Source organism: Pseudomonas frigoris, from assembly GCF_047758635.1.
Lineage (GTDB): Bacteria > Pseudomonadota > Gammaproteobacteria > Pseudomonadales > Pseudomonadaceae > Aquipseudomonas > Aquipseudomonas frigoris.
The window spans coordinates 3,027,747-3,083,920 of sequence record NZ_CP180479.1 but is presented as its reverse complement, the minus strand read 5'-3'; the positions used below and the strand labels follow the sequence as shown (position 1 = coordinate 3,083,920).

Below are 56,174 nucleotides of genomic sequence, written 5' to 3'. Positions count from 1 at the left end.
CAAAACCACCGATAGCGCCCGGCGAAGCACTGATCACCGCTCCGGCCTTGCCGCTCCAGGCACTCTTGCCATAGGGACGCGAACCCACATCGATCGCGTTCTTCATCGGCGCAGGCACCGAACGGTTGTATTCGGGGGTCACGAACAGCACCGCGTCGGATGAGCTCACTTGTTGCCGGAAAGTGCTGTAGGCTGCCGGCGGTGAAGCGCCATCGATGTCCTCGTTGTAGAGCGGCAGATCGCCGATTTCGACGATAACCAGTTTGAGATTGGCAGGCGCTAGCTCGGCCAGGGCCAGCGCCACCTTGCGATTGATCGATTCCTTTCTCAAGCTGCCGACCAGTACTGCGATCTTATAGACGTTGCTCATGGAAGATTCTCGACTGTCGATGGAAAGAGCCTGTAGTTATAGATGACGATTCAACCAGTGGGCGACTGAAAAACGCCGCCCCTGACTATTTTTTTCCTGTAGGAAAACTTACCTCGCCCAACCACGGTCTACAGAGCCGCAAATTGAGTGATTTATCCCCAGAGGTTCTAAGCAGATGGCAGCAGTACTCGTCGGTCAGTTCCATGCAAGAGACGCGGAAGGCCGCGTTTATTCCGTGCATGAGTTCCAGGAATCCACCCCGTCGGCAGACGGCCTCACTGGCTCGGTGCCTGTTACCACTTATAAGCTGGCCATTGGCGATCGCGTTAAAAAGCTCGATGACAACCAGTTTTTGCTGGTGCAATCGGACGTCACTATCGTGCGCGAGCCCGACACCTATGTCGGCAGCCGGCCGGAAACCAACGTCGCGTCATAACCCCCGTGTTATGAGCAGAAGTCATATGCGCGCACTTGAGATAGGATTCAGCCACTGACTCCCTCACCTGCTGAACATGGACTTCACGCATGCGTTTACGTCATATCGAAGTGATCCAGGCGCTCCTGCAGACCGGTCACCTGGGCACCGCCGCCGAATGGCTGCAGTTGCCTGTGGCCGAAGTCGAAGGGATTCTGCGCGACGCCGAGGATCAGTTGGGTTTCATGCTGTTTTCCAGCGTGCGTGGACGCTTGCAGGCTACGCGCGAGGCGCGGGAGTTGCAGGTCCAGATCGCCCACGTCTATGAAGCGCTCGAGCCGGTCCAGCGGCTGGCCAACAGCCTCAAGCAATATCAGGCTCCGCCCTTGCGAATCGTCTGCACGCCGCCCCTGGCACAGCAGCTATTGCCACAGAGCATTGCCGCCCTGCGCCGACGCCTTCCTGACGCGCCTTGCACCCTTCTGAGCCAACCGACTCGCGAAATCGTCAGAAACCTGCTGCTGCGCGAAAGCGATCTGGGCCTGAGCCTGCATGACCCCGATCACGCCGACATTAATTGCCAGATGATTGCCCAAGGCAAACTTCAGTTGCTCGCGCCCCACGGCTGGTTGCAACCCAAACAAAAGTACATCGCGCTGCAGGACCTGGCCGGCCAATCGATGGTTGGCCTGGAAGGTCATGATCCGCTGAGCCCGGCGCTGGAAAACAAGCTGCATGCTCTGCGCCCTGCCCCGGTCATTCAGACCCGGGTACAGACTCACCAGATGATGCGCAGCATGGTCGAGGCCGGTGAAGGCCTGGCCATCGTCGACCCTTTCACCGCCCTCGGGGCCAAATCGGCCGGGCTGGATGCTTGCCCGCTGGCGCCGGCCGTGCCGATCAGCCTGTATGCCTTGACCCTCAACAACGGCGAGCCATCGCCAGCGGTTCAGGCATTGCTGGGCATCATCACGGAACAAGCCGTGGCGATGTTGGCGAACTAAGCGGCGCTTCCAGCGGATTATCGAACAATCGATACCAGAACAGCGCCACTTCGGCGGTGTTCGGATCGATTCCGCGATAACGCAGATGATCGATTCCGCCCAAGACGTAACCGCGGCGCTCATAGAGCAGGCAGGCTCCCAGGTTGTTGTTCTGGGTTTCGAGCATGATGCCCGGCAGTTTCTTTTTGCGGCTCCAGAACTGCGCCACATCCAGCAACGCCTTGGCCACGCCATGACGACGCGCTGGCGCATGCACCGCCAACTCGTCGATATGGGCAAAGCCGTTCCAGTTGGTACTGACCACCAGGTGACCCACGGGCTCATCATCGAGATAAGCCATGAAAATCGCGCTGTCAGCGGCATCGCGGAAACTGCTGAACTCTTCGGGGTCAATGCCGTAGCACTTGCGATAGGGCGTGATCGGCGTCACCGGCCACTGCTCCACCGGTTTGCCGATTTCGGCTGCGCCGTAGGCCGCGACTTCAAAACTGAAATCACTGCCCCAGATGTAGGCTGCAAAACCATCGTCGGCAACGCGCACCGACAGCCCTGGGTATTTCGGATTCATGATCGGTTGCATACTGGGAAAGGTCCTCATTCCTTGATGCAATCAACGGTGTAATGCCGTCCATTGCCCTCGTCTTCGTGTTGCAATCCGTGCACATCAGCGACAAACCCCGGGAAGCTGCTATCGAACGTGCGCGCAAATGCCAGGTAATCGATGATCGAGCGCGTCGACTCGGTAAAGCGCTCGCCGGGCATGATCAACGGAATACCCGGCGGGTACGGCACCAGCATGACAGCGGCGATCCGCCCATCCAGAGCATCGATCGACACCGCTTCAACCTCGCCACGCACTAATTGATCATAGGCGTCAGACGGCTTCATGGCGATTTCCGGCAGCACCGTGTACATGCGCTTGAGGTGTTTGGCCGTGGCATTGCTGCGGTAGCAGGCGTGCAATTGATCGCACAGATCGCGCAAACCCATGCCCTGATAGCGCGCGACATTCTCTTGCGCCACGCACGGCAGGCAAGTAGCGAGGCTGACATTGGCATCGTAGCTGCGCTTGAACTCCAGCAACTCGGTCAGCAGCGTGCTCCATTTACCCTTGGTGATGCCCATGGAGAACAGCACCAGGAACGAATACAGCCCGGTCTTTTCAACGACCAACCCACGCTCCCAAAGGAATTTGCTGACCACCGCCGCCGGAATCCCGCGCTCGCTGAGGGCGCCGCCTGCCGTCAGACCCGGCATCACCAACGTGACCTTGATCGGATCAAGCAGCACGTAATCGTCGGTCACACCGCCAAAGCCGTGCCAGTCAGCATCGGGTTGCAGCAGCCAGTCGTCGGTGACCACACGGTTGATGCCCTCCACCGACGGCGGTTGCCAGATGGAAAACCACCAATCGTCAGCGGCGATGTGCTGGCGCAAATTGGCCAGCGCCCGGCGGAAACTCAGCGCTTCGTCGAACATTTCCTGCAACAGCGAACGCCCGGCCGGGCCTTCCATCATGGCCGACGCCACATCCAGCGACGCGATGATGCTGTACTGCGGCGAGGTGGAGATGTGCATCATGAATGCTTCATTGAAGCGATCCCGATCCAGCTGCCGCGCGCCGCCGTCCTGGACGTGAATCATCGATGCCTGGCTAAACGCCGCCAGCAGTTTGTGGGTGGAATGGGTGGTGAACACCAGCGGGCCGTCTTCACTGCGGGAAGTGCCCATGCCGTAACGCCCGGCGAAGAACTCGTGAAACGCCGCGTAGGCGTACCAGGCCTCATCGAAGTGCAGGACCTCGACGCTGTTGCCCAGTTGCTGCTTGATCAGCTCAGCGTTGTAGCAGAGGCCGTCGTACGTCGAATTGGTCACCACCGCCAACTTGACCTTGGGCGCCCGGCCCTTGGTCAGCGGACTGGCGTCGATCTTGGCCTGAATCGATTCGCGGCTGAATTCGCTCAAGGGAATCGGACCGATGATCCCCAGCTCATTGCGCTCCGGGCACAGGTACAGCGGAATGGCGCCGGTCATGATGATCGAGTGCAATATCGACTTGTGGCAGTTGCGATCCACCAACACCAAGTCATCGCGAGCGACCATCGAATGCCAGACGATTTTGTTGGCGGTCGAGGTGCCATTGATCACGAAGAAGGTGTGATCGGCGCCGAAATTGCGGGCAGCACGGGCCTCGGCTTCTGCCAGCGGACCGGTGTGATCGAGCAAGGAACCGAGTTCCGGAACCGACACCGACAAATCGGATCGCAGGGTATTTTCCCCGAAGAACTGGTGAAACGCCTGGCCCACCGGGCTCTTGTGGTACGCCACGCCGCCGCCATGGCCGGGAGTGTGCCAGGAATAATTGGAGTCGGCCGTGTGCTGCACCAGCGCTTTGAAAAACGGCGGCAGCAGACCATCCAGATATTTGCGTGCCGCTCGAGCGACCTGCCTGGCCAGAAAAGGCACGGTGTCTTCGAACAGATAAAGAATCCCGCGCAGTTGATTGAGTTCAGCCATGGCGTCGGCCGGAGCGTTCTCCAGGGTCACCTGCTCACCCAGCGCGAAGATCGGCAAGTCGGGCGCACGCACCCGCGCCAGGCCGATCAGCTCGGCCATGTTGTGCAATAGATGAGAGTGGGTACTGGCGTCTTCGGCCGCAATCAACATGCAGGAAAGACCGTGATGGGTCGAGGCAACCAGACGCCCTTCGGTGTAATCCACCGCCGAGACAATGCTGAAGCCTTCCTGCTCCAGCTCCCGGGCGATGCCACGCACGCGATCACCGGCGACGGTGTCGGCCTTGATGTCGCGATGGACGATCAGGACCGGGAATTTCAAATCTTTATACATGGGGCTCAGTATCCTGAGGCGGCAGACCGTGGTCCGCCAATCACCTCAGGGTAGAGGGTTCGAGCGCATGTGGCGAGTGCGGTGCCCCGAAGGAGGTCATCGGGCGCACCATTGTGTGGCGAGAAAATCAGGCTTGAGCCTTGGCCTCGGCCAGTTGTTGCCAGAGTGACGCCGCGCCGGCGGATTTGGCGATGGCTTCCAGGCGTGCCACGTGTCGGGCCAGGTCATCTTCGCTGGCACGGATAATCCGCGTCGGTTGACGATCGACCGGCAGGCGGCGGATCTCGGTGGCGGAGTTGTCCGCACCTTCCCCGGAACCGTTGCCGTCGGAAGCATTACCAGCCAGGGACAGGCTGGTCTGGCCGCCCGTCATGGTCAGGTAAACGTCGGCGAGGATCTCGGAGTCGAGCAAGGCGCCGTGCAGTTCACGACCGGAGTTGTCGACGCCATAGCGTTTGCACAAGGCGTCGAGGCTGTTGCGCTGCCCCGGGTGACGTTCCCGGGCCATCATCAGGGTGTCGAGGATCGAGCAGTGCTGCGTGATGTCCGCACGATCGTGCTGGCCCATCAGGGCGAATTCGTTGTTGATGAAGCCAACGTCGAACGCCGCGTTATGGATGATCAGCTGCGCACCCTTGATGAATTCAAAGAATTCATCGGCCACTTCAGTGAAGCGCGGCTTGCCGACCAAAAATTCGTTGGTGATGCCGTGGACGCCAATGGCGCCTTCATCACTCTCGCGGTCCGGTTGCAGGTAAACGTGGAAATGCCGGCCCGTCAGGCGCCGACCGATCAACTCGACACAACCGATTTCGATAATCCGGTGGCCGTCGGTCACCGGCATGCCGGTGGTTTCGGTATCGAGTACAACGGATCTGGTGGCCATCAGTGCTCAGCTCTCAACGGGTCATTCGTGCAAAAGCGGCGATGTTAACACGCCGTGCCGCCAGGTGACTGGCGTCTTGATGCCGTGAACACGGCCCCTGTAGGAGCTGTCGAGTGCAACGAGGCTGCGATCTTTTGATCTTGTCTTTAAAAAACAAAGTCAAAAGATCGCAGCCTCGTTGCACTCGACAGCTCCTACACAGCCCTACAGGGGATTCAGCAGTCAGGCTTGTTTGTAACCGCGCACTTCATCCACGCCACGGTTGGCCAATTGGTCGGCGCGTTCGTTGCCATGGTGACCGATGTGGCCACGCACCCATTTCCAGGTGACGTTGTGGCGATTGACCTGCTCATCCAGCAACTTCCACAGATCAGCGTTTTTTACCGGTTCTTTCGCGGCGGTTTTCCAGCCGCGTTTCTTCCAGTTGTCCATCCACTCGTTGATGCCTTTCATCACATACTGCGAGTCGGTGACCAGCAGCACGTCGCAGGAGCGCTTGAGTTCTTCAAGGCCACGGATCGCGCCCATCAACTCCATGCGGTTATTGGTGGTGTTGGCTTCGCCGCCCCACAGTTCTTTTTCAATGCCCTTGCACACCAGCAACGCGCCCCAGCCGCCAGGGCCAGGATTGCCTTTACAGGCGCCGTCAGTGAAGAGTTCTACGCTATCGCTCATGCCAATCTATCCAGAAAATGCGGTGGCTCGCCGATCGGTGATCGACGATGCCCGAGGCCGGGGCAAACCCGGCCGGGAAAATAAAAAGTGTATTACGGATCGATGCGGCGACGATTGACCTTGGCCATTGGCAATGGAATCAGCTTGCCCATCGGTTCGCGCCGCTCCTGACGGACGGGCCGCAGGCCCACCACGATCTTGCGCGCAACCAATAAATAGAAGCCGCCACCCGACAGTTGCCAGTCACCGGCCTTGCGCTCCCAACCGGCCAGACGAGCCTGCCAGGCGGGTGACGCAAGCGGCGGACGATAGCATCCGAAGCGGCGTTTCTCCAGCGCGAAGCCCAGCAGGTTCAACCAGTCACCGACTCGCGATGGGGAGATGCAGCGAGCCTTGCGCAAGGCGTCGTGAGCAAAAACGTGACGCAAGCCCCAGGTGCTCCAGGGGTTGATCCCGACGATCAGCAGATGCCCGCCGGGCCGCACGCTGCTCGCCGCTTCGCGCAGCAGGCCGTGGGGCGACAGGCAGAAATCCAGCCCATGCTGCAACACCACCACGTCGGCGGCATGCTCGCTTAAAGGCCACGCCTGCTCTTCGCAGACGATCTCGACACCCGGCAATGGCGCGCCGAGCCGCACATTGCGCTGGACTTGCGGCGCCGACGGCGGCGTTTGGGCCGACGGACCGTAATGCACCAGGTAGCCACCGAAGAACCGTCCCAACTCGTCTTCGAGCATGCGACGTTCTTCGTCCAGCAGAAATTGCCCGATGGGGCCGGACAGCCATTCTCGGGCCGCGCTGATCAATGTCAGCCATTCAGGATCAGCCTGAGCGAACGCTTTATCGGCCATTGCATTCTCCAACGCGCCAGGAAGTTCTAAGATGCGCCATTGTTTTCCGCTTGGCGAATCCGACGATGATACAGATCAGTGCCCTGCCCGCCTTCACCGACAACTACATCTGGTTGTTACAAGACCACCGCACCCAGCGCTGCGCAGTGGTCGATCCGGGCGATGCCGCGCCGGTGCAGGCCTGGCTCGCAGCGCATCCGGGTTGGGTGTTGAGTGATATTTTGATCACTCACCATCATCATGACCACGTCGGCGGCGTCGAGCAGCTGAAAAAAGCGACAGACGCGACAGTCTACGGTCCGGCCAGCGAAACCATCCCGCTCCGGGACGTGGCCCTCAAGGACAACGACCGCGTCAGCGTGCTGGGCTGGGACTTCGATGTCTTTGCCGTCCCCGGCCATACCTTGGGGCATATCGCCTATTACCATCATGGTTTGCTGTTCTGCGGTGACACCCTGTTTGCCGCCGGTTGCGGGCGCTTGTTCGAAGGCACGCCGGAGCAAATGCATACCTCTCTGACCCGCCTTGCCGCGCTGCCTGAGGATACGCTGGTCTACTGCACTCACGAATACACCCTGAGCAACCTGAAGTTTGCCGCAGCGGTCGAACCAGGCAATCCGGACACCACCGCACGTCTGGAAAAAGTCACCGAACAACGTGAAGCAGGAATCATGACGCTGCCCTCTACTCTGGCGCTTGAAAAGCTTACCAACCCGTTTTTACGTGTCGACGAAACATCCGTTAAAGAAAAAGTGGACGAACGGAATGGAACCCAAAACCGTGCTCCGAGTGCGGTTTTTGCTGCCTTGCGGGCTTGGAAAGATAAGTTCTAAGCTGGCTACCTGTTGGTACAAAAATTCTGAATGGTTGACCGCAGGGGGTGCGCTTTCTAGAATCGCCCGACATTTTTGCCCGGAACTTACTTCCAGCCAATGTCGTCATCTATTCGTAAAGCCATCAATTCAGACGCATTGACCCGATTGGCTCAAGCCATCGCGGTGGCTGTGTCCGCCACTCTGGCGGGCTGCTCAAGCCATGTGCCGCAGACCGAAGCGACACACACTCCGAATATCGCCGCCCGAGCCAAACAGAAGCCTATCTGGCTCAGCGAAAAACCGACGCCGCAAATTCCGCAAGATGTCTGGGAGCGCATGCGCCAGGGCTTCCAGTTGCAGGACAACCTGGGTGTCAACCCGCGCATCGAGCAACAGCGCCTGTGGTTCGCCAGCAACCCGTCCTTCCTCGAAAACGCTGGCGAACGCGGCAGCCTCTACATTCACTACATCGTCGAACGCCTTGAAGAACGCAACATGCCGCTGGAACTGGCGCTGCTGCCAGTGATTGAAAGCGCCTACAACCCGATGGCCTATTCCCGGGCCGACGCGGTTGGCTTGTGGCAATTCATCCCTTCCACCGGGCGTTACTTCAACCTGCGTCAAACCCGTTTCTATGATGGCCGTCGCGATATCACCGCCTCGACCACCGCGGCCATGGATTACCTGACCCGCCTGCACGACATGTTCAACGGTGACTGGCTGCTGGCCCTGGCGGCGTACAACGCCGGCGAAGGCACCGTCAGCCGGGCCATCGAGCGTAACGAAAGGCTCGGTTTGCCGACCGATTACTGGAACCTGCCGCTGCCGGCCGAAACCCAGGCCTACGTGCCGAAGCTGCTGGCCTTGTCGCAAGTGGTGCTGGCACCTGAAGCCTACGGCGTGAACCTGAACCCGATCGCCAACGAACCGTACTTCCAGGTCGTCGAAATCAACCAGCGCATGGACCTGTCCAAGGTCGCCGCGGTGGCTAACATCGACGAAGACGAACTGTTCCAGCTCAACCCGGCCTTCAAGCAGCGCACCACCATCGATGGCCCCCAGCATTTGCTGGTGCCAACGTCCAAGGCGCAACTTTTGACGGCCAGCCTGTCGACCATGCGTCCTGAAGAGTTGATCAGCAAGAAGCCGCTCAAGCCGGTATTCGAAGGCTCGGACGACTCCGAACTCGCCAGTCTCAAACGCGCTTACCGCGTTAAACGCGGGGACAACCTGGCGGCCATCGCCAAGGCCAACAAGGTCGACATCAAGGACTTACAGCGCTGGAACAAGATGACCGGCAAGAACCTCAAGGTTGGCCAGACCCTGGTGATGCAGGACACCACCAAGCGTAGCGGTAGTCGCGTCAACACGGTCGTGGCGGCGAACAGCAAAACCAACAGCAAAGCAGTCAAGGAAAAGCCGCAGACCCAATACAAGGTCCAGCAAGGCGATTCGCTGTATATGGTTGCCAAACGTTTCAATGTTGAAATGCAACACCTCAAGCGCTGGAACCCACGTGTTGGCCAGGCGCTGAAGCCTGGGCAGATGCTGACGGTGGCTTCGCCGCACTAAAATGAGCCCCTGATTTCAGGGGCTTTTTTTGGCCTGCTATTTGAGGTTTTTGTGGCGAGGATACTTACCCCAATACACCGAAATCCTAGTGGGAGCGAGCTTGCTCGCGATAGCAGTTTTACATTCAACACGCATGTTGCCTGTCAGTCCGCTATCGCGAGCAAGCTCGCTCCCACAGTTTCTGCGCCCTATCGGCCCATCGCGCCAGCAATTAACCCCGCATTAAGTCCCGTCTTTTTCCTGTCGATACAAGCTGTTACTGTACGGGCCACAAAGCCCAAGCCGCCTGGATCGGATCCCTGACTTGAAGCGTCCCCTCCTCCTGCTCCTGATCAGCCTGGCCTTGAGCTCCCCCGCAAGCGCGACGATCAGCGAAAGCCATGGTTATGCGCAATTCGGCACGCTCAAGTACCCGGCCAGATTTACCCACTTCGACTGGGTCAACCCGCAAGCGCCCAAGGGCGGTACGTTGCGGGTGATGGCGTTTGGCACCTTCGATACGCTCAACCCCTACACCTTCAAGGGTTCAAGCCCGGTTTCCACGCCGAATTTCCTGCAATACGGCATCAACGAGCTCAACGAACCGTTGATGGTCGGCACCGGCCAGTACGCGCCGTCCGGCGATGAACCGACCTCCAGCTATGGCCTGATCGCACAATCGGTGGAATACAGCGAAGACCGCAGCTGGGTAGTGTTCAATCTGCGCCCCGAAGCGCGTTTCCACGATGGCACGCCGATTACCGCCTATGACGTGGCGTTCTCCTACCGTTTGTTGCTCAAGGAAGGCCATCCGCAATACCGCACCAACCTCCAGGAAGTGTCGCGGGTCGACATCCTCAATCCGCAGCGCATTCGTTTCGTCTTCAAGCGCGCCGGCAATCCGTTGCTGATCCTGCGCCTGGGCGAATTGCCGGTGCTGCCCCAGCATTACTGGAAAGGTCGCGACTTCAAGGCCACCACCTTCGAACCGCCGCTGGGTAGTGGGCCATATCGAATCACGTCGGTAGAGCCAGGACGGCGGATCATTTTCGAGCGGGTCAAGGACTACTGGGGCAAGGACTTGCCGGTCAATCGCGGCAAATACAACTTCGACCGCATGGAAGTCGAGTTCTACCGTGACAGCGACGTCGCGTTCGAAGCCTTCAAGGCCGGCGAATTCGACATCTATATCGAGCACCAGGCGAAGAACTGGGAAAACGGCTACAGCTTCCCGGCGGTGCGACGCGGCGACGTCATCAAGGCGCAAATACCGCATCAGATCCCGACCCAGAGCCAGGGGCTGTTCATGAACACCCGGCGCCCGGCCTTCTCCGAGACCAAAGTCCGTGAAGCGCTGGGCCTGATGTTCGACTTCGAGTGGACCAATCGCACCCTGTTCAGCGGCGCCTACAAACGCGCCATGAGCTACTACCCCAACAGCGAATTCTCCGCGACTGGCCTTCCGGTCGGCCATGAATGGCTGATGCTCACGCCGTATCGCGAGCAGTTGCCCGCCAAGCTCTTCACCGAGCCGTTCAGCCTGCAGCAGACCCAAGGGCGCGGCATCCCCCGGGAAACCATGCGCAAGGCCTTGGGCCTGCTTGCCGAGGCCGGCTGGAAGCTCAGTGGCCAGCACGTTCAGAACGCCGCAGGCCAACCGTTGCGTTTGGAGATCCTGCTGGTCAACCCGAACCTGGAACGCATCCTTCAGCCTTACGTCGAGAACCTCGCCAGCATCGGCATCGATGCCCGGCTGCGTACGGTTGATCGCGCCCAGTACAAGCAACGCCTCGATCAGTTCGATTTCGACATGATCCTGATGACCCTCAACCAGACGCTCAGCCCGGGCCTGGAACAATGGCAGTACTTCCATTCCAGCCAGGTCGGGGTCAAGGGCAGCAAAAACTACGCCGGTATTGCCAATCCGGTGGTCGACCATTTACTCGAACAATTGCTCGCCGCCCAGACCCGCGATGAACAGGTCGCCGCCGGCAAGGCCCTGGACCGGGTGTTGCTGTGGCAGCACTACATCATTCCCAACTGGTATCTCAATTATCACCGCCTGGCCTACCGCAACCGGTTCGCCTTCGTCACCACGCCGCCCTACACGTTGGGCCTGAGCGCGTGGTGGCTGAAATCTTCGGAGAAAGATCGATGAAACCCATACGCGCCCTGCTCTTGCAGGCCAGCGGTCTGTTGTTCGCCGGGCTGGCCTGTGCCGCCCCGCAACATGCCCTGACCCTGTACAACGAGCCGCCGAAATACCCGGCCGACTTCAAACATTTCGATTACGTGAACCCCGAGGCGCCCAAGGGCGGGATCTTCCGTCAGGCCGGTTTCGGCGGCTTTGACAGCCTCAATCCCTTCATCAACAAGGGTGTCGCGGCCGACGACATCAGCATGATCTACGACACCCTGGCCAAACAGGGCCTGGATGAACCGTTCACCGAGTACGGCCTGGTCGCCAGCAAGATCGAAAAAGCCCCGGACAACAGCTGGGTGCGTTTCTACCTGCGCCCCGAAGCGCGCTTCCACGATGGGCATCCGATGCGCGCCGAGGACGTGGTGTTCAGCTTCCAGACCCTGATCAAGGACGGCGCGCCGCTGTACCGCGGTTACTACAGCGATGTCGAGGAAGTGGTCGCTGAAGATCCGCTGACGGTACTGTTCAAGTTCAAACACAACAACAACCGTGAACTGCCGCTGATCCTCGGCCAGTTGCCGGTGCTGCCCAAGCATTGGTGGGCGACGCGCGATTTCACCAAGGGCAACCTGGAAATGCCGTTGGGCAGCGGCCCGTACAAGGTCAGCGAAGTCAAGGCCGGGCGTTCGGTGCGCTATGAGCGGGTCAAGGATTACTGGGGAAAGGACCTGCCGGCCAACCGCGGGTTCTACAACTTCGACGTGATGACCACCGACTACTACCGCGACAACACCGTGGCCCTGGAAGCGCTCAAGGCCGGGCAGTTCGATTACTGGCTCGAAATGGCAGCAAAGAACTGGGCCAACGCCTACAACATTCCGGCCGTCACCGAGGGCCGGTTGATCAAGGAGCAGATCCCCAACGGCAACCCCACTGGCATGCAAGGCTTTGTATTCAACCTGCGCCGCCCGGTGTTCCAGGATGTGCGCGTGCGCCAGGCCCTGACCCTGTTGCTGGACTTCGAATGGACCAACAAACAACTGTTCAACGGCGCCTACGTGCGCACCCGCAGTTATTTCGAGAATTCGGAAATGGCTGCCAGCGGCCTGCCGGACGCCGATCAATTGGCGATCCTCGACCCGTTCCGCGGCAAGATCCCCGAGCAGGTGTTCAGCGAGGCGTTCCAGAACCCAATGACCGACGCCAGCGGCATGATCCGCGCCCAGCAGCGCAAAGCCTATCAACTGCTGCAAGAGGCGGGCTGGCGGATCGTCGATGACAAGATGGTCGACGCCAAGGGCAAACCGGTGACCATCGAGTTCCTGTTGGCCCAGACCGAATTCGAGCGGGTGCTGCTGCCGTTCAAGCGCAACATGAGCGACTTGGGGATTGACCTGGTGATCCGCCGGGTCGACGTCTCGCAGTACATCAACCGTGTGCGTTCACGGGACTTCGACATGATCGTCGGCAGCTTCCCGCAGTCCAACTCGCCGGGCAACGAGCAACGCGAGTTCTGGATGTCCGCCGCCGCCGACAAACCCGGCAGCCGCAACTCCATGGGCCTGAAAGACCCGGTGGTGGACCAGTTGGTCGAGCAACTGATCAACGCCGATTCGCGCAAAAGCCTGGTGGCCCATGCACGCGCGCTGGACCGCGTGCTGCAATGGGGCTATTACGTGATCCCCAACTGGCACATCAAGACTTGGCGCGTGGCGTACTGGAACCACATCGGCCACCCGAAAATCTCCCCCAAGTACGACATCGGCATCAACACCTGGTGGGTCAAGCCCGATGCCAAACCTGCGGTAGAAGTCGAAACCAAACTGCAAGCCGACCCTGCGGGCACGGAGTAATCAGATGCTGGCGTATATTTTTCGGCGACTGCTGCTGATCATCCCGACCTTGCTCGGCATTTTGCTGATCAACTTTGTGATCATCCAGGCCGCCCCCGGCGGGCCGGTGGAGCAGATGATCGCCAAGCTCGAAGGCTTCGAAGGGGCCACCAGCCGCATTGCCGGTGGCGGTGCCGAAGTCTCGGTGGCGGGCTCCGCCTATCGCGGTGCCCAGGGCCTGGACCCGATGCTGGTCAAGGAAATCGAGCACATGTACGGCTTCGATAAATCGGCGCCGGAACGCTTGTGGATCATGATCAAGAACTACGCCACCCTGGATTTCGGTGACAGCTTCTTCCGCGACGCCAAGGTCATCGACCTGATCAAGGAAAAGATGCCGGTGTCGATCTCCCTCGGGCTGTGGAGCACGCTGATCATGTACCTGGTGTCGATCCCGCTGGGGATCGCCAAGGCCACGCGACACGGCAGCCACTTCGACGTCTGGACCAGTTCGGCAATCATTGTCGGTTACGCAATCCCGGCGTTCCTGTTCGCCATCCTGCTGATCGTGGTGTTCGCCGGCGGCAGCTATTTTGACTGGTTCCCGCTCAGAGGGCTGACCTCCAACAACTTCGACGAATTGAGCATGGGCGGCAAGGTGCTCGATTACTTCTGGCACCTGGCATTGCCGGTGACGGCGCTGGTGATCGGCAACTTCGCGACCATGACCCTGCTGACCAAGAACAGCTTTCTCGACGAAATCAACAAACAATACGTGGTCACCGCCAAGGCCAAGGGCTTGACCAATCACCGCGTGCTCTACGGCCATGTGTTCCGCAACGCCATGCTGCTGGTGATCGCCGGGTTCCCGTCGGCGTTTATCGGCATCTTCTTCACTGGCTCGTTGCTGGTAGAGGTGATCTTCTCCCTCGACGGCCTCGGGCTGATGAGTTTCGAGTCGGCGATCAATCGCGATTACCCGGTGGTTTTTGGCACGCTTTTCATCTTCACTTTGTTGGGACTGGTGGTGAAATTGATCGGCGACCTCACCTACACCTTTGTCGATCCGCGCATCGACTTCGAAAGCCGGGAGCATTGAGATGAATTTGTCCCCTCTCAATCGCCGACGCTTCGAACTGTTCAAGGCCAACAAGCGTGGCTGGTGGTCGCTGTGGCTGTTTCTGCTGCTGTTTGGGCTGAGCCTCGGCGCCGAGTTGATCGCCAACGACAAACCGCTGGTGGTGCACTACGACAACGGCTGGTACTTCCCGGCGCTCAAGCGTTACCCGGAAACCACCTTCGGCGGCGAGTTTCCGCTGGAAGCCAACTACAAGAGCCCGTACATCCGCGAATTGCTCAAGGAAAAAGACGCCTGGGTCCTGTGGGCGCCGATTCCCTACAGCTATCAAAGCATCAACTACGACCTGAAAGTCCCGGCCCCAGCGCCGCCTTCCACCGACAACCTGCTGGGTACTGACGATCAGGGCCGCGACGTGTTGGCGCGGGTGATTTACGGCTTCCGGATTTCGGTGCTGTTTGCCCTGACGCTGACCATTCTCAGCTCGATCATCGGCGTGATTGCCGGGGCCTTGCAGGGTTTCTACGGCGGCTGGGTGGATTTGGCCGGGCAGCGCTTTCTGGAGATCTGGTCTGGGCTGCCGGTGCTGTACCTGCTGATCATTCTCGCCAGTTTCGTCCAGCCGAATTTCTGGTGGCTGCTGGGGATCATGCTGCTGTTCTCGTGGATGAGCCTGGTGGACGTGGTCCGCGCCGAATTCCTGCGAGGGCGTAATCTGGAATACGTGCGCGCCGCGCGGGCGTTGGGGATGCAAAACGGGGCGATCATGTTCCGTCACATCCTGCCCAACGCCATGGTCTCGACCATGACCTTCATGCCGTTCATCCTGACCGGCGCCATCGGCACCCTGACCGCGCTGGATTTCCTCGGCTTCGGTTTGCCGCCGGGCGCGCCGTCCCTCGGTGAACTGGTGGCCCAGGGCAAATCCAACCTGCAAGCGCCGTGGCTCGGCATGAGCGCGTTTGCCGTGCTGGCGTTGATGTTGAGTTTGCTGGTGTTCATCGGCGAGTCCGCTCGCGATGCCTTCGACCCGAGGAAGTGAAATGAATCAGGACAATCTGATCGAAGTGCGCGACCTGGCCGTCGAATTTGTCGTTGGCGAGCGCGTTCAACGAGTGGTCGAAGGCGTGAGCTTCGATATCAAGCGCGGGGAAACCCTGGCCCTGGTGGGCGAAAGTGGCTCCGGCAAATCGGTGACCGCCCACTCGATCCTGCAGCTGTTGCCTTACCCGCTCGCCCGGCATCCGTCCGGGACCATCGAGTACTCCGGGCAAAATCTGTTGAGCCTGAAAGAGAAAACCATCCGCCACATCCGCGGCAACCGGATCGCGATGATCTTCCAGGAGCCAATGACCTCGCTCAATCCGCTGCACTCGATCGAGAAGCAGATCAATGAAGTGTTGAGCACCCACAAAGGCCTGATCGGCAAAGTCGCGACCAAGCGCACGCTGGAGCTGCTGGAAATGGTCGGCATCCCGGAGCCCGAGAAGCGCCTCAAGGCCCTGCCCCATGAATTGTCTGGCGGCCAGCGTCAGCGGGTAATGATTGCCATGGCCCTGGCCAACGAGCCGGAACTGCTGATCGCCGACGAGCCAACCACCGCGCTGGACGTAACCGTTCAGCTGAAAATCCTCGTATTGCTCAAGGAATTACAGGCCCGATTGGGCATGGCGCTGCTACTGATCAGTCACGATTTGAACCTTGTGCGAAGAATTGCGCATCGCGTATGTGTCATGCAGCGCGGTTGCATCGTCGAACAGGCATCGTGCGAAGAGTTGTTCCGCGCACCGCAGCATCCGTACACTCGGGAACTGCTGGCAGCGGAGCCCAGCGGCAAGCCGGCAACTAACGTTATCGGCCCGCCATTGCTGCAAGTCGAGGACCTGAAAGTCTGGTTCCCGATCAAGAAAGGCTTTCTGAAAAAGACCGTCGACCACATCAAAGCGGTGGACGGAATCAATTTCAGCCTGTCTCAGGGCCAGACTCTGGGGATTGTGGGAGAAAGCGGTTCGGGCAAGTCGACACTGGGTTTGGCGATTTTGCGGCTGATCGGCAGCAAAGGCGCCATCCGTTTTGAAGGCAAGCAGCTAGACTGCCTGACGCAGCAACAGGTTCGACCGCTGCGGCGGGAGATGCAGGTGGTGTTTCAGGACCCGTTCGGCAGCCTGAGCCCACGGATGTGCGTGAGCCAGATCGTCGGCGAAGGCCTGCGGATTCACAAGATGGGCACCGAGGCGGAGCAGGAACTGGCGATTATTGCGGCACTCAAGGAGGTAGGTCTGGACCCGGAAACCCGGAACCGCTACCCCCACGAATTTTCCGGTGGGCAACGGCAGAGAATCGCCATTGCCCGGGCATTAGTGCTAAAACCGGCGTTGATTCTGCTGGACGAGCCGACTTCGGCTCTCGACCGGACAGTGCAGCGCCAAGTGGTGGAGCTTTTACGTGCACTGCAAACCAAGTACAACCTGACGTATCTGTTTATCAGCCATGACCTGGCTGTCGTCAAAGCACTGAGCCACCAGCTGATGGTGGTCAAGCAAGGCAAAGTGGTCGAACAGGGAGACGCGCAAAGTATTTTTGCGGCCCCCAAACATCCGTATACACAGCAGTTGCTGGAAGCCGCTTTCCTGGCCCCAGCCACTGCGCAATAACCTGAAAGAGAGGAGCAACACATGGGTTTTCTCGCCGGTAAGCGCGTACTGATCGTCGGTGTCGCCAGCAAGCTGTCCATCGCATCCGGCATCGCTGCCGCCATGCATCGCGAGGGCGCTGAGCTTGCCTTCACTTATCAGAACGACAAACTCAAGGGTCGTGTCGAAGAGTTCGCACAAAGCTGGGGTTCCAACCCTGACCTGTGCTTCCCGTGCGACGTGGCCAGCGATGAAGAAATCGCCAAGGTTTTCGTTGAACTGGGCAAGAAGTGGGACGGCCTGGACTGCATCGTTCACTCCGTCGGCTTCGCCCCGGGCGACCAACTGGATGGCGACTTCACCGAAGCCACCACCCGTGAAGGTTTCCGCATCGCTCACGACATCAGCGCCTACAGCTTCGTGGCCCTGGCCAAAGCCGGCCGCGAAATGATGAAAGGCCGCAACGGCAGCCTGCTGACCCTGTCGTACCTGGGCGCCGAGCGCACCATGCCGAACTACAACGTAATGGGCATGGCCAAGGCTTCCCTGGAAGCTGGCGTTCGTTACCTGGCCGGCTCCCTGGGCCCGGACGGCACCCGCGTCAACTGCGTATCGGCTGGCCCGATCCGCACCCTCGCCGCTTCCGGCATCAAGAACTTCCGCAAGATGCTGGCCGCCAACGAAGCGCAAACCCCGCTGCGTCGTAACGTCACCATCGACGAAGTCGGCAACGCCGGCGCCTTCCTGTGCTCGGACCTGGCGTCCGGCATCAGCGGCGAAATCATGTACGTGGACGGTGGCTTCAACACCACGGCCATGGGCAGCCTCGAAGAGTAATCTTCGGTCAGCCAACTAAAAAACCCGCCTCTTCAGGCGGGTTTTTTTATGCCTGCAATTTCAAGGCAGACTCGATCAAATGTGGGAGCGGGCTTGCTCGCGAATGCGGTGTGTCAGTCGATAGAAATGTTGAATGATCAACCGCATTCGCGAGCAAGCCCGCTCCCACAGGGGATTCGTGGTTAATCATCGATGTGGGTCAGGCAGCTGGAAAACAGCTGTTGGATCGGTTGTGTGCGCTGGCTATAACGCTGCAACAGCACAATCTCGCGGTAGAACGTCAACTCCCCCAACGGGATGATCCGAACCTTCGCCCCATGCTCAAGCCAGAGCCCCGCCTTGGGTAGCAGCGACACCCCCAATCCGCATTCAACCATCTTCACGATCGCCTCCAGCTCATCCAGCTCCAAAGCCACCTGCACATCAATCTGCTGCTCACGCAAAAACCGCGTCACCAATCTTCCGCCGAACGAGTTGCGGTCGTAGCGCACATGCGGATGGCTCGCGAGGATCTGCAACGGCGCATCGCCTTCAAGGTCCGCTGGCACGATCAATACAAACGGTTCCTTGCGGATGAGCTGCGCTGACAGTTCTTTGGGTAACTCGAACGGCGGCTTGATCAGGATCGCCAGATCCACCTCACCGGTGTCCACCTGACTTAACAGGTTCAGCGACACACCGGGCACCAGTTTCGGTTCCAGCAACGGCGCCTGTTGCCTCAGTCGAAGCAACGCCTGGGGCAGCAGTCCGGTCTGGGCCGTGGCCACCGCACCTATTTTCAACTCGCCGCGATACTCGCTGACATCATCGCTCACCGCCATGCGGCTGAAAGTCTCGAGCATTTCCCTGGCCATCGGCAATGCGCGCTGGCCCGCGGCATTGAGCAGCGCCTGACGCCCGGTGCGGTCGAACAAGCGAATACCCAGGGTCTGTTCCAGATTGCGAATCTGCGCGCTGACGGCCGACTGGGTCAGGCCGATGTGCATCCCGGCCGCGGCAAAAGTGCCGTAGCGCGTCACCGCAATGAAGGTTTTCAGTTCCCGCAGCATGGCGTTCTCGATTCATCGAAATAATTTGAGCTCGATGCAAAAATTATCGTCTTTTAATCAAAAAGCACAGGGCTAAACTCAATCTGAATCCAGACAGCCGAGGCACATCCGATGCAACTCTCCCCTTTTCACTTGGCCATCCCGGTCTACGACCTGACTGCCGCGCGGAATTTTTATGGCGAAGTGTTCGGCCTGGAAGAAGGTCGCTCAAGCGATCATTGGGTCGATTTCAATTTTTTCGGCCATCAACTGGTCATTCACCAGGCGCCGAAAAACGCCTCTCAAGAAGCCGCGCACACCAATGCTGTCGACGGTCATGACGTGCCGGTGCCGCATTTTGGTGTGGTGTTGGGGATGGCGGAATGGGAGGCGCTGGCCGAACGCCTGAAAGCCCTCGACACCCGATTCGTGATCGAACCGGGCGTTCGCTTTCAGGGATTGGTAGGTGAACAAGCGACGATGTTTCTCTTCGATCCGTGCGGCAACGCGCTTGAGTTCAAGGCATTCAAGGACGTAGGTCAATTGTTTGCCAAGTGAATACGTCGGCTTGTGCCAGCAGCTCCTCGATCGAGCCGGGGACCTGAGGGTTGCACTCGAGTTGTCCGATGCTGAAGCGGATGTCATAACCGCGATGCACCGTGGCATTGCGCTCTTCGAGTATTTCTTCGAGTCGCGCCCTGATCGCGGGAATCTCCACGACGCTTGAGCCGGTCAGCAACGCAACGAATTTGTCGCTGCCCAAACGGCCGATCACATCGCTCTCGCGAAAGGCAATGCGCAGCACATCAGCGAAGGTTTTCAGGGCGTTGTCGCCCTCGGCACGACCATAGAGATAGTTGATGTGTTTGAAGTCATCAATATTGAAAAGCAGCAGCGTCGCTGGCTTTTTCAGCTGTTGGCAGACATCCAGCCCTTGTTGGGCCAGCGCTGTAAAACCGTGTCGGTTGGAGAGCAGCGTCAACTCGTCCATGCTCGCCATCTGCACGCCCATCAACTCCTCCTCGGCCTTGCGGGCCAAGTCACGCAGCAGCTCGCGCTCCTGCAGTGGCGTGCGCAACGGGTCGGCGCACGCGCCTGGTTTTACCGGTTTGCCTGGGATCAGCATTACTCACTCCATTGGCGGGTATATTTCTTAGAGTCGTCCATACCCGGTTTGGCTCCCTGTTAACGGACCGCCGGTCAACTACCCACGACCGGACATGGCCCTCCCGCGTCAGCCCAAAGCTTGAACTGGGTGACGAAAATGTCGTGCGGCACCGGGACCGGCACCCTTCCCTGACCTGGATTCCAGCCCCAAAGCACCAGTTTGTCGTCGCTGACATGCTTGATCAGCGCGGCGAAATCGCGGTCGCCATTGCTGGAACGGTCCTTGATCATTGCGCACAACTGGTCGGCCGGCAGACCGATCCAGGCCATTTTGTGCGCGGCTGGCGGCAAGCTCCAGTGCGGCGCCCCTGGGGGTGCATGAGCGCCGTAACTGGCCGGCGGATTACTCTCGGCGTGGCAGGTAGCGCAGGGCAAACCCGCCGCGCCCTTGCCGTCCATGCCCCGCACGACGTTCATTGCGTGGGGAATCCCGGCGTCGAATTGCAACGGCGAATCGCCGGGGATATGGCAGTTCTGGCAGCGTGGGCTCTGAAAGACCTTTTGCACGGTATCGAACGCCTTGATGGCTTCCTTATCGTCAGCAAACAGGTCCTCGGCGTAGCCGATCAGGCCGATCAACACCACCGCGCCAAGAATCAGATGTCGTCTCATCTCACACCCCCGACAGTTGCAGCGGCAGTTCGCGCAAGCGTTGGCCGGTCAGGGAGAACACCGCGTTGGCCACTGCCGGCGCCGTGGGCGGCACACCGGCCTCGCCGATGCCGCCGGGTTTGTCGCTGCTGGGCACGATATGCACTTCCACCACAGGCATTTCGTTGAGCCGCAGCACTTGATAGTCGTGGTAATTGGACTGCACCACTTGCCCGTTCTTGAAGGTCAGTTTGCTGTGCAAGGTAAATCCGAGGCCGAAGGTGATGGCCGATTCCATTTGCGCCGCGATGCTCATCGGGTTGACCGCAATGCCGCAATCCACCGCACACACCACCCGGTGTACGCGGATCGCCAGGTTGTCCTGGGACACCTCGGCCACCTGGGCGACGTAGCTGCCGAAAGACTCATGCACCGCGACACCCAACGCATGGCCGTCCGGCAGTGGCGCCTTCCAGTTGGCTTTCTCGACGGCCAGGTTCAGCACGCCAAGATGCCGTGGATGGTCCTTGAGCAAGGTTCGTCGGTACTCGACCGGATCCTTGCCGGCCGCCTCTGCCAGTTCGTCGATCAGCGACTCCATCACGAACGCGGTGTGGGTGTGCCCCACCGAACGCAGCCAGAGCACGCGGATGCCGGTTTGCGGAGAATGCAAATCAACCTGGTGATTCGCCAGTCCCTCAAGATAAGGACTGTCGGCGACCCCTTCGACAGACGTCTTATCGATGCCATTTTTGACCATGGTCGCCTCGAATGACGTGCCCGCCATGATTGACTGCCCGACCATCACATGCTTCCAGGCGATCGGCAGGCCGCCGGCATCGAGGCCGATACGGGCCTGATGGAGGAACGCCGAGCGATAGTACCCACCGCGAATGTCGTCCTCCCGGGACCAGACGGTTTTTACCGGCGCGCCCGCTGCCTTGGCGACTTCCACGGCTTCTGCAACAAAGTCCGAGGTTGGATTGGCCCGGCGACCGAAACCGCCACCCAGAAACTCGGTGTGAATCTCCACCTGCTCGGGTTTGAGCCCGGTGATTTTCCCGGCGACCATTTGATCCAGCGTCTGGAACTGGGTGCCGGTCCAGATTTCGCATTTATCCTGGGTGATTTTCACCGTGCAATTGAGTGGTTCCATCGGTGCGTGGGCCAGGTACGGCACGCTGTACTCGACATCGATGGTCTTCGCCGCTTTACCCAGACCCGCCGCGACATCACCGGCCTGACTGGCCGACATGCCAGGAGTGGCGGCGAGTTTGCGGAAGCTTTCCAGCAGCTTCTGACTGTCGAGCCCGGTGTTCGGGCCCAGATCCCAATCAATCTTCAACGCATCGCGCCCCAGCTTCGCCGCCCAGTAATGGTCGGCAATCACCGCCACCCCGGTGGGCACCTGCACCACTTTGTGCACGCCCGGAATCGCCAGCGCTTCGGCGCCTTCGAAGGATTTGACGCTGCCACCGAACACCGGCGAGCGCGCGACCATGGCGGTCATCAGGCCGTCGAACTGCACGTCCATGCCGAACTTGGCGCGGCCGGTGATTTTCTCCGGGGTGTCCAGGCGCTTGGTCGGTTTGCCAATGATTTTCCAGTCCTTGGACTCCTTGAGCTTGATCGACGCCGGATCCGGTGCCGGCAGCTTGCCGGCGTCATCGGCCAGTTCGCCGTAGGTGGCGCTTTGATCGCCGGCAATCACCACACCCGATTCGGTGCGAATTTCGGAGGGCGCAACGTTGAAGCGTTTCGCCGCCGCATCGATCAACATCAAACGTGCCGCTGCACCGGCCTGACGGTAGCGGTCGAACTCCATCCAGGTCGAGGTGGACCCGCCAGTGATTTGCATCCCGCCAAACCCGGCCAGGCCATACTCGGCGGCCGAAGCCGGTGCATGTTCGACGCGGATCTTCGACCAGTCGGCGTCCAGTTCTTCGGCGATCAACATGGTCAGGCCGGTCCAGATGCCCTGGCCCATTTCCGAATGGCCGAGCAGCATAGTGACGCTGTTGTCATTGCCGATCCGTAAAAACGCATTGGGCGCGAAAACATTGCCTTGATTCTCGGCGCCGATCGCAAAGCGATGGCCACCGGGGATGACAAACGCCACCACCAGACCACCGCCCAGCACCGCGCTGCCCTTGAGGAAACCGCGGCGTGACAGAGGATTGAGGCTGTTCATTGTTCGGACTCCCGTCAACGTGGCATCAACCGATCTCGGCAGCGCGTTTGACCGCTGCGCGGATCCGTGGGTAGGTGCCGCAGCGGCAAATGTTGCCGGACAGCGCCTGATCGATGTCGCTGTCGGTCGGCTTGGGAATTTTCGCCAGCAACGCGGCGGCAGACATGATCTGCCCGGACTGGCAGTAACCGCACTGGACCACATCGAGTTCGGCCCAAGCCTGTTGCACCGGGTGCGAACCGTCGGTGGACAGGCCTTCGATGGTGAGAATTTTCTGCCCATGGGCCACGGCTGTGGCGGGGGTGATGCAGGAGCGCAGTGGTGCGCCGTCGACGTGCACGGTGCAGGCGCCACACTGGGCGATGCCGCAACCGAATTTGGTGCCGGTCAGGTGCGCGACATCGCGCAGGACCCACAGGAGCGGCATGTCTGCGGGGACATCCAGCGCCTGGTCCTTGCCATTGATGTTGAGGGTCAGCATTGCGATTTTCCTCAGACTCACGGTGTTCTGAAGGGGCGTCGCTGTGGCGGTGCAGAGCCTACGCGCGCCTCGGGTTATCCCTTCAGCTAAGCGCAAATTACCGGGTGAGACGGGTTCATCGACCACCGGTCACACAAAGAAGACTGAAGTAACTCACTCTGTGTAGCAGCTGCCGAGCCCGCGAGGCTGCGTTCGGCGACGTAGTCGTCGTGAAGTCAGGCTCTGCGGTGTGCCAGGAAAACTGCGTTCGCAGGGTTTACGACGACTCCGTCGCCGAACGCAGCCTCGCAGGCTCGGCAGCTGCTACGGACCGTGTTGGGGCTTAGACGTTGGTGGACACCGACAGCTCACGCCACGTCTGTAACTCCTCAGCGACGAAGGCGTTCTTGGCTTCGATCGCTGCGACACAGTCGCTGCCCAGCGGTAAGCGCAGCGGTGCTTTTTGCGCTTGCACCAGGGTGATCATGGCCTGGGCGAGCTTGTCCGGATCGCCAGGCTGATTCAGGGTCACGGCCTTGGCAATTTTACGCACCTCACCCGCCGTGCTGTCGTAGTCGGCAATCGAAGCCGGGGATTCGACCAGCGAATTGCCTTCGAGGAACTCGGTACGGAAGTAGCCCGGCTCGACAATGGTCACGTTGATGCCCAGCGGGGCCAACTCGGCGTGCAGCGCCTCGCTCAAGCCTTCGACGGCAAATTTGGTGGAGCAATAAACGCCGAAGCCCGGCCCTGATCTGTAACCGCCCACGGAGGAGAGATTGATCACATGTCCACGGCGAGCGGCGCGCATGTGCGGCAGGACGGCGCGCGTGACATTCAGCAAGCCGAAGACGTTGGTTTCGTACACACGTCGCACTTCATCGGCGCTGGCTTCTTCCACCGCACCGAGCACGCCGAAGCCGGCATTGTTGACCAGCACGTCGATGCGCCCGAAGTGGTCGATGGCCGACTTGGCAACCGCAACGCCTTGGGCTTCGTTGGTCACATCAAGGGTGGCGGCCAGCAAACCTGGCTGCTCGCCAAAACGCTGGGTGATGCTGCTGGCGTCACGGGCAGTGGCGACCACGGCGTCGCCATTGGCCAGCGCGGCGGCAGCGATCTTGGCGCCGATACCGCGAGAAGCACCGGTGATGAGCCAGACACGTTTGAAGTATTGGGAAGTGGTCATGATCGCGAATCCTTGTAGGCAGTTGGGGTAAGCACAAGGTACGCAGGAACATTGGTTGGAAAAATGCCCTCGTGTTACAAGCACTATGAAACGCTCTTTCATAATGGCGCCGATATGAATCACGACCCGTTTGATGGTTTGACCGAGTTTCTCGCCGTCGCCGAGCACAAAAGTTTCACCCTGGCCGCAACTCGGCTAGCCGTCACGCCCACCGCTGTCAGCCATGCGATCAAACTGCTGGAACGACGCACCGGCGTGCTGCTGTTTCAGCGCACCACGCGCCGAGTGGCGCTGACCGAAGCCGGCGCCAGCCTGTTTTCCCGCTTGCGTCCGGCGGCCAGTGAAATCGATGAAGCCCTGGCGGTGCTCAGCGGTTTCCGTGATCAGCCCATGGGCACGCTGCGACTCACGGCACCGCGATTGTCCGGGGCCTTGTTGATGGAGCCGCTAATTCCGCTGTTTCGCTCGGCCTATCCGCAAGTCACTCTCGATATTTCCCTGGACGACGCCACGGTTGACCTGATGGCCGGCGGCTTCGATGCCGGGATTCGAAAAAGGAGTCCTGGGCCGCCGCTGAACCGTCGCCTTCAGACCACGGCGCCGACCAAACCTTTGCCCAGCCGATGCTGCGCCAGAAGACGCATCAAGGTTGTTTCACGTAAGCCGCGCTGTACTTCTGATACTCACCAAAACCAGTCACTTCTGCGGCGCCGTTGAGCAACTGCAGGCGAAACAGCGGATCGCCCTCAGAATCCAGTGCAATGACAAGGTTGCCGGCGAGCAGCGGATACTGATGATGGACTTCAACAGGCGGATCCTTGAGCTGAAAAATGCTCAGGTTGATGTCCGCCATCTCGGGGCCGCTGTCGATTCCCGGTAATACTTTGAGGGTCAACTCGCCGACACGCTGGTCCTGGACATTGCTCACGAGGTAGCGCCCTTCTCGCTGACTGTCAGCAACCCGCTCAAGCTTTTGCGAGGCGACCTTGAACGCAGTCGGCCGCACATCGATGCTTAATTGACGGGAACCGTTGATCCACGTGCCGGTTTGGCGGCCCTGCTCGTTCGGCGTGCCTTCGACGAACCAGTTGCCGATCATCTGACCGTCGTCGTCCAGTTCACGCAGAACGATTCCACCCTCTTCGTAGGTATTGCCCACCAGCCGGATCGGTTTACCGCTGCCGGTCTTGCTGTAGCGAACTTCGCCAACATAGACATCACCCTGAAGTTGCCACCACAGCTCAACGGGGATCTTGTCATCCAGGGTGCCACGCAACATGACGGGCGCTTCACCGACGGGCCCCTCGAGACGACGACGCTCCGTCCACTGGCCGGACTTCAGTTCACGATCGGTAACGTCCACATAGCCAGAAGGCATGAACGGGTTGGCTTCCGACGGCTTTTGCACCACCTCTGTTTTCTCGGCCACCTTCACAGGCAAGTTGTCCTGTATTTGCCAAGTCGCGCTCTGGCGCCAGCAGCAACCGCTTTTGGACTGGGTATGCAGGCGCTTGGTGACCGGGTCGATCTCGAACATGCCCAGATTTGCGTCACGGGTCAGTGCGGAAAAGGACGTGCTCAACACGAGCGTCGGGCGCTCGGGATCGAACAGATAGATGTCGTAGGAAGGACCGCCATAGCCCGCGTCATTGCCATTGCGTACGGCAAGATCTTGCTGCCCGTCGAAATTGAAATCGCCGAACAACAGCAGACTTTGATCGGCATACGCCAGGTTGCGGTCGAACTCCGAAGCTTTGCGGCCAGGCTTGAACAGAGCGAACGCTTCGGCTGACTCGATGCGCTGCAGCACCTGCCCGCCGGCCCTTTCGCGCAACGTAATCAGCGCAGGAGCGCCGTCGAAAGTCTGGGCGGGCGGCTGTGCAAACAGCACGTCGATGACGTATTTCTTCGCGGGGTCAGTGAGGTGATACGTCAGCGGTTCGGCACTCACCGCAGCGGCGGTCAGCAGACAGGAAACAGCCAATAAACGAGGAATAACCATGATGCAGAGCGTCCTTGCGGCAAACCAGGTCCGCAGTCTAGCGGCTATCGTGTCATGCCGACATTGTTGATTCCGTCGACATAGGAAACTCTTTCAACTTGTCGATCTACGGTACGGCCAGACGACCCGAGGCTGACTACGCTGAAAGTCCAGCTTGAGAAATCCGTAGAGGAGCTACACCATGCACCGCGTACAAAAGCTCACGCCCTGCCTGTGGTTCGACAATCAGGCCGAGGAGGCCGCGAAGTTCTACTGTGCGATCTTCGATCATTCGAAAATCAGCGCCACCACCCACTACGGCAAGGCCGGTCAGGAGATTCACGACAGGCCCGAAGGTTCGGTGATGACGGTCAGTTTCGAACTGGACGGACAGAGTTTTACCGGCCTCAACGGCGGTCCCATCTTCACGTTCAATGAAGCGGTTTCATTTCAGGTCAATTGCCATACTCAGGAAGAAGTCGACCACTTCTGGGGACGTCTGTCCGCGGGCGGTCCCGTTGAGGCCCAGCAATGCGGCTGGCTCAAGGACAAATTCGGCGTGTCCTGGCAGATCGTACCGGTGGCCCTGATGGACATGATGAAAGACCCTGACACGGCGAAATCACAACGCGCCATGACGGCGATGTTGCAGATGAAAAAACTCGACATCGCTGCACTGCAACGAGCCTTTGACGGCGAGAGCTAATACACTTCGACGCTGACCTGCCGAGGACGCTGACCATGAAGCCCGCCGTTGCCAAAGACGCTGACAAAGCCCCGCGCTTCTGGCGCGACGACGCCCTGCCCTTCATTGAAGCCCGCTCCATCGCCGACGGCCGCGAGGTCTGCTACACCCGGCATTCCCACGAGCACTTTTCCATCGGCGCGATCACGGCCGGACGCAGTACCTACCACCACGAGCAATCGGAGTTTCAGGTCAGTGCCGGCACCGTGGTGCTGATGAATCCCGGTGATGTCCACGCCTGCAATCCCATCGATGACCAGCCGTGGTCGTACCTGATGCTGTACGTCGAAACCCCCTGGCTGACCGATTTGCAGCATCAGCTCGGTTTCAGCCAGGACCTGGCGTTTCGCCGGTTTTCCATCACCCACACTCACGACAGTGATCTGTATGCCGGTCTGAAAAGTTTGTACGACGTGCTGGTCGATGCGCAGCAAGACGTGTTGCGCAAACAAAGCGCGGCCGTGGAGTTTTTCACCGACGTGCAGCAGCGGCTCAACCCGATCGATCAACCGCTGCGAGAGCCCAATTTCAAACTGGAACGGGCGGCCGATTACATCCGCGACAACTGCACGCACCTGCTCAAGCTCGAAGACATTTGCGAGTCGGCTCAGCTATCGCCGTCCTACTTGATTCGTGCGTTCAAGCAGCATTACGGCATGACGCCCCACGCCTTTCTGGTCAACCGTCGCATCCAGTTCGCCCGCGATCAACTGCGCAGCGGCAAGCTGATCGCCGATGTCGCGCTCGAAGCCGGGTTTGCCGATCAGGCGCATTTTCAGCGTGCGTTCAAACAGCATCTGGCGGCGACACCGGGGCAGTATCGCGGCTAAAACAACAGGTACATTGCGCTCGCCGCCAGCAGCAACGCCATGCTCCGATTGAACAGGCGCATGCCCGCCGGGTTACTCAGATAGCCCCGTAAAAACGTCCCGGCATAGGCCCAGCAGCCGACGGACAGGTAGCAAATCACCAGATACACCGCCGCAAACTGCCAGACCAGCCGCGCCTCGCCATCCGCCACAAAAGCGCCCATGCCCGCTACGCACGCCAGCCAGGCTTTCGGGTTGAGCCATTGCATGACCGCGCCATACAGCATCGACGGCGCCCGGCCTGACTCCTTCGCATCCAGATGCCCATTGTCGGCGGCCAACTTGAAGGCCATGTACAACAGGAACGCCACACCCGCCCATTGCACCACCTGCGTCAGCGCTGGCCATCGCTGCAACACCTCATGCATCCCTAATCCCATCAACACCAACAACACAACGAAACCCAGCGTCGCCCCGGCCACATGCCGTTGACTGGCGCGAAAACCGAATTGCGCGCCGGAACTCAACGCCACGATGTTCACCGGCCCCGGGGTTATCGAGGCCACCAGTGCAAACGCCGCCATCGAGATAATCAGACTCATCACAGACCTTCTTCAATTCAGTTGAACGAGGCCTCAAGGTAAAGAGCGACCTGACGGCTGTATTGAACAAAACACCCCTCAGCTGTACCGCGACCGACGTCCACCACTGTATGGGTCAAGCCACCCCTGGCCTGTGATAAAAATACCGCTCCTGCTTTTGGAGCCCCGTCATGGACCTCGCCACCCTCACCCTGTTTCTTCCGGCCTGCTTCGCCCTGAACATGGCGCCCGGGCCGAACAACCTGTTGTCGGTCAGCAATTCGACCCGCTACGGCTATCGCATCGCCTGTGTCGCCGGGATCGGTCGGCTGCTCGCGTTCGCCGGCATGATCGCCCTCGCGTCGGCGGGGCTGGCGGTGGTGCTGCAAACGTCGGAGTTGTTGTTCTACGGGATCAAGATTCTGGGAGCAGCGTATCTGCTCTACCTCGCCTGGCAATTGTGGCGCGCGGATCCAGGGGCAGACACCGTGGTGGCGGGCGCGCCGGTGGGGATGCTGGCGTTGGCGCGGCAGGAATTCCTGGTGGCGGCCGGTAATCCGAAAGCGATCCTGATCTTCACCGCGTTCCTGCCGCAGTTCGTCGACTCGACCCAAGCTGTTTCGCCGCAATTCGCCGTGTTGGGCGCGTTGTTCCTGATGCTGGAATGGATCGCCATCGGCGCCTACGCCTACATGGGCCTGCACATGCGCCGCTGGTTCGCCGAACCTCGGGGCAAGCGGATATTCAATCGTTGCTGCGCGGGATTGTTGTCAGCGGCGGCTTCGGTGTTGCTGATGGCGCGGCGGGCCTGAGGTTATGGATTGACTGGACGCAACGCAGGTTCAAACTGCGTTTGATCCCGTATCAATACCCAACGAGCCTTGAATGAACCTGAACGTTATCTATGCCCTTGGCGCTGCCGCTCTTTTTGGCGCGAGTACGCCATTGGCCAAGTTGCTGGGCCTGAACCTTTCGCCGATCCTTTTGGCCGGGTTGTTGTACCTGGGCAGCGGCCTGGGCCTGACGCTCGTCAGACTGTTGCGCGACCGGGGCTGGCAGCCCAGCGGCCTGAAATCGTCGGAGTGGCCCTGGCTGATCGGTGCCATCGCTTTTGGCGGCGTGCTCGGGCCGGTGGCGCTGATGTTCGGTTTGACCCTGACCTCCGGCGCCACGGCCTCGCTGATGCTCAACCTCGAATCGGTATTGACCGCCGTGCTGGCCTGGGTGGTATTCAAGGAGAACGCTGACCGACGCATCGTCGCCGGAATGCTGGCAATCGTCGCCGGTGGCTTACTACTGGCCTGGCCCCAGAACCCGGCGCAGTCACAGGGCTGGATCGGACCGTTGGCGGTAGCGCTGGCCTGCGTCTGCTGGGCCATCGATAACAACCTGACGCGCAAGGTATCGGCTTCGGATGCGCTGTTTATTGCCGGCATCAAGGGGTTGATCGCCGGGATGGTGAACTGTTCTCTGGCGCTGTTGCTCGGCGCAACACTGCCACACATGACGGTGCTGGGGCCGACGTTGATCGTTGGTTTCCTGGGGTATGGCATCAGCCTGGTGTTGTTCGTTCTGGCGCTCCGAGGCCTGGGCACTGCACGTACCGGCGCCTACTTTTCCACGGCACCTTTCCTCGGCGCGGCAATCGCCATCCTGCTGCTGGATGAACCCGTCACGCTGACGTTTTGGGCCGCTTCGCTGTTGATGGGCCTTGGGGTATGGATTCACCTCAAGGAAAATCATGCCCATGAGCATCAACACGAGGCGCTCAAGCATGCTCATCGCCACGTGCATGACGAGCACCATCAACATGAACATTCGTTCCAGTGGGACGGAACCGAGCCCCACAGTCACGAACATGAACACACGCCGCTGCGCCACAGTCATCCACATTTTCCGGACATCCATCACCGACATAACCATTAGGCAGTCCTCATGACAAGTGACTGGAATTCTCTGTCGATTTTCCGGTGGAGGCGTTGGGCGACGCGTCTTATGCTCATGCCATGAACCTACAAAACGCTTTGCTTCCGCCCCACGCCGAGATGGTTCGCGCCATGCTCGAACGAGACACCGCCTACGAGGGGGTGTTCTTTACCGCGGTCAAAACCACTGGCATCTTCTGTCGCCCCAGTTGCACGGCGCGCAAGCCGAAGCCGGAGAACGTCGAGTTCTTCGCCCATGCCGATGAGTGCATGTCGGCCGGCTACCGCGCCTGTTTGCGTTGCAAACCGCTGGACGCGGCAGCCATTGCACCGGACTGGGTGCAGCGGCTGCTCAAATCGGTGGATGCCGACGCCGAGCAGCGCTGGACCGACGCGCAGCTGCTGGCCGAGGGCATCGAGCCGTTGAAACTGCGCCGCTGGTTCAAGCAGCATTTCGGCATGACCTTTCACGCCTGGCTGCGCACCCGACGCCTGGGCATGGCGTTGGGCGGGATCAAACAGGGCGATTCCATCGACAACGCGGCGTTCGATTCGGGCTACGAGTCCCTGAGCGGGTTTCGCGATGCGTTTCAAAAGTCCTTCAACATCACGCCCGGCCGCGCCGCCAACAGCGAGCCGCTGCTGTTCACTCGCTTGACCACCCCGCTGGGGCCGATGATCGCCATGGCCGAACGACGCGGGCTGGTGCTGCTGGAGTTTCTTGATCGGCCAGCGCTGACCAAGGAAGTCGAAGAATTGCAGAATCGATACGGCTATGCCGTCGCGCCAGGGCATAACGCGCATTTGCAGCAGATTGAAGCCGAACTGACGCAGTACTTCGCCGGCAAACTCACTGACTTCAACGTTCCACTACACTTGCCTGGCAGCGATTTCGCCCGACAGGTCTGGGCCGAACTGGCGAAGATCCCGTACGGCCAGACCAGCACCTACGGCGCCATTGCGGCGTTATTGGGCAAGCCCGGTGCCAGTCGCGCCGTGGGCCTGGCCAACGGGCATAACCGTCTTTCGATTGTCGTGCCCTGTCACCGGGTGATCGGCGCAGACGGCTCGCTGACCGGCTATGGTGGAGGACAACCGCGCAAGGCGTTCTTGCTAAGGCTGGAAAAAGCGGCGGTGCAGATCACGCAACAACTCGTATTCTGATCATTTACAGGTTTCTCAAATAGTCATAAGGAAGGACATTCGATGGACACGCTCGACAACCAATTTCACCAGTTGCACCAGGACGGCCTGCTGATTCTCACCAACGTCGCCGATGCCGCCGGCGCGCGAATCGTGGAGCAACTGGGCAGCAAAGCCGTAGCCACCAGCAGCGCGGCGGTGGCCTGGGCGCACGGTTATCCGGATGGCAATGCCCTGCCCCTTGAGCGCCTGATTTCAACGGTCGAGTCCATCGCCCGGGTGATCTCGGTGCCGCTGACCGTGGACATCGAGGCCGGTTATTCCGATGACCTGACGCGGGTGGCCGACCTCATCGATGCGGTGATTGCCGCCGGGGCCGTCGGGATCAATATCGAGGACGGTGCGTCCCCGCCCGAGCTGCTTGTGCGCAAGATCGAAATCGCTCGGCAGATTGCCAGTCGCCGAAATGTGAAGCTGTTCATCAACGCCCGGACTGATGTGTACCTCAAGAGCCTGGTGCCCGCCGAAGATCGCGTGGCAGAGACGCTCAGGCGCGCCGCGTTGTATCAGGCGGCCGGTGCCGATGGTTTGTTCGCGGCTGGCGTCAGGGCTGAGTACGAAATCGCTGCGCTGTGCCAGGGCACCACGCTGCCGGTGAACGTGCTCGGGCTCCCCGGACTGCCATCGCCTGAAGAGCTGAAAGCGCTCGGCGTACGCCGTTTGAGCGCGGGTTCCCGCATCGCCGAGTTTCTTTATGGCGCCATGAGCGCACTGGCCAAGAGCTTTCTGGAAACAGGGACACTCGACAGCCGTGATCTGAAGGCCTTCACCTATGGCGAAGTGAACGCCTTGTTGGCACCGTCCGGGAAAGCTTGACCCCATGCCCGACGTCTATCTGCCCGCCACCGAGTTTCTATCGTCCATCGATGAGGACTGGCGCCGCCACATCGCCGCCATCGGCCCTTGCCTGCATCAGCCCCATGCGGCTCGCGATCCTTATGAGTCGCTGGTGCGGGCGATTGCCTACCAGCAACTGCATGCGAAGGCCGGGGATGCGATTGTCGGTCGGTTGCTGGCGTTGTTTGGGACGGGCGCGTTCCCGAGGCCTGAACAGATTCTGGCGACCGAGTTCGATCAACTGCGCAGTTGCGGTTTTTCCGCCAGCAAGATCGCGACCATTCAGGGCATTGCCCAAGCGGCGCTGGACGGTGTAGTGCCGGATTACGCCACGGCACTGGCCATGGATGATGAGGCGCTGATCGAGCGGTTGATTACGCTACGTGGGGTTGGGCGCTGGACGGTTGAGATGTTGTTGATTTACAGCCTGGAACGGCCGGATATCTTGCCCGCCGATGATTTCGGGGTGCGTGAGGGATATCGGCGGATGAAGGGGTTGGAGGCGCAGCCCAATCGCAAGCAGATGATTGAGATCGGGTTGGCGTGGAGTCCATACCGGACGGTGGCGTCCTGGTATTTGTGGCGGATGACTGGCAAGTAGACCGCGTTATCGTTCTTTGCGAGCAAGTCGAATCGTCGCACCGCCGCTCCCACAAGGTTCTTTGTGTACGCAACATCTGTGCTCGACGCATAACCTGTGGGAGCGGGCTTGCTCGCGAAGGCGTCAGCACATTCAACACATCATCCAAGGCCAGTCACAACCCCGACTTCAACCGACTAAACGCCCGAATCAAAGCCCGATTGAACGCCTTGCCATTGTCATTCTTGCTATACAACGAAGCCCTCACCTCAGCCGACGGATACGTCCCCGGGTCATTGCGAATCGCCGGATCAATCAAGCCGTCCGCCGCCGTAATCGCGTTGGCGTAGTGGATGGCGTCAGTGATTGGCGCAATCACCTCCGGCGTCATCAGATAATCCATCAACGCCAGCCCCGCTTGCGGGTGCGGCGCATCCTTGGGAATGACCATCGCGTCGAACCAGATCAACGTGCCCTCCTTCGGAATCCGATAACTCAGCGTGAACGGCTTGTTCGCAGCCTCGGCCTGTCCGGCGGCGATGGCCACGTTGCCGTTCCATGACATCGCGACGCAGGTGTTGCCATTGGCGAGGTCGCTGATGTTCAGGTCATTGTCGAAGTAGCGGATATAGGGCCGAATCTTCGCCAGTTGCTGTTCAGCCCGTTTCAGGTCATCGAGGTTCTGACGGTTGATGTCCAGCCCCATGTACTTCATGACCGCGGCGAAAACCTCGTTGGGATCGTTGAGCAAACTGACCCCGCAATCTGCAAATTTCGACACCACCGCCGGGTCGAACAGCATCGCCCAACTGTCCCGTGGAGCGTCGGGCAGGCGCTTCTTGATTGCCTCTTCCTGATAGCCGATGCCGGTGGTGCCCCAAGCGTAGATCCCGGCGTAGCGATTACCCGGATCGAACACCGCCATGTGCTGGCGGAACTCATCACCCACGCCGGCAAAATGCGGCAGCTGTTGCGGATTCAGGGCTTGAATCGCACCGCTCTGGATCGCCCGGGACAAATGCTGACCCGCAGTCAGCACCAGGTCATAGCCGCTGCGGCCGGTGAGCAGTTTGGTCTCGACGGTTTCCAGGGAGTCGAAGTGGTCGGCCACCACGTGGATGCCGGTTTTCTTCTCGAAATTGGTCAGGGTGTCCGGGGCCAGGTACTCGCCCCAGATGTACAGATTGACCACCGGTTTGGCGGTGTCGGCAGCCTGCACACACAGGGGTGCGAGCACCAGCAGTAATGCTTGAGTCAGTTTGTGCAGGCCCATTTTCAAACTCCCTTTTTGCTGCAGGCACTGCCTGCGTACTGCGGCATGGTGATGCAGGCGACATTGCCGCCGCCGAGGAGGATTTCCCGAGAGTTTTCGATACCGACGATTGTGTGTTGCGGGAACAGTTCGGCCAGAGTCGCCTGCGCCGCCTGATCATGGCGATCACCAAACAAAGGCACCACGATCGAGGAATTGCCGGCGTAATAGTTGATATACGAGGCGCAGATTTTCGTCCCGGCCTGACGGGTGTGCGTGCTGTCTTGCTGATCCAGGCCTTCGGCTTCCTCGGCGGTCCATTCCAGCACATCCGGTTGCGGCAGCTTGTGCACTTTCAGCTCGCGGCCACGGCTGTCGCGGGTGCTGCGCAGAATGTCGTAGGCCTCCTGGTAGATTTCCCATTGCGGATCATCGCGATTATCGGTCCATTGCAGCACCACTTCACCGGGGCGCACGAAGCACGCGAGATCGTCGACATGGCCGTCGGTTTCGTCGAATTTGCAGCCCCGTGGCAGCCAGATGATTTGCTCGGCACCGAGGTAGTCGGTCAGTCGCCGGGTGACTTCTTCCTTGCCCAGGTGCTGGTTGCGATTGCGGTTGAGCAGGCATTGTTCGGTGGTGAGAATGCTGCCCTGGCCGTCACTCTGGATACCGCCCAGCTCGGCAATCAGCGGCGCGCGGTAGCGGTCGAACCGTTCAATTTCGAGGATTTTGCTGGCGATCTGGTCGTCCTTGTCCCACGGGTAATACAAGCCGCCATCGAGGCCGCCGTATGCGTTGAACTCGAAGTCCACGCCGCGCACCTCACCGCTGTCGTCGTTGACCACAAAGCATGGGCCACTGTCCCGGTACCAGGTGTCGTTGCAGGTCATTTCCACCACCCGCACTTGAGGTGGCAATTGGCGGCGAGCGGTGGCGAACTGCGCGGCGGACGCGCACACGGTGACCGGTTCGCTCCGGGAGATGGCGGTGACGATTTGCACCCAGACTTTCTGCGCAGGCTTGGCACCATTGCGCCAGACATCGGTGCGCTCCGGCCAGCCGAGCCAGCAACCGGACTTGGTTTCGAATTCGCCAGGCAAACGGAAACCATCGAGTTTGGGGGTGGAGTCGAGCAAACGTGCCATGGTCAAACCTCATCAGCGGGGATTGGAATAACCACAGGCTACGGTCGCCGGCGCCCTCCTCGCCAACGAGGATTATTTCGGAATACTTGAATTCAATTCATCAATCGATCAGCTGATCGTTGAACCATTCCAGCATCTGCGCCACTGCCGGGCGCTCCAGCCGCACCCGCTCACACACCAACGCATATTGGCCGAGTGCAGTCATGCTGGAGGTGAACGGCCGGACCAGCCGACCGCTGAGCAAATCCTCCTGCGCGGTCAAGTTATCGCCCATGGCCACGCCCTGCCCTTGGGCCGCCGCTTCCAGCGCCAAACCGGCGTGGGCGAAATACAGCTGCCGTTCCGGGCGCTGATCACCGGCATGGCTGGTGAGCCAGGCGGTCCAGGTCTTGCCGTCCTGATCGTCGTGCAGCAGGCAATGACGCGCCAGATCCTTCGGCGTTTTCAAGGTGCCCTGGTTGAACAGTCCGGGGCTGCACACCGGGAAGAACTGCAACGCCGGCAACGGCCGGACGAAGTACGCGCTGCTGTCCACCGGGCCGGTACCGTAAGTGATCGCCAGGTCGATGTCTTCGCCCGGCGCCGTGGCGTCGATCGGTTGTTCGTAGAGGTGCAAAGTGATGTGCGGATAGCGCGCGTAAAAATCCGTCAGGCGACTCATCAACCACTTTTGCGCCAGCTCGGCAGTGACCGCCAGGCGCAACACCGCCAGCGATGACGGGTCACGCAGTTCATCGCAGGCGTCGCCAATCAGCTCGAAGGCCTGCTGCAAGCTTTGCATCAGGCGCCCGGCGGCCATCGTCGGGCGAATTTGCCGGCCTTCTCGGATGAACAACGTCACGCCCAATTGCTCTTCGAGCTGGCGAATCTGATGGCTGACCGCGCTGTCGGTGACGCACAACTCCGCCGCTGCCCGGCCGAAATGGGCGTGACGGGCGGCGCATTCGAAGGTTCTGAGTGCTGCTAAAGAAGGCAGTCGTCGCATGAGTTCAGCCCCAGTGATGAAGGCGCTCATGCTGCCTTGGTCATTTGCGGGCGTCCAGCGGGACCGCGTTATCGTTCATCGCGAGCAAGCTCTCTCCCACATTTGATCTAAGTCGTTCACAGAGTTTGTGTTCACAGGAGATCCCCTGTGGGAGCGAGCTTGCTCGCGATGAGGCCAGCACATTCACCACAAATCCAACGCCCCATCACCCTCCCTTATCCACCATGACTTCCCCCCAAACCCGGCGCATGTTGAATCTCTCAATCGGAGGGATTCGCCATGCTCAACACACTCAAACAGATCAACTCAACCTCAGCCTTTAACCGCTGGGCCGGTTTCGAAGTCACTCGCGCCGAGAGCGGCGAAGCCGAGCTCACCATGGCTTTTCGCGAGAGCGATATGGCGCAGTACGCAGGCTTCCTGCACGCCGGACTGATCGGCGCGCTGCTCGACACAGCCTGCGGATTCGCAGCCGGAACGGTCGCCGGCAACGTGCTGGCATCGCATTTTTCAGTGAGCTGCCTGGCACCCGCCATCGGCGAAGTGTTCATCGCTCGGGGTCAGGTGGTGAAGGCTGGCAAGAAGCAGGTGTTCGCCCGCGCCGAGTTGTTTGCGCAAACCGGCGATCAACTGAAACTGGTGGCGACCGGCGATGCGATTCTCGTACCGGTCGAGGGGCGCTGAAGGTCTAGGCTGTCTTGGGTAAGTTCCAGACCTGTCGGAGGTTCCCATGCAGCTCGAAGGCTCCTGCCATTGCGGCTCGGTGTCGTTCAGTTTGACCAGCGCCCACCCCTACCCGTATCAACGTTGCTACTGCTCGATCTGCCGCAAGACCCAGGGCGGTGGCGGCTACGCGATCAACCTGGGTGGCGATGCCGCCAGCCTGAAGGTGCGCGGTCGCAAGCACATCGCGATTTATCACGCACGACTCAAGGACGAAGGCGATAAACGCACCCACAGCAGCACCGCCGAGCGGCACTTCTGTTCTCTGTGTGGCTCAGGCTTGTGGCTGTTCAGCCCGGAATGGCCGGAGCTGATTCACCCGTTTGCCTCTGCCATCGACACCCCGCTGCCGGTGCCACCGGAGCACACGCACTTGATGCTCGGTTCCAAGGCGCCGTGGGTGGAAGTCGAGGCGCATCCTGGGAATCAGCAGTTCGACGTCTATCCCGAAGAATCCATCGCCGAGTGGCATGACCGCTTGGGTTTGAGCCGCTAAGCCGGTTCACAGTCTTTGACAGTTTCCCGACAAAGCTGTCAAAGATTGCTGGCCGGCAGCCGCCTAGCATGGGCGCATCCAAACTCCCACGGGTGCTCGCATGTTTCGCTCGCTATGTCTGTCGTTGACTTCGCTTTGCCTGCTCATTCCCACTGACTCTTTGCGCGCTGAAGACTGGCGCTACACCTTGCGGGCCGGTGCAGCCAGCGTGCCCCGTTACAGCGGCAGTGACGAACGCGTGGTGGCGCCGCTGCTGGGCGGTGAAATCGTCAGCCCTTACGGATTCTTCCTGGACACTGAAAAGGGTCTGGGCTGGGCGTTTGACGAGAACGACTTCGGCCTCAGCGTGCACATCGGCGCCAGTGATGTGCGCAAGGATCGCAAGACCGGGTTCAAAGGTTCGGATGAGCTGAACGGCATGGGCTCGATCAAGTCGCGCCCGGCGCTGGGGCTCGACGGGACTTACCACATGGGGCCGATTATCCTCGGTGCGAGCTTTGAGCATGCGCTGGAAAAAGACGATGACGATCATGACACCGGCTCGGCATGGAACCGGTTGAAACTGAGCATCAGCGCGCCGTTTTATGAAGGTGAACATGGCAAGGTCGTGGGCAGCCTCAATAGCCAGTTTGGTGACAGCAATTACGTGCGCACCTGGTACGGCGTCAGCGATGCCCAAGCGTCGCGCAGTCGGTTCAGGGCTTATGACACCCATGGCGGGCTGGTGAGTCGCGGGGCGGATTTGACTTGGACATTGCCCATCAATGATCAGTGGAGTGTTTCGACGGTGCTGGCGGTGCAGTATTTGGCGAATGATGCGGCGGACAGTCCGATTGTTGAGCGGCGGATGCAGACATCGCTGGCTGGGCAGGTTGTGTACACCTTTTAAAAGATCGCAGCCTTCGGCAGCTCCTACAGGGTGTACGACATGCCAATGTAGGAGCTGCCGAAGGCTGCGATCTTTTGATCTAATCCAGGTGTGCCCAGGTCATGCGAAATGACGCCCCGCCCCACGGCGAGTCCGCCACTTCCACTTGCCCGCCATGGGATTGCGACACCCGCCGCACCAGCGCCAGGCCCAGGCCGAAGCCGCCAGTGCGGCGGTCGCGGCTGGCGTCCAGGCGCGAGAACGGTTCGAAGATTTTCTCCCGCCCGTCCATCGGCACACCCGGCCCGTCGTCGTTGACCCGCACTTCGTAGTGATCACCGGTGCGCACCAACGACACTTCCACCCGCTCATCGGCATAACGAATGGCATTGCGCAGCAGGTTGATCACCGCCCGGGCCATGAAACGCGGCTCGATGCGGACCTCATCGACCTGACACTCGACAATCAGCAATTGCACGCCGGCGGCTTCGGCTTCCAGCGCGACGCTGCCGACCACGCTGTCGAGCCAACTGCTGGCCTGAATGTTTTCCCGAGTGATCACCGTGGCGCCGCGCTCGAAGCTGGCATAGGTGAGCAGTTCGGACACCATCTCTTCCAGTTCGCCGAGGTCGGCGTACATGTCAGCAATCAGTTCACGGTTATGGGTTGGATCGGGTTGCTGCTTGAGCTGGTCAAGCTCGAACGACAGCCGGGCAATCGGCGTACGCAGTTCATGGGACACCGCGTTGGTCAGCTCGCGCTGATTGGCAATCAGGCTTTCGATGCGCGCCGCCATCAGGTTGAAGTGGTCGGCCAGGTCACGAATGTTCGAACGCTTGGAAAGCTGAATACGCGCCGATAAATCATTATCGCCAAAACGCTCGGCCGCCAGACGCAGCTTCTCCAGATCGCGCCAGTGCGGCCGTACCCAGAAAAGCAACACGAAACCGATCATCACCGCGATCATCAGATAGGCCGCGGCAATGTAGAACGGCATCAGGCTCGGTTCGGCCGGCAGCTTGATGCTGAGCAGTTGCGAACCGTCGTCAATGCGCGAGATGAACTGCGTGTATTTGTCGCGAATCACCAGCAGGCCCTGGGCCAACTCGGCTTTCTCCTGCTCGGTCAGGGACAATTGATCGGTCTCGACCAGGGTCAGGCCCAAGCCGTAGTGGGGGCGCACCGCTTCCAGTTGTCGCTCCCGGGCCGAACCGTCCAGACCGTGCAACTGCTCGGCCAGCGACCAGGCCTGGCCACGCACCGCCTCTCGGTTGTAGCTCTGCATCTGACCGTCGAGCAGCGCATCGAACGTGCGCTCGACGGTTTGCAGCCCCAGCACCAGGCCCACCGTCATCACCAGAAACAACCCCAAAAATAACCGCAGCATTTACAACTCCCACGCAAACGGATTGAACAGGTAACCCTTGCCCCAGACGGTCTTGATGCACACCGGTTCTCGAGGGTTGTCCTTGAGCTTGCCTCGGAGCTTGCTGATGTAGACGTCAACGCTGCGGTTGAGACCGTCGAAGGCAATACCGCGCATGCGGTTGAGGATGTCGTCGCGGGACAGAATCTTGCCGGCGGCGCTGGCCAGCAACCACAGCAGTTCGAACTCCATGGTGGTGAGTTCGATGCCCTCACCCGCCAGCCGCACTTCCCGGCAGCTACGGTCGATGCTCAGATGGCCGAATTCCAGCGCGCTGCACACGCCGCTGTCCGGCGACTGGCGGCGTTGCAAGGCGCGTAACCGGGCCAGCAGAACCGGCGGTTTGATCGGTTTGATCACGTAGTCATCGGCGCCGGACTCCAGCCCGAGAATGTGATCAAGGTCATCTTCCTTGGCGGTAAGAATGACAATCGGCGTGTCGGATACGCTGCGGATCTCGCGGCACACGTGCAGACCGCTCTGGCCCGGCAGCATCAGGTCGAGCACGACGACTTTCGGTTTGAATTCGAGGAACGCGGCCAATGCGAGGTCGCCGCGATGCACCTGCAGCACCTCAAAACCGTGTTGGGACAGGAAATGCGCGATCAGCCCGGAGAGCTTTTCGTCGTCTTCCACCAGCAGTACTTTGCCAAAACCCAGGTTATCCATAACGCCCGTCTGCCAACCCTTGTGTGAAGTGGCCGGCATTATGGCGCCAATCGGTGACCGGACGGTTATCGCAGGCAGCAAAAACCGGCCACGGGGGCCGGTTTTCGGAGATGTTTCATTCTTTTAAGAGTTTTTAACAATTCAGACGTAAAAGATCGCAGCCTCGTTTCACTCGACAGCTCCTACAGGAAATGCACTCCAATGTAGGAGCTGTCGAGTGAAACGAGGCTGCGATCTTTTGATCTTCACGCCGCGGTTGGCACACCGCTGTGGAAACGAAACTCCACATCCGGCGACTCGATCAGCTCCTGCTCGGCGGCGCGGACCTTGTCGATCACCTGGGCGATGTCCTTGGCATCACCGTACTGGTAGGCCAGTTTCAGGTAACCCTGAAAATGTCGGGCCTCGCTTTTCAGCAGGCCAAAGTAGAACTTGCCCAGCTCTCCGTCCAGATGCGGCACCAGCGCTTCAAAACGCTCGCAGCTACGAGCTTCGATAAACGCGCCGACCACCAGGGTGTCCACCAGTTTGACCGGCTCGTGGCTGCGCACCACTTTGCGCAGGCCCGAAGCGTAGCGCCCGGCAGACAGCTGACGCAGCTCGATCTTGCGCTTTTTCATCAGGCGCATGACCTGTTCGTGGTGCACCAGTTCTTCCCGGGCCAGACGCGACATCAGGTTGATCAGATCGACGTGGGAGTGATACTTGGCGATCAGGCTCAACGCGGTACTGGCGGCCTTGAATTCACAGTTTTTGTGATCGATCAGCAGGGTTTCCTGATCAGCCAGCGCGGCCTGAACCCAGCCATCGGGGGTGCGGCAGCCGAGGAACTCGTGAATTTCGGGAAGGATCATGGGGCTCACGGATAAGAGGTTCAAAATCGAAGGGCGCCGATTATACCGGCCTGCCGGCAGACCACCAGTCGCGACCGTTGATATACATCAAGTCCCGAATGGCCGGGCAGCAACTATAGTTGTCCAACGCAGTATTTTTTACTTCATGGAGATCCCGATCATGCAAGCCATTCGCAGCATTCTGGTGGTCCTCGAACCTGAACACTCGGAAAGCCTGGCGCTCAAACGGGCCAAGCTGATTGCCGGCGTGACCCAGGCTCATCTGCATCTGCTGGTCTGCGACCGCAAGCATGACCACAGCGGCATGTTGGGTGTGCTCAAGGCCGCGCTGATCGAGGACGGCTACAGCGTCACCACCGAGCAGGCCTGGAACGAAAGCCTGCACGAAACCATTGTCGATGTGCAGCAAGCTGAAGGCTGCGGACTGGTGGTCAAGCAGCATTACCCCGACAGTCCGCTGAAAAAAGCCCTGCTGACCCCGGCGGACTGGAAACTGCTGCGTTACTGCCCGACGCCGGTGCTGCTGGTCAAAACCTCGAAACCCTGGACTGGCGGCGTCATTCTGGCGGCGATCGACGTCGGTAGTACCGATGGTGAACACCGCACCTTGCACTCTTGCATTGTCGATCACGGTTACGACATCGCCAGCCTGGCCAAGGCCCATTTGCACGTGGTCAGCGCCCATCCGTCGCCGATGCTGTCGGCGGCCGACCCGACGTTGCAGCTCAGCGAAACCATCGAGGCGCGCTATCGCGAACAGTGCAAGGCGTTTCAGGCCGAGTTCGATATCGATGACGAGCACCTGCATATCGAGGAAGGTCCGGCGGATGTGTTGATTCCGTTCATAGTTCACAAGCTGCAGGCGGCGGTGACGGTGATTGGCACTGTCGCACGATCGGGTTTGTCAGGGGCGTTGATCGGGAATACGGCGGAGGTGGTACTGGATGCGGTGGAGAGCGATGTGCTGGTGCTGAAGCCGGATACGATCATGGATCATCTGGAGGAGATCGTGACCCAGCATTAAGCAAGATCAAAAGATCGCAGCCTTCGGCAGCTCCTACATGAATCGCATCCCTCTGTAGGAGCTGCCGAAGGCTGCGATCTTTGACTTTAAAAATCAGCCGCCGAAGGCATCCCTGAGAAAGCCAGGTGCAATGTAGCGCTGGTAATGCGCCTCGGAGAGTAAAAAGAACTCCCGATCAATGGCGTCTCGCAGTTCCGGCAGGTTCCAGTCGCGAAACTCTGGCATCAGCACCATTCCATACGCTTCAAGGTTGTTGATGACCCGCGCCCCCCGGGCGATCAACTGATAGGCCCAGCAATATTCCGACTGATGCGGCACAAAGCGGATCTTGCGCTGCTCCAGCTGCAGTCGAAGACGCTGTGGATCGAAAACTTCAAGCTTGCTGGCCATCACCTGGGACAGCAGCAGCTCAAGACGCAGCCACACCGCGCGTTTCTCCTCGTCGTTGTAACCATTCCAGTTGATCACTTCATGGTGGAAACGCTTGCAGCCACGGCACACCAAATCACCGTAAACAGTGGAGCAGAGGCCGACGCAGGGGGTCTTGATGGTCTGATTGGGCATAGGTTGGGAGAGCACGGGAAAGCAGAACAGGTCGGCATGTTAGCCCTTTGTCTAACATTGATCACCCCTCAATCTTGAGGGTCTAACTTACCTTTAATTTTTTTTTGCCGTAGAATCAGCCAGCCTTTTAAGGCGCCAATGTCCGTTAGAAGCTGTTTTCAAAGCGTCACGAGCACAGTCGTTCCTTCAGAGCGGTGTTGGCGAAGGGTTTTTCCAGCGGGGAAAAGCCCAACGCCAACCCTCATCAGCTCCCCGTTCTGCAGGCGTAAAACTTTGAAAGCAGCTTCTGTAAGGAATTGTCGGTAATTCTGGCTAAGTGGCCCACAACGCCTCGCAGCGCATGAGTACGGCAATTTCGGGATGAGCGTCCCGGACACCCATTTGGGACCACTGATGAGGGTAATAACTGTGCTTGAAGCCTACCGCAAACATATCGAAGAGCGTGCAGCACTGGGTATCGTTCCCCAGCCGCTTAACGCCGAACAAACTGCAGGCCTGGTCGAGCTGCTGAAAAATCCCCCGGCTGGCGAAGAAGCCTTCCTCGTTGACCTGATCACCAATCGCATTCCGCCAGGTGTGGACGAAGCAGCCTATGTAAAGGCCGGTTTCCTGTCTGCCCTCGCTAAAGGCGAAGCAAAATCCCCTCTGATCGACAAGAAACGCGCTGTTGAACTGCTCGGCACCATGCAGGGCGGCTACAACATCGTGACTCTGGTTAATCTGCTGGACGACGCCGAACTGGCGCCAGTCGCTGCCGAAGAACTCAAGCACACCCTGCTGATGTTCGACGCTTTCCACGACGTCGCTGAAAAAGCCAAGAACGGCAACGTTCACGCCAAAGGCGTGCTGCAATCCTGGGCTGACGGCGAGTGGTTCAAAAACCGCCCTGTCCTGGCCGACAAGATCAGCCTGCGCGTGTTCAAGGTCACCGGCGAAACCAACACCGACGACCTGTCCCCTGCTCCGGACGCCTGGTCCCGCCCGGACATCCCTCTGCACGCCCTCGCCATGCTGAAAATGGCCCGTGAAGGCATCGTGCCTGACGTCCAGGGCGTCACCGGTCCGATGAAGCAGATCGAAGAAATGCGCGGTCAAGGCTTCCCTATCGCCTACGTCGGTGACGTGGTCGGTACAGGTTCTTCGCGTAAATCCGCCACCAACTCGGTGCTGTGGTTCTTCGGCGACGACGTTCCGTTCATCCCGAACAAGCGTGCTGGCGGTTTCTGCTTCGGCAACAAGATCGCTCCAATCTTCTACAACACCATGGAAGATGCTGGCGCACTGCCAATCGAATTCGACGTCACCAACATGCACATGGGCGACGTGATCGACCTGTACCCGCATGCTGGCAAAGTCTGCAAACACGGCACTGACGAAGTCCTGACCACCTTCGAAATGAAGACGCCGGTGCTGTTGGACGAAGTTCGTGCTGGCGGCCGTATCCCGCTGATCATCGGCCGCGGCCTGACCGACAAGGCCCGTGCCGAATTGGGCCTGGGCCCTACCGACCTGTTCAAACTGCCTGAAGCACCTGTCGACACCGGCAAGGGCTTCACCCTGGCACAGAAAATGGTCGGCAAGGCATGCGGCCTGCCAGAAGGCAAAGGCGTTCGTCCAGGTACTTACTGCGAACCGAAAATGACCACCGTCGGCTCTCAGGACACCACCGGTCCGATGACCCGTGACGAACTGAAAGACCTGGCGTGCCTGGGCTTCTCGACCGATCTGGTAATGCAGTCCTTCTGCCACACCGCGGCTTACCCTAAGCCGATCGACGTGACCACCCACCACACCCTGCCAGACTTCATCATGACCCGCGGCGGCGTTTCCCTGCGTCCGGGCGACGGCATCATCCACAGCTGGCTGAACCGCATGCTGCTGCCGGACACCGTCGGTACCGGTGGTGACTCGCACACCCGTTTCCCGATGGGCATTTCGTTCCCGGCCGGTTCCGGTCTGGTAGCGTTCGCTGCGGCCACTGGCGTTATGCCGCTGGACATGCCGGAATCGATCCTTGTGCGCTTCAAAGGCAAAATGCAACCGGGCGTCACCCTGCGTGACCTGGTTCACGCCATTCCTTACTTCGCGATTCAGGCTGGCCTGCTGACCGTCGAGAAGAAAGGCAAGAAGAACGCCTTCTCCGGCCGCATCCTGGAAATCGAAGGCCTGGACAACCTGAGCATCGAGCAAGCTTTCGAGCTGTCCGACGCCTCGGCCGAACGTTCGGCTGCCGGTTGCACCATCAAGCTGTCGAAAGAGTCGATCACCGAGTACCTGAGCTCCAACGTCACCCTGCTGCGCTGGATGATCGGCGAAGGCTACGGCGATGCACGTACCCTGGAACGTCGCGCTCAAGCGATGGAAGCCTGGATCGCCAACCCTGAGTTGATGGTTGCCGATGCTGACGCCGAATACGCTGAAATCATCGAAATCGACCTGGCCGACATCAAAGAGCCTGTGCTCTGCGCGCCAAACGATCCGGACGACGCCCGTCTGCTGTCCAGCGTTGCTGGCGAGAAGATCGACGAAGTGTTCATCGGTTCGTGCATGACCAACATCGGTCACTTCCGCGCTGCCGGCAAGTTGCTGGAACAGGTCAAAGGTCAGCTTCCAACCCGTCTGTGGCTGTCGCCGCCGACCAAAATGGACGCTCACCAGCTGACCGAAGAAGGCTACTACGGCATCTACGGCAAGGCCGGCGCTCGCATGGAAATGCCGGGCTGCTCGCTGTGCATGGGTAACCAGGCACGTGTAGAGCCGAACTCGACTGTTGTGTCGACGTCGACCCGTAACTTCCCGAACCGTCTGGGTGACGGCGCGAACGTCTACCTGGCTTCGGCCGAGCTGGCGTCTGTTGCTTCCATCCTGGGTCGCCTGCCGACCGTCGAGGAGTACATGGAATACGCTGGCAAGATCGACAGCATGGCGGCCGATGTTTACCGCTACCTGTCCTTCGACCAGATCGCCGAGTTCCGTGAAGCTGCTGCGAACGCCAACATCCCGGTCGTTCAAGCCTAACGCTGCAACGCAATAAAAAACGCCGCCCATCGTGAGATGAGCGGCGTTTTTTTATGCACGTATGTTTTGCCCTAACCCCTGTGGGAGCGAGCTTGGTCCGGGCGGCGTTCCGACGATGGCGGTAGTACATTCAATATCAATGTTGACTGACACACCGCCATCGTCGGAACGCCGCCCGGACCAAGCTCGCTCCCACAGGTTATGCGGACGACTTGAGTGCTTGTTGCACGGCACCGTCGACGCTCAAACCGCTAAGACTCACCTGCTCCAGCTCCTGCGCCGGTAACTGTGCGAGAACCGCCTTGGCCTCGTGTTTGAGCCGTGCCAGGATCAACAACTTATCCAGCGCCCGCACTTGCATAAAAAACGCTTCCAGCGCCTCGATGCTGGTGCCATCGAGGTTTGGAGACTCCTCCAGACTGAGAATGATCGTATGAATCGGTGGCGATGCATGCCGGGCCAGGCGCAATGCACCGCCCAGAATGCGCTCCACGTTTGCAAAAAACAGCGCCTCGCTCGGCCTGACGATCAACACTCCGGGGATCTCGCTAGCCTGGGGATGGCGTTGCACGTCGACAAAATCATGGCCGCCGCCCATTTGGCCCAGCACCTGAATATCCGCCGATGACATCTGTTTCAACATCAGCACCACGCTGATCACCACCGCCACCAACAAGCCGTCCAACACACCCAGCACCAGCACCGCCGCCACCGCGCAAATCACCAGTAGCCGATCGCGACGCCAGACGAAATACCGGCCCAATGGCTGCAGGCTCAAGCCGCGTGCCAATGCATGAATGACGATGGCCGCCAGTACCGGCTCGGGGGTCAGGGCAATCCAGGGCAACACCGTCAAGACGATGAGCAACACCACCCCCGCTGCTACCGCGCCCGCCAGACGCGATCCAGCACCAGCCGCCTCATTGGCCGACGTCGCAGAGTAACCGGCGCCCGCCGGCATGCCATGGAACAGGCCCGACAGCAAATTGGCTGCACCGAGTGCCAGCAGATCGCGGTTCGAGGACACACGGTCGCCGTGCTTGAGCGCAAACGAGGTGATCGATCCGTAAGACTCGGCGTACAGAATCATCACCATGGCAAACGCCAATTCGCCCAGGCGCAGCCAGTCGGTAAACGGCAGCACAGGAAGGCGCGGCACCTCCAGGCTCAAGTCGATCACGCCAATCAGTTTCACCCCATAAGCGGGCAAGTTCAGCCATTGACCGGCCGCGATGCCAAGCGCCACCACCAGTAAACCTCCTGGCAAACGCCTGACCCGCGTGCACAGCCACAGCACCAGCAAGGACACGGCCGCCACGAGCGCGCCGACCCGGTTCCACTGCGGCAACTGCTCAAGCAGTTGCGCCAGGAAACGGATCAGGTTGCCATTGCTCAAGTGCACGTCAACGATGCTCGCTACTTGCTTGAGGATGATCGTCACTGCCAGACCGAAGGCAAAGCCTCGCAGCACCGGTTTGGCAATAAAAGACGTCACGCTGCCGAGTTTGAACAACCCGGCCAGCAGGAAAAACCCACCCGTCACCAGCACCAGACCGATCGCCAGCGTCATGCGCAGGCCCGAGTCACCATTGGCCAAAGTGGCTGTGGCGGCGGCTAGTACCGCCGCCGAAGACGACGTCGCAGAAACGATGGCAAAACGGCTGGTGCCGAACAGCCCGTAACACAGCAGACCGGCAAATAACGCAATCACGCCGGCCTGGGGCGGTAACGCGGCGATACTTGAATAGGCGACCGCCTCGGGTAACAACAAACCGGCGATCGACAACCCGGCCAACACATCCAGCCAACGGTTGGGCCTATCGGCACGGGGTTGCGCCGATGCGCCGTGAGCCTGAGCCATGAAGCGTCTCCAGAGAAAAATAGACTGGCCGGGAAAAGTCCTCGGCAAACGCTCTATGACGCGTTTATGCAACCTCAAGCTTAATCGCTAAGCGCACGGAATGTCGGCTCTGGGTCAGGTGTTGAGCATTTTCAACGCATAAAAAAACGCCGCCCATCGTGATGATGAGCGGCGTTTTTTTATGCCTGAGCAAATGTGGGACTCACTGCTTTGCTTACCCGAGGACCGCGCGGCCCCAATCGCGAGCAAGCTCGCTCCCACACGGACCGCGCAGAACCTGTGGGAGCGAGCTTGCTCCGGGCGGCGTTCCGACGATAGCGGACTCACAGCCCCCACAGAAACATCAGTGGTGATTCAAACTCAGGCAGTCAGCGAGTAGATCAACGCCGAAATTGCCACCAGGCCCACCGCCGTAACGAAGACGTTGGAAGCCTGACCGCGATAACGCGCCATGGCCGGAACCTTGCGGATCGCGTACATCGGCATCAGGAACAGGATCGCGGCGATGATCGGGCCACCGAGGGTTTCGATCATCCCGAGAATGCTCGGGTTCAGCGTGGCAACGATCCAGCAGACCACCAGCATGAAGGCGGCAGTCATGCGATCCAGAGTCTTCGGTGCCGGGCGCTTGCCACTCTTCACGATCAGACCTTTAAGACCTTCGCTGGCGCCGATGTAATGACCCAGGAACGATTTGGAAATGGCCACGAACGCAATCAACGGCGCCGCGAAGGCGATGGTCGGGTTGCTGAAGTGGTTGGCCAGGTACGACAGGATCGACAGGTTCTGCGCCTTGGCTTCAGCCAATTGCGCTGGCGACAGGGTCAGCACGCAACTGAACACGAAGAACAGCACCATCACCACCATCAAGGCGTGGGCGCGGGACAGGATCTGCGAACTGCGCTCTTCGGCGTGATCGCCATAACGACGCTTCTGGTCCACCGCGAACGCCGAGATGATCGGTGAATGGTTGAACGAGAACACCATCACCGGAATCGCCAGCCACAGCGTGTGGAGCAGTGCCGACGGTTCTGGCAGCGTCGACGCGGTGGCGAGAATGCCGCCGTTCCAGTGGGGAATCAGGAACACCGCGAGGAACAGCAACGCAACAATGAACGGATAAACCATCAGGCTCATGGCCTTGACGATCGCCTGCTCGCCGCAACGAACCACCGCCAACAAGCCGAGGATCAGCACCAACGACAGCACGGCGCGCGGTGGCGGCATGATGTGCAGTTGATGCTCGAGAAAACTGCCCACGGTGTTGGTAAGGGCCACACTGTAGATCAACAGGATCGGGAAGATCGCGAAGAAGTACAGCAAGGTGATCAGCGCGCCAGCCTTGATCCCGAAGTGCTCTTCCACGACTTCAGTGATGTCCGCGCCTTCGCGTCCGGACAACACAAAACGTGTCAGGCCACGGTGTGCGTAAAACGTCATGGGGAACGCCAACACCGCCAGGACCAGCAACGGCCAGAAGCCGCCCAGACCCGCGTTGATCGGCAAAAACAGCGTGCCAGCCCCAATGGCCGTGCCAAACAGGCCCAGCATCCAGGTGGTGTCATGGCGATTCCAGCTCTCAAGCGTCGCTGGTGCCGCCGATACATAGCGTTCGTCGACGCTATTGGCCTGATCATTCATCCGGTGGGATCTCCGCATTCCGGTCAGTTGCTACCCGGTCAGGACGAGTCGGAAAAATCCGACAGGCAGCGCCCTGGCCGAAACAGGGGCGCGATTGTCCGGGATTAATGAGCAGAAGCAAAGACTTAGCTGAGGAGTGGTTGTGCGGATCAGATCCTCTGGCATCCTTTATTAAATAGATGTTTTAAAAAATCTATTTAACAAAGGATTACCGTCATGTAATTTCGATCGTGACTGCTGACCGGCAGTCCTTACTTGCGGAGCCCTCTCATGCCACTCGTTCGCGTCGACATCAAAAAGCATCAAGACCCGACTTATGCCAAACGTGTCGGGCAATTGATCTACGCCGCCATGCACAGCGCCATTGGCGTGCCGGAGAACGATAACTTCCAGATTCTTGCCGAGCACGATGAACAGCATTTCATCTTTGATCCCGGCTACCTGGGCATCAATCGCACCGACAATCTGGTGGTGATTCAGATCACCCTGAGCGAAGGCCGCACCATCGAGCAGAAAAAACTCCTCTACAAAACCATTGCCGAGAGCCTTAACGCAGAACTGGCGGTGCGCCTGGAAGATGTATTCATCAATCTGGTGGAGGTCAAGAAAGAGAACTGGTCGTTTGGCAACGGCATTGCTCAATACGCCAGCTGATTTCTACCTTTTATATACCTGTGAGCCGTCAATGCCCCGAGTCTCCCGCAAACAAGCCGAACTCAACCGCGAGATCATCGTCGAGGCCGCCACGCGGCTGTTTCGCGAACGCGGCCTGCACGGGATCAGTGTCGTCGACGTGATGGGCGCGGCCGGCCTCACCCATGGCGGGTTCTATGGTCACTTCGAATCCAAGGAAGCGCTGGCGCAAGAGGCGTGCAGCCGGGCGTTCACCCAATCCATGGAACGCTGGAAGCAGAAAATAGAGGATAACGACGACAGCCTCTCGGCCCGCGAGAGCATCATCGCGCCCTACCTGTCGGCGGCCAATCGCGATAATCCGGGCGAAAGCTGCCCGGTGACCGCGTTTGCCGGCGACATGTGCCATGAAACCGCTGAAAGTGGATTGCACCAGACCTACACCCAAGGGCTGGAGGCATTGCTGCAGATGCTGGCACCGCTGATGGGCGCGGATCAGCCCGAAACCAATTGGCAAAAAGCGTTGGTGGACTATTCGCTGATGGTCGGCGCCCTGACCCTGGCCCGTGCAACCCGGGGTGACGCCTTGTCCGATGAAATTCTCGACGCAGCCCGGACATTTCTCACCTCGGACACGGCCGTTGACACACCCACGACGCCGACAGCATGATCGGCCTCATGAATATTCCTGCGCTGAACCTCACCCGCACCACCACGACCGCTTCCGGCGGGTCGTGCGGTGGCTGGCTGAGATAAACACAGCGCAGTGAACCCAAGGCCCCGCCAGCAATGGACGGGGCCTTGTCGTTTCTCCCGTCCGTTCGGCACTTTTCGTACGACACCCAAGGAGAAACACCCATGTCATCAGCGCTGTTGATCATCGATATGCAGGTCGGCCTGTTCCACGGCCCGGAAAAACCCTACGACGGTGAACGGATACTGGCGAACGTCCAGCAACTCATTCGTCAGGCCAGGGAGCGTAACGTGCCGATCTTCGCGGTGCGCCATACCGGCCCTCAAGGTTCGCCCATCGAAGTCGGTAGCCCCTTCTGGCAGCTATTGCCCGCACTGGATCTGGATGCCAGCACCGACACCCTGTTCGACAAAACCCGACCCAATGCCTTTTACGCCACCGCGCTGGCGGAGCAACTGCGGGCTAGCGGCATCAATGAGGTGTTCATCGCCGGCATGAAAACCCAATATTGCATCGACAGCACCTGCCGGGCGGCGGCCGAGTTGGGGTTCAAACCCATACTCGTGGCCGATGCGCATACCTGCATGGACACACCGGCGCTGCCGGCGCGGTCGATCATCGAACACCATAACGCGACGTTGAACGGTGCCTTCGCAAAGGTGTTGAACACCGTGGATGTGTAAGCGCTACGGAACGCTCCTACACTGAGTCACAGGCCATAAGCCTGCTATCTTTGGTAAATGCCAAACCGTTGCGCAATCAGCAATTTGAAGCAACGTTTTGAAGCAACTTTCGAGCCCCGACTTTCCAATGCGCACAGGAGCCCAGCATGCCCGCAACCGTTCTGGTACTGGTTGAAACCATCAATGATTACCTGCCGATTCTCGAACATCAGGGTTTTCACCTGATTCTGGCGCCCACGCCTGCCGAGCGCGCCGATGCCATTAAACGCCATGGCGCGCAGATCGATGCGGTGCTGACCCGCGGCCCATTGGGCCTGTATGCCGACGAAATCGCCGCCCTGCACAATCTCAAGATCATCTGCGTGATCGGCGCCGGCTACGAACACGTCGACCTGCAAGCCGCCGCCAACCGGGGCATAACGGTTACCAATGGCGCCGGAGTCAATGCCTCTTCAGTCGCCGACCATGCCATGGCGATGCTGCTGTCTCTGGTGCGTGACATTCCCCGTTGCGACGCCGCCGTGCGCCGGGGTGAGTGGCCGAAAATCATGCGCCCGTCCCTGGCCGGCAAGCGCCTGGGCATCCTGGGCCTCGGTGCGGTCGGCATGGCCATCGCCAAACGCGCCGCCCACGGCTTCGACATGACGGTCAGTTACCACAACCGCCAGCATCGCAGCGATGTGCCGTACAGCTTCTGCTCGACGCCGACGGAGCTGGCACGGAAATCAGACTTTTTGATCGTCGCCACCCCTGGCGGACTGGGCACCAAACACCTGATCAACCGACAAGTACTCGACGCCTTGGGCCCCCAGGGGTTCATCGTCAACATCGCCCGAGCCAGCGTGATTGTCACCGCAGACCTGATCAGCGCGCTTGAGCAGCGCAGGATTGCCGGCGCTGCGCTGGATGTCTTCGACACAGAACCCCAAGTACCCAATGCCTTCAAGGCGTTGGCCAATGTGATCCTCACCCCGCATGTCGCCGGTTTGTCCCCGGAAGCCACTCAAGGCACCGTGGAGCTGGTAGGTCGCAATCTGGTGGCGTTCTTCACCGGCAATCCGGTATTGACCCCGATTGCCCTGCCATCGACGACGAGCATGATCTGAACACCATTCAAACAGGTGTATCAAAAACAATGATTGCCCGGCAACACGCTCACCTATAAGGGCCGTTCGTGGTTGTGGGTGTCGGGCGTGCGCATTAGATTAGCCAATAGTCTCAGGCCTCCAAAATAAGCAGAAGGGATAAGCATGGCGCTTACTGATCAGTCCACCCGTATCCGCACCGGCGAAGAACTCGATGCCAGCCTGATCGATCCGTACCTCAAGGCCCACATTCCGGGCCTGAGTGGTTTGCCGCAGATCAGCCAGTTTCCAGGCGGTGCGTCGAACCTCACCTACTTGCTGGAATACCCCGAACAGGAGTTTGTGCTGCGTCGGCCGCCGTTCGGGCACAAGGCCAAGTCCGCTCATGACATGGGCCGCGAATTTCGCATTCTCAATCAGCTCCGCGATGGCTTTCCGTACTGCCCCAAAGCCTACGTGATCTGCACCGACGAATCAGTGATCGGCGCCGAGTTCTATGTGATGGAGCGGGTCAAGGGGATCATCCTGCGCTCCGAACTGCCGCCGGAACTGGGTCTGGATTCGGCGAAAACCGAAGCGCTGTGCAAGAGCTTCATCGACAAATTCGTTGAGCTGCACCGGGTCGACTACAACGCCTATGGTTTGGGCGACCTCGGCAAACCCGAAGGCTATGTCGCGCGGCAGATCAAAGGCTGGAGCGATCGCTACGAAAAAGCCCTGACCCCGGACGCGCCGAAGTGGGAAGCGGTCAAAGCCTGGCTCAACGACAAGATGCCGGCCGATCACCCGACCTCCAGCATCGTCCACAACGACTACCGCTTCGACAACGTGATCCTCGACCCGAACAACCCGATGGACATCATCGGCGTGCTCGACTGGGAACTGACCACCCTCGGCGACCCGCTGATGGACCTGGGCAACACCCTCGCCTACTGGATCGAAGCCGGCGACCCGGCACCGGTGCAATTGATGCGCCGCCAGCCGAGCCACGCACCGGGCATGCTGACCCGCCGTGAATTCGTCGATTACTACGCCGAGCGTTCAGGCATCCAGATCGACAATTTCGACTTCTACTACACCTACGGCCTGTTTCGCCTGGCGGGCATCGTGCAGCAGATCTACTACCGCTTCTTCCATGGTCAGACCCAGGACAAACGCTTCGCGCAGTTCATTCACATGAACAAACTACTGGAGCAGATGAGCCTGCAAGTCATTTCGAAATCCAGCCTCTGATCACGCCACTGGCCCCAATAACAAGGAAAAACCATGTCCAAGACTCAGTTGTTCGATCTCGACGGCAAAATCGCATTCGTATCCGGCGCCAGCCGCGGCATCGGCGAAGCCATCGCCAAACTGCTGGCCCAGCAAGGCGCCCACGTGATCGTCTCGAGTCGCAAACTCGACGGCTGCCAGCACGTGGCCGACGCGATCATCGCCGCCGGCGGCAAAGCCACTGCCGTTGCTTGTCACATCGGTGAAATGGAACAGATCAGCCAGGTCTTCGCCGGTATCCGCGAACAGTTCGGGCGCCTGGACATCCTGGTCAACAACGCGGCGACCAACCCACAGTTCTGCAACGTACTGGACACCGACCTCAGCGCTTTCCAGAAAACCGTCGACGTGAACATCCGCGGCTACTTCTTCATGTCGGTGGAAGCCGGCAAGCTGATGCGCGAAAACGGCGGCGGCAGCATCATCAACGTCGCCTCGATCAACGCCATCTCGCCGGGGATCTTCCAGGGCATCTACTCCGTGACCAAAGCGGCGGTCATCAACATGACCAAAGTGTTCGCCAAGGAGTGCGCGCAGTTCGGCATCCGCTGCAACGCCCTGCTGCCGGGCTTGACCGACACCAAATTTGCTTCGGCGCTGGTGAAAAATGAGGCTATTTTGAACACCGCGTTGCAACAGATTCCGCTCAAGCGTGTGGCGGATCCGAGTGAAATGGCGGGAGCGGTGTTGTATCTGGCCAGTGATGCGTCGAGTTACACCACCGGGGTTTCGTTGAATGTGGATGGTGGGTTCTTGTCCTGATCCGATTTACCGGATGAACAAAAGGCAGCCTTAGGGCTAATGCCGGTCAGTTAAGCCGCGATCCGTAGCAGCTGGCGAAGCCTGCGTTCGGCTGCGTAGCAGTCGTAAAATCAGCAACTGCGGTGCGTCAGGCGGACCGCGTTAGCCAGATTCACGACTGCTTCGCAGCCGAACGCAGGCTTCGCCAGCTGCTACGGATTGCATTACTGCTTAACTGACTGGCATTAGCCTTAGGGCTGCCTTCTTTTTTGCCCACGCGAAAGAATTTTAATTCCACCATTTGCAAATAAGGAATTTTTATTCCATTAATAGCCCCTCCTGAAAACAAAATCCCAAAAGGACCCCGGCTATGCGTGAACTCGGTATCGGACTCATTGGCACAGGTTTCATGGGCCGCGCCCATGCCTTGGCGTTTCGCAACGTCAGTGCGGTTTTCGAACTGCCCCTCAAGCTCAAACTCGCCGCCCTGGCCGACGCCGATCCGCAGCGTGCCCGCCACCGCGCCGATGCCTGGGGTTTCGACACCGCTCATAGCGACTGGCAACAACTGATCGATGACCCACAGGTCAATCTGATCGCCATCACCACGCCCAATCACCTGCATTACCCCATGGCCATGGCCGCCCTCGCCGCCGGCAAACCGGTGTATTGCGAAAAGCCGTTAGCGGTGAATCTGGAACAGGCCGACGCCATGCGTCTGGCGGCGAAAGCGGCGGGTGTGGTGACGCGGGTGGGTTACAACTATCAGCACAACCCGATGATCGTGCTCGCCCGGCAGCTGATTGAAAACGGCGACTTGGGTCAGATCATCAGTTTCCAGGGTGAATTCAGCGAAGACTTCATGGCCGATCCCGCGTCACCCTGGTCGTGGCGTTGCGATGCCGATCATGCCGGCGGTGCACTGGCCGATCTGGGCAGTCACTTGTTGGCCATGGCCCGCTATCTGGTGGGCGATGTCGAGGCAGTGAGCGCCGACACCCAGACCGTGCACCGGCAACGTCCCGCCACGGCTGGCAGCCCGGAACAACGCAGAGTCGCGGTCGACGATCAGGTCCACGCCTTGTTGCGGTTTGCGAATGGCGCCCGGGGCACGTTCAGCAGCAGCTGGCTCAAGCACGGCTACAAGAATCACCTGAGTTTTGAAATCAGCGGCACCCGAGGGACTTTGGCATTCGATCAGGAACGCCTGAATGAGCTGCGTCTGTTTCGTGCCGGCCAAGACGGTTTCCAGCGTTTGCTGGCAGGGCCGAATCTGCCGGGTTATGCGGCGTTCAGCCCGGCGGCAGGGC

Annotated in this window: 54 protein-coding genes (2 of these 54 cut by a window edge); 31 read left to right on the top strand and 23 right to left on the bottom strand. The window is 59.8% G+C overall.

Annotated features, from left to right (window positions below; translation table 11 throughout):
• Window positions 1–370, bottom strand: partial view of an NADPH-dependent FMN reductase gene (locus tag ACMXYH_RS14180; RefSeq protein WP_129444572.1) — the 5' portion only. The gene continues 191 nt to the left of window position 1, outside the view; the window shows 370 of its 561 coding nt (coding positions 1–370); the start codon lies at window positions 368–370; its stop codon lies off the left edge, out of view.
• A 175-nt stretch (window positions 371–545) separates the two neighbouring features.
• Between ACMXYH_RS14180 and ACMXYH_RS14175 the strand changes: the two genes are divergently transcribed.
• Entirely contained in the window at window positions 546–806 is a 261-nt protein-coding gene (locus ACMXYH_RS14175) for a hypothetical protein (RefSeq protein ID WP_046048837.1), read from the top strand.
• An 89-nt stretch (window positions 807–895) separates the two neighbouring features.
• Window positions 896–1,789, top strand: coding sequence for a LysR substrate-binding domain-containing protein (locus tag ACMXYH_RS14170; RefSeq protein WP_415767457.1), 894 nt, complete (start codon window positions 896–898; stop codon window positions 1,787–1,789).
• Here the strand turns inward: ACMXYH_RS14170 and ACMXYH_RS14165 are convergent.
• The 5 genes from ACMXYH_RS14165 to ACMXYH_RS14145 form a co-directional block, all read right to left on the bottom strand.
• The gene (locus ACMXYH_RS14165) at window positions 1,755–2,369 is read right to left on the bottom strand and encodes a GNAT family N-acetyltransferase (RefSeq protein ID WP_129444576.1); all 615 of its coding nucleotides are present in this window, start codon (window positions 2,367–2,369) and stop codon (window positions 1,755–1,757) included. The two genes, ACMXYH_RS14170 and ACMXYH_RS14165, sit on opposite strands and share 35 nt — an antisense overlap.
• 14 nt (window positions 2,370–2,383) lie before the next feature.
• The gene (locus tag ACMXYH_RS14160) at window positions 2,384–4,639 is read right to left on the bottom strand and encodes an Orn/Lys/Arg decarboxylase N-terminal domain-containing protein (RefSeq protein ID WP_129444578.1); all 2,256 of its coding nucleotides are present in this window, start codon (window positions 4,637–4,639) and stop codon (window positions 2,384–2,386) included.
• Between the two features lie 127 nt (window positions 4,640–4,766).
• A complete protein-coding gene (gene dnaQ, locus ACMXYH_RS14155) occupies window positions 4,767–5,525 on the bottom strand; it encodes a DNA polymerase III subunit epsilon (RefSeq protein ID WP_129444580.1) in 759 nt (252 codons plus the stop codon).
• Between the two features lie 222 nt (window positions 5,526–5,747).
• Window positions 5,748–6,200: a ribonuclease HI gene (gene rnhA / locus ACMXYH_RS14150; protein WP_008152099.1), complete on the bottom strand. Its 453-nt coding sequence runs from the start codon at window positions 6,198–6,200 to the stop codon at window positions 5,748–5,750.
• A gap of 92 nt (window positions 6,201–6,292) precedes the next feature.
• Window positions 6,293–7,051 (bottom strand): methyltransferase domain-containing protein, encoded by a 759-nt coding sequence (locus tag ACMXYH_RS14145; protein WP_415767456.1) that lies wholly within the window; start codon window positions 7,049–7,051, stop codon window positions 6,293–6,295.
• A 65-nt stretch (window positions 7,052–7,116) separates the two neighbouring features.
• On the opposite strand from ACMXYH_RS14145, the gene gloB reads away from it, so the two are divergent.
• The 8 genes from gloB to fabI all read left to right on the top strand — a co-directional run bounded on the left by gloB (window position 7,117) and on the right by fabI (window position 17,940).
• Window positions 7,117–7,884 carry a hydroxyacylglutathione hydrolase gene (gene gloB, locus ACMXYH_RS14140; RefSeq protein WP_347805458.1) on the top strand — a complete coding sequence of 256 codons (768 nt, stop codon included), beginning with the start codon at window positions 7,117–7,119 and terminating at the stop codon, window positions 7,882–7,884.
• 99 nt (window positions 7,885–7,983) lie between these two features.
• Window positions 7,984–9,438 carry a transglycosylase SLT domain-containing protein gene (locus ACMXYH_RS14135; RefSeq protein WP_415767455.1) on the top strand — a complete coding sequence of 485 codons (1,455 nt, stop codon included), beginning with the start codon at window positions 7,984–7,986 and terminating at the stop codon, window positions 9,436–9,438.
• Window positions 9,439–9,742: 304 nt separating this feature from the next.
• Entirely contained in the window at window positions 9,743–11,575 is a 1,833-nt protein-coding gene (locus tag ACMXYH_RS14130) for an extracellular solute-binding protein (protein ID WP_415767454.1), read from the top strand.
• Complete coding sequence (locus ACMXYH_RS14125; protein ID WP_415767453.1) at window positions 11,572–13,413, top strand: extracellular solute-binding protein; 1,842 nt, start codon at window positions 11,572–11,574, stop codon at window positions 13,411–13,413. Before ACMXYH_RS14130 ends, ACMXYH_RS14125 begins: the two co-directional genes overlap by 4 nt.
• A gap of 4 nt (window positions 13,414–13,417) precedes the next feature.
• Window positions 13,418–14,491 carry a microcin C ABC transporter permease YejB gene (locus ACMXYH_RS14120; protein ID WP_415767452.1) on the top strand — a complete coding sequence of 358 codons (1,074 nt, stop codon included), beginning with the start codon at window positions 13,418–13,420 and terminating at the stop codon, window positions 14,489–14,491.
• A 1-nt stretch (window position 14,492) separates the two neighbouring features.
• Window positions 14,493–15,512, top strand: coding sequence for an ABC transporter permease (locus tag ACMXYH_RS14115; protein ID WP_095128240.1), 1,020 nt, complete (start codon window positions 14,493–14,495; stop codon window positions 15,510–15,512).
• Between the two features lies 1 nt (window position 15,513).
• A complete protein-coding gene (locus tag ACMXYH_RS14110) occupies window positions 15,514–17,124 on the top strand; it encodes an ABC transporter ATP-binding protein (protein ID WP_415767451.1) in 1,611 nt (536 codons plus the stop codon).
• A gap of 21 nt (window positions 17,125–17,145) precedes the next feature.
• Complete coding sequence (fabI, locus tag ACMXYH_RS14105; protein ID WP_008152082.1) at window positions 17,146–17,940, top strand: enoyl-ACP reductase FabI; 795 nt, start codon at window positions 17,146–17,148, stop codon at window positions 17,938–17,940.
• 182 nt (window positions 17,941–18,122) lie between these two features.
• Here the strand turns inward: fabI and ACMXYH_RS14100 are convergent, their stop codons facing one another.
• Complete coding sequence (locus ACMXYH_RS14100; protein WP_415767450.1) at window positions 18,123–18,989, bottom strand: LysR family transcriptional regulator; 867 nt, start codon at window positions 18,987–18,989, stop codon at window positions 18,123–18,125.
• 111 nt (window positions 18,990–19,100) lie between these two features.
• Between ACMXYH_RS14100 and ACMXYH_RS14095 the strand changes: the two genes are divergently transcribed.
• Entirely contained in the window at window positions 19,101–19,526 is a 426-nt protein-coding gene (locus ACMXYH_RS14095) for a VOC family protein (protein WP_415767449.1), read from the top strand.
• Here ACMXYH_RS14095 and ACMXYH_RS14090 read toward each other — a convergent pair.
• The 5 genes from ACMXYH_RS14090 to ACMXYH_RS14070 all read right to left on the bottom strand — a co-directional run bounded on the left by ACMXYH_RS14090 (window position 19,495) and on the right by ACMXYH_RS14070 (window position 24,566).
• Window positions 19,495–20,094, bottom strand: coding sequence for a GGDEF domain-containing protein (locus tag ACMXYH_RS14090; protein ID WP_415767448.1), 600 nt, complete (start codon window positions 20,092–20,094; stop codon window positions 19,495–19,497). The two genes, ACMXYH_RS14095 and ACMXYH_RS14090, sit on opposite strands and share 32 nt — an antisense overlap.
• A 74-nt stretch (window positions 20,095–20,168) precedes the next feature.
• Window positions 20,169–20,747, bottom strand: a complete 579-nt coding sequence (locus ACMXYH_RS14085; protein WP_415767447.1) for a hypothetical protein — start codon at window positions 20,745–20,747, stop codon at window positions 20,169–20,171.
• A 1-nt stretch (window position 20,748) separates the two neighbouring features.
• Entirely contained in the window at window positions 20,749–22,917 is a 2,169-nt protein-coding gene (locus ACMXYH_RS14080) for a xanthine dehydrogenase family protein molybdopterin-binding subunit (RefSeq protein WP_415767446.1), read from the bottom strand.
• A gap of 25 nt (window positions 22,918–22,942) precedes the next feature.
• Complete coding sequence (locus ACMXYH_RS14075; protein WP_046048854.1) at window positions 22,943–23,398, bottom strand: (2Fe-2S)-binding protein; 456 nt, start codon at window positions 23,396–23,398, stop codon at window positions 22,943–22,945.
• 322 nt (window positions 23,399–23,720) lie between these two features.
• The gene (locus ACMXYH_RS14070) at window positions 23,721–24,566 is read right to left on the bottom strand and encodes an oxidoreductase (protein WP_415767445.1); all 846 of its coding nucleotides are present in this window, start codon (window positions 24,564–24,566) and stop codon (window positions 23,721–23,723) included.
• Window positions 24,567–24,629: 63 nt separating this feature from the next.
• On the opposite strand from ACMXYH_RS14070, the gene ACMXYH_RS14065 reads away from it, so the two are divergent.
• Window positions 24,630–25,283, top strand: a complete 654-nt coding sequence (locus ACMXYH_RS14065; protein WP_415767444.1) for a LysR family transcriptional regulator — start codon at window positions 24,630–24,632, stop codon at window positions 25,281–25,283.
• Here the strand turns inward: ACMXYH_RS14065 and ACMXYH_RS14060 are convergent.
• A complete protein-coding gene (locus ACMXYH_RS14060) occupies window positions 25,210–26,568 on the bottom strand; it encodes an XAC2610-related protein (protein ID WP_415767443.1) in 1,359 nt (452 codons plus the stop codon). The two genes, ACMXYH_RS14065 and ACMXYH_RS14060, sit on opposite strands and share 74 nt — an antisense overlap.
• Window positions 26,569–26,749: 181 nt before the next feature.
• Between ACMXYH_RS14060 and ACMXYH_RS14055 the strand changes: the two genes are divergently transcribed.
• Window positions 26,750–27,253: a VOC family protein gene (locus ACMXYH_RS14055; RefSeq protein WP_415767442.1), complete on the top strand. Its 504-nt coding sequence runs from the start codon at window positions 26,750–26,752 to the stop codon at window positions 27,251–27,253.
• Window positions 27,254–27,288: 35 nt separating this feature from the next.
• Window positions 27,289–28,122, top strand: coding sequence for a helix-turn-helix domain-containing protein (locus ACMXYH_RS14050; RefSeq protein WP_415767441.1), 834 nt, complete (start codon window positions 27,289–27,291; stop codon window positions 28,120–28,122).
• Here the strand turns inward: ACMXYH_RS14050 and ACMXYH_RS14045 are convergent.
• A complete protein-coding gene (locus ACMXYH_RS14045; RefSeq protein WP_415767440.1) occupies window positions 28,119–28,703 on the bottom strand; it encodes a LysE family translocator in 585 nt (194 codons plus the stop codon). The genes ACMXYH_RS14050 and ACMXYH_RS14045 overlap by 4 nt on opposite strands.
• A gap of 170 nt (window positions 28,704–28,873) precedes the next feature.
• Here ACMXYH_RS14045 and ACMXYH_RS14040 point away from each other — a divergent pair, with 170 nt between their 5' ends.
• From ACMXYH_RS14040 to ACMXYH_RS14020, 5 genes are all read left to right on the top strand, one after another.
• Window positions 28,874–29,494: a LysE family translocator gene (locus tag ACMXYH_RS14040; RefSeq protein WP_415767439.1), complete on the top strand. Its 621-nt coding sequence runs from the start codon at window positions 28,874–28,876 to the stop codon at window positions 29,492–29,494.
• Between the two features lie 73 nt (window positions 29,495–29,567).
• Window positions 29,568–30,608, top strand: coding sequence for a DMT family transporter (locus tag ACMXYH_RS14035; protein ID WP_415767438.1), 1,041 nt, complete (start codon window positions 29,568–29,570; stop codon window positions 30,606–30,608).
• An 80-nt stretch (window positions 30,609–30,688) separates the two neighbouring features.
• Window positions 30,689–31,771 carry a bifunctional transcriptional activator/DNA repair enzyme AdaA gene (locus ACMXYH_RS14030; RefSeq protein ID WP_415767437.1) on the top strand — a complete coding sequence of 361 codons (1,083 nt, stop codon included), beginning with the start codon at window positions 30,689–30,691 and terminating at the stop codon, window positions 31,769–31,771.
• Between the two features lie 42 nt (window positions 31,772–31,813).
• Window positions 31,814–32,626 carry an isocitrate lyase/PEP mutase family protein gene (locus ACMXYH_RS14025; protein ID WP_415767436.1) on the top strand — a complete coding sequence of 271 codons (813 nt, stop codon included), beginning with the start codon at window positions 31,814–31,816 and terminating at the stop codon, window positions 32,624–32,626.
• Window positions 32,627–32,630: 4 nt separating this feature from the next.
• Window positions 32,631–33,248 (top strand): DNA-3-methyladenine glycosylase family protein, encoded by a 618-nt coding sequence (locus ACMXYH_RS14020; RefSeq protein ID WP_415767435.1) that lies wholly within the window; start codon window positions 32,631–32,633, stop codon window positions 33,246–33,248.
• Window positions 33,249–33,402: 154 nt separating this feature from the next.
• Here the strand turns inward: ACMXYH_RS14020 and ACMXYH_RS14015 are convergent, their stop codons facing one another.
• The 3 genes from ACMXYH_RS14015 to ACMXYH_RS14005 form a co-directional block, all read right to left on the bottom strand.
• Entirely contained in the window at window positions 33,403–34,500 is a 1,098-nt protein-coding gene (locus tag ACMXYH_RS14015; RefSeq protein ID WP_415767434.1) for an extracellular solute-binding protein, read from the bottom strand.
• Between the two features lie 2 nt (window positions 34,501–34,502).
• Window positions 34,503–35,627: an agmatine deiminase gene (gene aguA, locus ACMXYH_RS14010; protein WP_415767433.1), complete on the bottom strand. Its 1,125-nt coding sequence runs from the start codon at window positions 35,625–35,627 to the stop codon at window positions 34,503–34,505.
• Window positions 35,628–35,727: 100 nt separating this feature from the next.
• On the bottom strand, window positions 35,728–36,612 hold the full coding sequence (locus ACMXYH_RS14005; protein ID WP_033054579.1) for a LysR substrate-binding domain-containing protein: 885 nt from the start codon (window positions 36,610–36,612) through the stop codon (window positions 35,728–35,730).
• 279 nt (window positions 36,613–36,891) lie between these two features.
• Between ACMXYH_RS14005 and ACMXYH_RS14000 the strand changes: the two genes are divergently transcribed.
• From ACMXYH_RS14000 to ACMXYH_RS13990, 3 genes are all read left to right on the top strand, one after another.
• Complete coding sequence (locus ACMXYH_RS14000; protein ID WP_129444785.1) at window positions 36,892–37,296, top strand: PaaI family thioesterase; 405 nt, start codon at window positions 36,892–36,894, stop codon at window positions 37,294–37,296.
• A gap of 46 nt (window positions 37,297–37,342) precedes the next feature.
• Window positions 37,343–37,831, top strand: coding sequence for a GFA family protein (locus ACMXYH_RS13995; RefSeq protein WP_415767432.1), 489 nt, complete (start codon window positions 37,343–37,345; stop codon window positions 37,829–37,831).
• 100 nt (window positions 37,832–37,931) lie between these two features.
• Entirely contained in the window at window positions 37,932–38,720 is a 789-nt protein-coding gene (locus ACMXYH_RS13990) for a MipA/OmpV family protein (protein ID WP_415767431.1), read from the top strand.
• Between the two features lie 79 nt (window positions 38,721–38,799).
• Here the strand turns inward: ACMXYH_RS13990 and ACMXYH_RS13985 are convergent, their stop codons facing one another.
• From ACMXYH_RS13985 to ACMXYH_RS13975, 3 genes are all read right to left on the bottom strand, one after another.
• Window positions 38,800–40,086: an ATP-binding protein gene (locus ACMXYH_RS13985; RefSeq protein WP_415767430.1), complete on the bottom strand. Its 1,287-nt coding sequence runs from the start codon at window positions 40,084–40,086 to the stop codon at window positions 38,800–38,802.
• Window positions 40,087–40,794: a winged helix-turn-helix domain-containing protein gene (locus ACMXYH_RS13980; protein WP_415767696.1), complete on the bottom strand. Its 708-nt coding sequence runs from the start codon at window positions 40,792–40,794 to the stop codon at window positions 40,087–40,089.
• Window positions 40,795–41,039: 245 nt separating this feature from the next.
• A complete protein-coding gene (locus ACMXYH_RS13975) occupies window positions 41,040–41,648 on the bottom strand; it encodes a tRNA-(ms[2]io[6]A)-hydroxylase (RefSeq protein WP_415767429.1) in 609 nt (202 codons plus the stop codon).
• Between the two features lie 160 nt (window positions 41,649–41,808).
• Between ACMXYH_RS13975 and ACMXYH_RS13970 the strand changes: the two genes are divergently transcribed.
• On the top strand, window positions 41,809–42,672 hold the full coding sequence (locus ACMXYH_RS13970) for a universal stress protein (RefSeq protein ID WP_129444790.1): 864 nt from the start codon (window positions 41,809–41,811) through the stop codon (window positions 42,670–42,672).
• Window positions 42,673–42,765: 93 nt separating this feature from the next.
• Here ACMXYH_RS13970 and ACMXYH_RS13965 read toward each other — a convergent pair whose 3' ends face one another.
• Window positions 42,766–43,236 carry a DUF1289 domain-containing protein gene (locus ACMXYH_RS13965; RefSeq protein WP_134421641.1) on the bottom strand — a complete coding sequence of 157 codons (471 nt, stop codon included), beginning with the start codon at window positions 43,234–43,236 and terminating at the stop codon, window positions 42,766–42,768.
• A 408-nt stretch (window positions 43,237–43,644) separates the two neighbouring features.
• On the opposite strand from ACMXYH_RS13965, the gene acnB reads away from it, so the two are divergent.
• On the top strand, window positions 43,645–46,254 hold the full coding sequence (acnB, locus tag ACMXYH_RS13960; protein ID WP_415767695.1) for a bifunctional aconitate hydratase 2/2-methylisocitrate dehydratase: 2,610 nt from the start codon (window positions 43,645–43,647) through the stop codon (window positions 46,252–46,254).
• A gap of 199 nt (window positions 46,255–46,453) precedes the next feature.
• On the opposite strand, the gene ACMXYH_RS13955 is transcribed toward acnB, so the two are convergent.
• Together ACMXYH_RS13955 and ACMXYH_RS13950 are read right to left on the bottom strand one after the other, a co-directional pair.
• Window positions 46,454–48,115, bottom strand: a complete 1,662-nt coding sequence (locus tag ACMXYH_RS13955) for a SulP family inorganic anion transporter (protein ID WP_415767428.1) — start codon at window positions 48,113–48,115, stop codon at window positions 46,454–46,456.
• Window positions 48,116–48,475: 360 nt separating this feature from the next.
• Window positions 48,476–49,756, bottom strand: coding sequence for a serine/threonine transporter (locus tag ACMXYH_RS13950; RefSeq protein ID WP_033054568.1), 1,281 nt, complete (start codon window positions 49,754–49,756; stop codon window positions 48,476–48,478).
• A 270-nt stretch (window positions 49,757–50,026) separates the two neighbouring features.
• On the opposite strand from ACMXYH_RS13950, the gene ACMXYH_RS13945 reads away from it, so the two are divergent.
• The 7 genes from ACMXYH_RS13945 to ACMXYH_RS13915 all read left to right on the top strand — a co-directional run.
• Complete coding sequence (locus tag ACMXYH_RS13945) at window positions 50,027–50,410, top strand: tautomerase family protein (RefSeq protein ID WP_008149859.1); 384 nt, start codon at window positions 50,027–50,029, stop codon at window positions 50,408–50,410.
• 31 nt (window positions 50,411–50,441) lie between these two features.
• The gene (locus ACMXYH_RS13940) at window positions 50,442–51,059 is read left to right on the top strand and encodes a TetR/AcrR family transcriptional regulator (protein WP_415767427.1); all 618 of its coding nucleotides are present in this window, start codon (window positions 50,442–50,444) and stop codon (window positions 51,057–51,059) included.
• 188 nt (window positions 51,060–51,247) lie between these two features.
• Window positions 51,248–51,766: a cysteine hydrolase family protein gene (locus tag ACMXYH_RS13935; protein ID WP_134421645.1), complete on the top strand. Its 519-nt coding sequence runs from the start codon at window positions 51,248–51,250 to the stop codon at window positions 51,764–51,766.
• 146 nt (window positions 51,767–51,912) lie between these two features.
• Window positions 51,913–52,872: a 2-hydroxyacid dehydrogenase gene (locus ACMXYH_RS13930; RefSeq protein ID WP_415767426.1), complete on the top strand. Its 960-nt coding sequence runs from the start codon at window positions 51,913–51,915 to the stop codon at window positions 52,870–52,872.
• A 144-nt stretch (window positions 52,873–53,016) separates the two neighbouring features.
• Window positions 53,017–54,084, top strand: a complete 1,068-nt coding sequence (locus ACMXYH_RS13925) for a phosphotransferase family protein (RefSeq protein ID WP_415767425.1) — start codon at window positions 53,017–53,019, stop codon at window positions 54,082–54,084.
• Between the two features lie 33 nt (window positions 54,085–54,117).
• Window positions 54,118–54,885, top strand: coding sequence for an SDR family oxidoreductase (locus ACMXYH_RS13920; protein WP_415767424.1), 768 nt, complete (start codon window positions 54,118–54,120; stop codon window positions 54,883–54,885).
• A gap of 349 nt (window positions 54,886–55,234) precedes the next feature.
• Window positions 55,235–56,174, top strand: partial view of a Gfo/Idh/MocA family protein gene (locus ACMXYH_RS13915; protein ID WP_415767423.1) — the 5' portion only. It continues 176 nt past the right edge of the window; only the first 940 of its 1,116 coding nucleotides appear in the window; it begins with the start codon at window positions 55,235–55,237; the stop codon falls past the right edge of the window.

Bases quoted from the DNA above. Each gene is read 5' to 3' on its own strand.
- ACMXYH_RS14175 (WP_046048837.1), top strand. From the start codon at position 546: ATGGCAGCAGTACTCGTCGGTCAGTTCCATGCAAGAGACGCGGAAGGC.
- ACMXYH_RS14170 (WP_415767457.1), top strand. From the start codon at position 896: ATGCGTTTACGTCATATCGAAGTGATCCAGGCGCTCCTGCAGACCGGT.
- ACMXYH_RS14165 (WP_129444576.1), bottom strand. From the start codon at position 2,369: ATGCAACCGATCATGAATCCGAAATACCCAGGGCTGTCGGTGCGCGTT.
- ACMXYH_RS14160 (WP_129444578.1), bottom strand. From the start codon at position 4,639: ATGTATAAAGATTTGAAATTCCCGGTCCTGATCGTCCATCGCGACATC.
- dnaQ (WP_129444580.1), bottom strand. From the start codon at position 5,525: ATGGCCACCAGATCCGTTGTACTCGATACCGAAACCACCGGCATGCCG.
- rnhA (WP_008152099.1), bottom strand. From the start codon at position 6,200: ATGAGCGATAGCGTAGAACTCTTCACTGACGGCGCCTGTAAAGGCAAT.
- ACMXYH_RS14145 (WP_415767456.1), bottom strand. From the start codon at position 7,051: ATGGCCGATAAAGCGTTCGCTCAGGCTGATCCTGAATGGCTGACATTG.
- gloB (WP_347805458.1), top strand. From the start codon at position 7,117: ATGATACAGATCAGTGCCCTGCCCGCCTTCACCGACAACTACATCTGG.
- ACMXYH_RS14135 (WP_415767455.1), top strand. From the start codon at position 7,984: ATGTCGTCATCTATTCGTAAAGCCATCAATTCAGACGCATTGACCCGA.
- ACMXYH_RS14125 (WP_415767453.1), top strand. From the start codon at position 11,572: ATGAAACCCATACGCGCCCTGCTCTTGCAGGCCAGCGGTCTGTTGTTC.
- ACMXYH_RS14120 (WP_415767452.1), top strand. From the start codon at position 13,418: ATGCTGGCGTATATTTTTCGGCGACTGCTGCTGATCATCCCGACCTTG.
- ACMXYH_RS14115 (WP_095128240.1), top strand. From the start codon at position 14,493: ATGAATTTGTCCCCTCTCAATCGCCGACGCTTCGAACTGTTCAAGGCC.
- ACMXYH_RS14110 (WP_415767451.1), top strand. From the start codon at position 15,514: ATGAATCAGGACAATCTGATCGAAGTGCGCGACCTGGCCGTCGAATTT.
- fabI (WP_008152082.1), top strand. From the start codon at position 17,146: ATGGGTTTTCTCGCCGGTAAGCGCGTACTGATCGTCGGTGTCGCCAGC.
- ACMXYH_RS14100 (WP_415767450.1), bottom strand. From the start codon at position 18,989: ATGCTGCGGGAACTGAAAACCTTCATTGCGGTGACGCGCTACGGCACT.
- ACMXYH_RS14095 (WP_415767449.1), top strand. From the start codon at position 19,101: ATGCAACTCTCCCCTTTTCACTTGGCCATCCCGGTCTACGACCTGACT.
- ACMXYH_RS14090 (WP_415767448.1), bottom strand. From the start codon at position 20,094: ATGCTGATCCCAGGCAAACCGGTAAAACCAGGCGCGTGCGCCGACCCG.
- ACMXYH_RS14085 (WP_415767447.1), bottom strand. From the start codon at position 20,747: ATGAGACGACATCTGATTCTTGGCGCGGTGGTGTTGATCGGCCTGATC.
- ACMXYH_RS14080 (WP_415767446.1), bottom strand. From the start codon at position 22,917: ATGAACAGCCTCAATCCTCTGTCACGCCGCGGTTTCCTCAAGGGCAGC.
- ACMXYH_RS14075 (WP_046048854.1), bottom strand. From the start codon at position 23,398: ATGCTGACCCTCAACATCAATGGCAAGGACCAGGCGCTGGATGTCCCC.
- ACMXYH_RS14070 (WP_415767445.1), bottom strand. From the start codon at position 24,566: ATGACCACTTCCCAATACTTCAAACGTGTCTGGCTCATCACCGGTGCT.
- ACMXYH_RS14065 (WP_415767444.1), top strand. From the start codon at position 24,630: ATGCCCTCGTGTTACAAGCACTATGAAACGCTCTTTCATAATGGCGCC.
- ACMXYH_RS14060 (WP_415767443.1), bottom strand. From the start codon at position 26,568: ATGGTTATTCCTCGTTTATTGGCTGTTTCCTGTCTGCTGACCGCCGCT.
- ACMXYH_RS14055 (WP_415767442.1), top strand. From the start codon at position 26,750: ATGCACCGCGTACAAAAGCTCACGCCCTGCCTGTGGTTCGACAATCAG.
- ACMXYH_RS14050 (WP_415767441.1), top strand. From the start codon at position 27,289: ATGAAGCCCGCCGTTGCCAAAGACGCTGACAAAGCCCCGCGCTTCTGG.
- ACMXYH_RS14045 (WP_415767440.1), bottom strand. From the start codon at position 28,703: ATGAGTCTGATTATCTCGATGGCGGCGTTTGCACTGGTGGCCTCGATA.
- ACMXYH_RS14040 (WP_415767439.1), top strand. From the start codon at position 28,874: ATGGACCTCGCCACCCTCACCCTGTTTCTTCCGGCCTGCTTCGCCCTG.
- ACMXYH_RS14035 (WP_415767438.1), top strand. From the start codon at position 29,568: ATGAACCTGAACGTTATCTATGCCCTTGGCGCTGCCGCTCTTTTTGGC.
- ACMXYH_RS14030 (WP_415767437.1), top strand. From the start codon at position 30,689: ATGAACCTACAAAACGCTTTGCTTCCGCCCCACGCCGAGATGGTTCGC.
- ACMXYH_RS14025 (WP_415767436.1), top strand. From the start codon at position 31,814: ATGGACACGCTCGACAACCAATTTCACCAGTTGCACCAGGACGGCCTG.
- ACMXYH_RS14020 (WP_415767435.1), top strand. From the start codon at position 32,631: ATGCCCGACGTCTATCTGCCCGCCACCGAGTTTCTATCGTCCATCGAT.
- ACMXYH_RS14015 (WP_415767434.1), bottom strand. From the start codon at position 34,500: ATGGGCCTGCACAAACTGACTCAAGCATTACTGCTGGTGCTCGCACCC.
- aguA (WP_415767433.1), bottom strand. From the start codon at position 35,627: ATGGCACGTTTGCTCGACTCCACCCCCAAACTCGATGGTTTCCGTTTG.
- ACMXYH_RS14005 (WP_033054579.1), bottom strand. From the start codon at position 36,612: ATGCGACGACTGCCTTCTTTAGCAGCACTCAGAACCTTCGAATGCGCC.
- ACMXYH_RS14000 (WP_129444785.1), top strand. From the start codon at position 36,892: ATGCTCAACACACTCAAACAGATCAACTCAACCTCAGCCTTTAACCGC.
- ACMXYH_RS13995 (WP_415767432.1), top strand. From the start codon at position 37,343: ATGCAGCTCGAAGGCTCCTGCCATTGCGGCTCGGTGTCGTTCAGTTTG.
- ACMXYH_RS13990 (WP_415767431.1), top strand. From the start codon at position 37,932: ATGTTTCGCTCGCTATGTCTGTCGTTGACTTCGCTTTGCCTGCTCATT.
- ACMXYH_RS13985 (WP_415767430.1), bottom strand. From the start codon at position 40,086: ATGCTGCGGTTATTTTTGGGGTTGTTTCTGGTGATGACGGTGGGCCTG.
- ACMXYH_RS13980 (WP_415767696.1), bottom strand. From the start codon at position 40,794: ATGGATAACCTGGGTTTTGGCAAAGTACTGCTGGTGGAAGACGACGAA.
- ACMXYH_RS13975 (WP_415767429.1), bottom strand. From the start codon at position 41,648: ATGATCCTTCCCGAAATTCACGAGTTCCTCGGCTGCCGCACCCCCGAT.
- ACMXYH_RS13970 (WP_129444790.1), top strand. From the start codon at position 41,809: ATGCAAGCCATTCGCAGCATTCTGGTGGTCCTCGAACCTGAACACTCG.
- ACMXYH_RS13965 (WP_134421641.1), bottom strand. From the start codon at position 43,236: ATGCCCAATCAGACCATCAAGACCCCCTGCGTCGGCCTCTGCTCCACT.
- ACMXYH_RS13955 (WP_415767428.1), bottom strand. From the start codon at position 48,115: ATGGCTCAGGCTCACGGCGCATCGGCGCAACCCCGTGCCGATAGGCCC.
- ACMXYH_RS13950 (WP_033054568.1), bottom strand. From the start codon at position 49,756: ATGAATGATCAGGCCAATAGCGTCGACGAACGCTATGTATCGGCGGCA.
- ACMXYH_RS13945 (WP_008149859.1), top strand. From the start codon at position 50,027: ATGCCACTCGTTCGCGTCGACATCAAAAAGCATCAAGACCCGACTTAT.
- ACMXYH_RS13940 (WP_415767427.1), top strand. From the start codon at position 50,442: ATGCCCCGAGTCTCCCGCAAACAAGCCGAACTCAACCGCGAGATCATC.
- ACMXYH_RS13935 (WP_134421645.1), top strand. From the start codon at position 51,248: ATGTCATCAGCGCTGTTGATCATCGATATGCAGGTCGGCCTGTTCCAC.
- ACMXYH_RS13930 (WP_415767426.1), top strand. From the start codon at position 51,913: ATGCCCGCAACCGTTCTGGTACTGGTTGAAACCATCAATGATTACCTG.
- ACMXYH_RS13925 (WP_415767425.1), top strand. From the start codon at position 53,017: ATGGCGCTTACTGATCAGTCCACCCGTATCCGCACCGGCGAAGAACTC.
- ACMXYH_RS13920 (WP_415767424.1), top strand. From the start codon at position 54,118: ATGTCCAAGACTCAGTTGTTCGATCTCGACGGCAAAATCGCATTCGTA.